Source organism: Intrasporangium oryzae NRRL B-24470 (assembly GCF_000576595.1).
In the GTDB taxonomy this organism is placed as follows: domain Bacteria; phylum Actinomycetota; class Actinomycetes; order Actinomycetales; family Dermatophilaceae; genus Intrasporangium_C; species Intrasporangium_C oryzae.
In genome coordinates, this window is the sequence record NZ_AWSA01000005.1 from 55,796 (window position 1) to 113,014 (window position 57,219).

52 protein-coding genes (2 of these 52 only partly in view) are annotated in these 57,219 nt (G+C 71.4%); 30 read left to right on the forward strand and 22 right to left on the reverse strand.

Annotated elements, in window-relative coordinates; translation table 11 throughout:
- The 4 genes from N865_RS03310 to N865_RS03325 all read left to right on the forward strand — a co-directional run.
- Positions 1-493, forward strand: the 3' portion of a protein-coding gene (locus tag N865_RS03310; RefSeq protein WP_034801591.1) for an adenylate kinase. 77 nt of this gene lie to the left of the window's left edge; the window shows 493 of its 570 coding nt (coding positions 78-570); its start codon lies off the left edge, out of view; it ends in the stop codon at positions 491-493.
- A 43-nt stretch (positions 494-536) separates the two neighbouring features.
- Positions 537-1,379 (forward strand): type I methionyl aminopeptidase, encoded by an 843-nt coding sequence (gene map, locus N865_RS03315; protein WP_034801593.1) that lies wholly within the window; start codon positions 537-539, stop codon positions 1,377-1,379.
- A 63-nt stretch (positions 1,380-1,442) separates the two neighbouring features.
- Entirely contained in the window at positions 1,443-2,879 is a 1,437-nt protein-coding gene (locus tag N865_RS03320) for a serine hydrolase domain-containing protein (RefSeq protein ID WP_051510040.1), read from the forward strand.
- A 90-nt stretch (positions 2,880-2,969) separates the two neighbouring features.
- Positions 2,970-4,478: a DHA2 family efflux MFS transporter permease subunit gene (locus tag N865_RS03325; protein ID WP_034801595.1), complete on the forward strand. Its 1,509-nt coding sequence runs from the start codon at positions 2,970-2,972 to the stop codon at positions 4,476-4,478.
- Positions 4,479-4,488: 10 nt separating this feature from the next.
- Here N865_RS03325 and N865_RS03330 read toward each other — a convergent pair whose 3' ends face one another.
- Both N865_RS03330 and N865_RS03335 read right to left on the reverse strand, forming a co-directional pair.
- Positions 4,489-5,199: a hypothetical protein gene (locus N865_RS03330; RefSeq protein WP_051510041.1), complete on the reverse strand. Its 711-nt coding sequence runs from the start codon at positions 5,197-5,199 to the stop codon at positions 4,489-4,491.
- 33 nt (positions 5,200-5,232) lie between these two features.
- The gene (locus N865_RS03335; protein ID WP_034801597.1) at positions 5,233-6,060 is read right to left on the reverse strand and encodes a GNAT family N-acetyltransferase; all 828 of its coding nucleotides are present in this window, start codon (positions 6,058-6,060) and stop codon (positions 5,233-5,235) included.
- 139 nt (positions 6,061-6,199) lie between these two features.
- On the opposite strand from N865_RS03335, the gene N865_RS03340 reads away from it, so the two are divergent.
- The gene (locus tag N865_RS03340; protein ID WP_034801599.1) at positions 6,200-6,544 is read left to right on the forward strand and encodes an iron chaperone; all 345 of its coding nucleotides are present in this window, start codon (positions 6,200-6,202) and stop codon (positions 6,542-6,544) included.
- Here the strand turns inward: N865_RS03340 and N865_RS03345 are convergent.
- The 5 genes from N865_RS03345 to N865_RS21575 all read right to left on the reverse strand — a co-directional run bounded on the left by N865_RS03345 (position 6,513) and on the right by N865_RS21575 (position 11,767).
- Positions 6,513-7,274 (reverse strand): M15 family metallopeptidase, encoded by a 762-nt coding sequence (locus N865_RS03345; protein WP_051510063.1) that lies wholly within the window; start codon positions 7,272-7,274, stop codon positions 6,513-6,515. The genes N865_RS03340 and N865_RS03345 overlap by 32 nt on opposite strands.
- Positions 7,271-8,431, reverse strand: coding sequence for a D-alanine--D-alanine ligase family protein (locus tag N865_RS03350; protein WP_051510044.1), 1,161 nt, complete (start codon positions 8,429-8,431; stop codon positions 7,271-7,273). Before N865_RS03350 ends, N865_RS03345 begins: the two co-directional genes overlap by 4 nt.
- Positions 8,428-9,618, reverse strand: coding sequence for an alanine racemase (gene alr, locus N865_RS03355; RefSeq protein ID WP_084327896.1), 1,191 nt, complete (start codon positions 9,616-9,618; stop codon positions 8,428-8,430). Before alr ends, N865_RS03350 begins: the two co-directional genes overlap by 4 nt.
- A 158-nt stretch (positions 9,619-9,776) precedes the next feature.
- Positions 9,777-10,418, reverse strand: a complete 642-nt coding sequence (locus tag N865_RS03360) for a response regulator (RefSeq protein ID WP_245603648.1) — start codon at positions 10,416-10,418, stop codon at positions 9,777-9,779.
- Positions 10,419-10,426: 8 nt separating this feature from the next.
- Positions 10,427-11,767 carry a sensor histidine kinase gene (locus tag N865_RS21575; protein WP_051510046.1) on the reverse strand — a complete coding sequence of 447 codons (1,341 nt, stop codon included), beginning with the start codon at positions 11,765-11,767 and terminating at the stop codon, positions 10,427-10,429.
- 235 nt (positions 11,768-12,002) lie between these two features.
- Between N865_RS21575 and infA the strand changes: the two genes are divergently transcribed.
- The 14 genes from infA (at position 12,003) to N865_RS03435 (ending at position 23,962) form a co-directional block, all read left to right on the forward strand.
- A complete protein-coding gene (gene infA, locus N865_RS03370; RefSeq protein ID WP_006946284.1) occupies positions 12,003-12,224 on the forward strand; it encodes a translation initiation factor IF-1 in 222 nt (73 codons plus the stop codon).
- Between the two features lie 130 nt (positions 12,225-12,354).
- Positions 12,355-12,468: a 50S ribosomal protein L36 gene (gene rpmJ / locus N865_RS03375; protein ID WP_006592630.1), complete on the forward strand. Its 114-nt coding sequence runs from the start codon at positions 12,355-12,357 to the stop codon at positions 12,466-12,468.
- Between the two features lie 217 nt (positions 12,469-12,685).
- The gene (gene rpsM, locus N865_RS03380; RefSeq protein WP_034801604.1) at positions 12,686-13,060 is read left to right on the forward strand and encodes a 30S ribosomal protein S13; all 375 of its coding nucleotides are present in this window, start codon (positions 12,686-12,688) and stop codon (positions 13,058-13,060) included.
- 56 nt (positions 13,061-13,116) lie between these two features.
- Positions 13,117-13,512, forward strand: coding sequence for a 30S ribosomal protein S11 (rpsK, locus tag N865_RS03385; protein ID WP_034801606.1), 396 nt, complete (start codon positions 13,117-13,119; stop codon positions 13,510-13,512).
- 32 nt (positions 13,513-13,544) lie between these two features.
- A complete protein-coding gene (rpsD, locus tag N865_RS03390) occupies positions 13,545-14,153 on the forward strand; it encodes a 30S ribosomal protein S4 (RefSeq protein WP_034801608.1) in 609 nt (202 codons plus the stop codon).
- 163 nt (positions 14,154-14,316) lie between these two features.
- A complete protein-coding gene (locus N865_RS03395; protein WP_034801609.1) occupies positions 14,317-15,339 on the forward strand; it encodes a DNA-directed RNA polymerase subunit alpha in 1,023 nt (340 codons plus the stop codon).
- A 73-nt stretch (positions 15,340-15,412) separates the two neighbouring features.
- Positions 15,413-16,105 (forward strand): 50S ribosomal protein L17, sunset domain variant, encoded by a 693-nt coding sequence (rplQ, locus tag N865_RS03400; RefSeq protein ID WP_034801610.1) that lies wholly within the window; start codon positions 15,413-15,415, stop codon positions 16,103-16,105.
- Positions 16,106-16,243: 138 nt separating this feature from the next.
- Positions 16,244-17,185 (forward strand): serine hydrolase, encoded by a 942-nt coding sequence (locus tag N865_RS23220; protein ID WP_051510049.1) that lies wholly within the window; start codon positions 16,244-16,246, stop codon positions 17,183-17,185.
- The gene (truA, locus tag N865_RS03410; RefSeq protein WP_245603649.1) at positions 17,182-18,111 is read left to right on the forward strand and encodes a tRNA pseudouridine(38-40) synthase TruA; all 930 of its coding nucleotides are present in this window, start codon (positions 17,182-17,184) and stop codon (positions 18,109-18,111) included. Before N865_RS23220 ends, truA begins: the two co-directional genes overlap by 4 nt.
- A gap of 13 nt (positions 18,112-18,124) precedes the next feature.
- Positions 18,125-18,751, forward strand: a complete 627-nt coding sequence (locus N865_RS03415; protein ID WP_034801611.1) for a hypothetical protein — start codon at positions 18,125-18,127, stop codon at positions 18,749-18,751.
- A gap of 112 nt (positions 18,752-18,863) precedes the next feature.
- Positions 18,864-20,546, forward strand: a complete 1,683-nt coding sequence (locus N865_RS03420) for an ABC-F family ATP-binding cassette domain-containing protein (protein WP_034801612.1) — start codon at positions 18,864-18,866, stop codon at positions 20,544-20,546.
- Positions 20,547-20,577: 31 nt separating this feature from the next.
- Positions 20,578-21,633, forward strand: a complete 1,056-nt coding sequence (locus N865_RS03425) for an NAD(P)H-dependent flavin oxidoreductase (RefSeq protein WP_034801613.1) — start codon at positions 20,578-20,580, stop codon at positions 21,631-21,633.
- 79 nt (positions 21,634-21,712) lie between these two features.
- A complete protein-coding gene (locus N865_RS03430) occupies positions 21,713-23,299 on the forward strand; it encodes an aspartate:alanine exchanger family transporter (protein ID WP_034801614.1) in 1,587 nt (528 codons plus the stop codon).
- Between the two features lie 132 nt (positions 23,300-23,431).
- Complete coding sequence (locus N865_RS03435; RefSeq protein ID WP_034801615.1) at positions 23,432-23,962, forward strand: YbaK/EbsC family protein; 531 nt, start codon at positions 23,432-23,434, stop codon at positions 23,960-23,962.
- Positions 23,963-24,005: 43 nt separating this feature from the next.
- Here the strand turns inward: N865_RS03435 and N865_RS03440 are convergent, their stop codons facing one another.
- Positions 24,006-24,287, reverse strand: coding sequence for a WhiB family transcriptional regulator (locus N865_RS03440; protein WP_034801616.1), 282 nt, complete (start codon positions 24,285-24,287; stop codon positions 24,006-24,008).
- 174 nt (positions 24,288-24,461) lie between these two features.
- Between N865_RS03440 and N865_RS03445 the strand changes: the two genes are divergently transcribed.
- The 4 genes from N865_RS03445 (at position 24,462) to N865_RS03460 (ending at position 33,026) form a co-directional block, all read left to right on the forward strand.
- Positions 24,462-25,484, forward strand: a complete 1,023-nt coding sequence (locus tag N865_RS03445; protein ID WP_084327898.1) for a MerR family transcriptional regulator — start codon at positions 24,462-24,464, stop codon at positions 25,482-25,484.
- 228 nt (positions 25,485-25,712) lie between these two features.
- The gene (gene pulA / locus N865_RS03450) at positions 25,713-31,502 is read left to right on the forward strand and encodes a pullulanase-type alpha-1,6-glucosidase (protein ID WP_034801618.1); all 5,790 of its coding nucleotides are present in this window, start codon (positions 25,713-25,715) and stop codon (positions 31,500-31,502) included.
- 81 nt (positions 31,503-31,583) lie between these two features.
- A complete protein-coding gene (locus N865_RS03455) occupies positions 31,584-32,036 on the forward strand; it encodes a hypothetical protein (RefSeq protein WP_034801619.1) in 453 nt (150 codons plus the stop codon).
- Between the two features lie 48 nt (positions 32,037-32,084).
- Positions 32,085-33,026, forward strand: a complete 942-nt coding sequence (locus N865_RS03460) for an aldo/keto reductase (RefSeq protein WP_157557547.1) — start codon at positions 32,085-32,087, stop codon at positions 33,024-33,026.
- Positions 33,027-33,054: 28 nt separating this feature from the next.
- Here the strand turns inward: N865_RS03460 and N865_RS03465 are convergent, their stop codons facing one another.
- The gene (locus N865_RS03465; protein ID WP_051510054.1) at positions 33,055-34,425 is read right to left on the reverse strand and encodes an MFS transporter; all 1,371 of its coding nucleotides are present in this window, start codon (positions 34,423-34,425) and stop codon (positions 33,055-33,057) included.
- A complete protein-coding gene (locus tag N865_RS03470; RefSeq protein ID WP_034801621.1) occupies positions 34,422-35,099 on the reverse strand; it encodes an ArsR/SmtB family transcription factor in 678 nt (225 codons plus the stop codon). The genes N865_RS03465 and N865_RS03470 overlap by 4 nt, the downstream gene beginning before the upstream one ends.
- A 261-nt stretch (positions 35,100-35,360) precedes the next feature.
- On the opposite strand from N865_RS03470, the gene rplM reads away from it, so the two are divergent.
- Entirely contained in the window at positions 35,361-35,804 is a 444-nt protein-coding gene (gene rplM / locus N865_RS03475; protein WP_034801622.1) for a 50S ribosomal protein L13, read from the forward strand.
- 41 nt (positions 35,805-35,845) lie between these two features.
- Positions 35,846-36,349 (forward strand): 30S ribosomal protein S9, encoded by a 504-nt coding sequence (gene rpsI / locus N865_RS03480; RefSeq protein WP_034801623.1) that lies wholly within the window; start codon positions 35,846-35,848, stop codon positions 36,347-36,349.
- Between the two features lie 92 nt (positions 36,350-36,441).
- Here the strand turns inward: rpsI and N865_RS03485 are convergent, their stop codons facing one another.
- Positions 36,442-37,590 (reverse strand): hypothetical protein, encoded by a 1,149-nt coding sequence (locus N865_RS03485; RefSeq protein WP_034801624.1) that lies wholly within the window; start codon positions 37,588-37,590, stop codon positions 36,442-36,444.
- A gap of 256 nt (positions 37,591-37,846) precedes the next feature.
- On the opposite strand from N865_RS03485, the gene glmM reads away from it, so the two are divergent.
- The 3 genes from glmM (at position 37,847) to N865_RS03500 (ending at position 42,814) form a co-directional block, all read left to right on the forward strand.
- Positions 37,847-39,193, forward strand: a complete 1,347-nt coding sequence (gene glmM, locus N865_RS03490; RefSeq protein ID WP_034801625.1) for a phosphoglucosamine mutase — start codon at positions 37,847-37,849, stop codon at positions 39,191-39,193.
- Positions 39,194-39,202: 9 nt separating this feature from the next.
- Positions 39,203-41,527 carry a DUF2339 domain-containing protein gene (locus N865_RS03495; protein WP_034801626.1) on the forward strand — a complete coding sequence of 775 codons (2,325 nt, stop codon included), beginning with the start codon at positions 39,203-39,205 and terminating at the stop codon, positions 41,525-41,527.
- Between the two features lie 81 nt (positions 41,528-41,608).
- A complete protein-coding gene (locus tag N865_RS03500) occupies positions 41,609-42,814 on the forward strand; it encodes a low temperature requirement protein A (RefSeq protein WP_034801627.1) in 1,206 nt (401 codons plus the stop codon).
- On the opposite strand, the gene N865_RS03505 is transcribed toward N865_RS03500, so the two are convergent.
- The 8 genes from N865_RS03505 to glpX all read right to left on the reverse strand — a co-directional run bounded on the left by N865_RS03505 (position 42,775) and on the right by glpX (position 52,498).
- Positions 42,775-43,287 (reverse strand): beta-class carbonic anhydrase, encoded by a 513-nt coding sequence (locus tag N865_RS03505; RefSeq protein ID WP_034801629.1) that lies wholly within the window; start codon positions 43,285-43,287, stop codon positions 42,775-42,777. The two genes, N865_RS03500 and N865_RS03505, sit on opposite strands and share 40 nt — an antisense overlap.
- A complete protein-coding gene (locus tag N865_RS03510; protein WP_034801631.1) occupies positions 43,284-45,008 on the reverse strand; it encodes a fumarate hydratase in 1,725 nt (574 codons plus the stop codon). Before N865_RS03510 ends, N865_RS03505 begins: the two co-directional genes overlap by 4 nt.
- Positions 45,009-45,114: 106 nt before the next feature.
- Entirely contained in the window at positions 45,115-45,978 is an 864-nt protein-coding gene (locus tag N865_RS03515) for a carbohydrate ABC transporter permease (protein WP_211244842.1), read from the reverse strand.
- Positions 45,975-47,129 (reverse strand): carbohydrate ABC transporter permease, encoded by a 1,155-nt coding sequence (locus N865_RS03520; RefSeq protein WP_034801635.1) that lies wholly within the window; start codon positions 47,127-47,129, stop codon positions 45,975-45,977. Before N865_RS03520 ends, N865_RS03515 begins: the two co-directional genes overlap by 4 nt.
- Positions 47,126-48,457, reverse strand: coding sequence for an ABC transporter substrate-binding protein (locus tag N865_RS03525; protein ID WP_034801637.1), 1,332 nt, complete (start codon positions 48,455-48,457; stop codon positions 47,126-47,128). The genes N865_RS03520 and N865_RS03525 overlap by 4 nt, the downstream gene beginning before the upstream one ends.
- Before the next feature lie 265 nt (positions 48,458-48,722).
- Positions 48,723-50,444 (reverse strand): substrate-binding domain-containing protein, encoded by a 1,722-nt coding sequence (locus N865_RS03530; RefSeq protein WP_034801639.1) that lies wholly within the window; start codon positions 50,442-50,444, stop codon positions 48,723-48,725.
- Positions 50,445-50,571: 127 nt separating this feature from the next.
- On the reverse strand, positions 50,572-51,501 hold the full coding sequence (locus N865_RS03535) for a PfkB family carbohydrate kinase (protein ID WP_034801641.1): 930 nt from the start codon (positions 51,499-51,501) through the stop codon (positions 50,572-50,574).
- A gap of 4 nt (positions 51,502-51,505) precedes the next feature.
- Entirely contained in the window at positions 51,506-52,498 is a 993-nt protein-coding gene (gene glpX, locus N865_RS03540) for a class II fructose-bisphosphatase (protein WP_034801643.1), read from the reverse strand.
- A gap of 96 nt (positions 52,499-52,594) precedes the next feature.
- Between glpX and N865_RS03545 the strand changes: the two genes are divergently transcribed.
- Entirely contained in the window at positions 52,595-53,326 is a 732-nt protein-coding gene (locus N865_RS03545; RefSeq protein WP_245603650.1) for a DUF4245 domain-containing protein, read from the forward strand.
- Positions 53,327-53,393: 67 nt separating this feature from the next.
- Here N865_RS03545 and N865_RS03550 read toward each other — a convergent pair whose 3' ends face one another.
- A complete protein-coding gene (locus tag N865_RS03550) occupies positions 53,394-53,681 on the reverse strand; it encodes an exodeoxyribonuclease VII small subunit (RefSeq protein WP_034801708.1) in 288 nt (95 codons plus the stop codon).
- 10 nt (positions 53,682-53,691) lie between these two features.
- On the reverse strand, positions 53,692-55,146 hold the full coding sequence (gene xseA, locus N865_RS03555; protein WP_084327900.1) for an exodeoxyribonuclease VII large subunit: 1,455 nt from the start codon (positions 55,144-55,146) through the stop codon (positions 53,692-53,694).
- Positions 55,147-55,317: 171 nt separating this feature from the next.
- Here xseA and N865_RS03560 point away from each other — a divergent pair, with 171 nt between their 5' ends.
- Entirely contained in the window at positions 55,318-56,352 is a 1,035-nt protein-coding gene (locus N865_RS03560) for a 4-hydroxy-3-methylbut-2-enyl diphosphate reductase (RefSeq protein WP_034801645.1), read from the forward strand.
- A gap of 147 nt (positions 56,353-56,499) precedes the next feature.
- On the opposite strand, the gene N865_RS03565 is transcribed toward N865_RS03560, so the two are convergent.
- Positions 56,500-57,219 carry the 3' portion of a substrate-binding domain-containing protein gene (locus N865_RS03565; RefSeq protein ID WP_169735688.1) on the reverse strand. It continues 852 nt past the right edge of the window, so only the last 720 of its 1,572 coding nucleotides appear in the window; its start codon lies off the right edge, out of view; the stop codon is at positions 56,500-56,502.

Below are 57,219 nucleotides of genomic sequence, written 5' to 3' on the forward strand. Positions count from 1 at the left end.
CCCGGCCATCTCGACCGGGGACATCTTCCGGTCCAACATCAAGAACCAGACCGAGCTCGGCCGGAAGGTCGAGGCGATCCTCGCCTCCGGCGGCTACGTCCCCGACGAGGTCACCAACGAGATCGTCGCCGACCGCCTCACGTGGGACGACGCCGTCAACGGCTTCCTCCTCGACGGCTACCCGCGCACGGCCGGTCAGGTCGACGCGCTCGACACGATGCTCGAGGACCACGGCCACCAGCTCGACGCCGTCCTCGAGCTGACCGTCGACGAGGACGCCGTCGTCGCGCGCCTGCTCAAGCGCGCCGAGACCGAGGGTCGCGCCGACGACACCGAGGACGTCATCCGCGAGCGCCAGGCGATCTACCGCCGCGAGACTGCCCCGCTCGCCGCCCACTACGAACAGGCCGGCCTGCTCGTCCAGGTCGACGGCATGGGCGAGGTCGACGAGGTCACCGAGCGCATCCTCGCCGCCCTCCCGCAGCACGCGTGACCGGCGCCTGACGCCAGATCCGACCCAGACAGGACCGCACCCCATGTTCGGACGCCGAAAGCTCCAGGGCCGCACCGACGAGCAGCTCCTCCTCATGCGTGAGGCGGGGCTGCTCGTCGGGCGCACCCTCGAGCTGCTCCGCGGGGCGGTGCGCCCGGGAGTCACGACGCTCGAGCTCGACCGCCTCGCCGAGGACTTCATCCGCAGCCACGGCGGGGTCCCCAACTTCCAGCTCGTCCCGGGCTACCACCACACGCTCTGCACGAGCGTCAACGACCAGGTCGTGCACGGCATCCCCGGCCCGCGGGTCCTCGAGGCGGGAGACCTCATCTCGGTCGACTGCGGCGCCGAGGTCAAGGGCTGGAACGGCGACGCGGCCTTCTCGATGGTCGTCGGTGGTCCCGAGGCCGCGCGCCAGGACGACCTCGACCTCGTCGCGGCGACCGAGACGAGCCTCTACGCAGGTATTGCGGCCATGCAGGTCGGTGGCCGGCTCTATGCCGTGGGCGACGCGGTCGAGGCGAGCATCGAGGCGGCCGCCGAGCGGGACGGCCGCGTCTACGGCGTGATCGACGAGTACGTCGGGCACGGCATCGGCGAGCAGATGCACATGGACCCGCAGATCCCCAACTACGCGGTCCGCGAGACCGGGCCCAAGCTCGTGGCGGGCTTCACCGGCGCGATCGAGCCGATGGTGACGCTCGGCACGACCGAGACCCGGATCCTCGACGACGACTGGACCGTCGTCACGACGGACGGGTCGCGGGCGTGCCACTGGGAGCACTCCGTCGCCGTCCGCGAGGAGGGTCTCTGGATCCTCACGGCCGTTGACGGCGGGGAGGCTGCGCTGGCAGCCGTCGGAGCGGCATACGCCCCGCTCTCCTGAGCCACGCTCCCTCGGTGCGGCGCTCCGTTCCACGACGAGACGCGAGCGCGTAACGTCGCGAGGGTGACCCTTCCCCGAAGCACCCCGAGCGCCCAGGGCGTCGACCCCGCGGGTCTGCTCGCCTTCCTCGACAGCGCCCGGGCGCACGACCTCGGCTTCCACAGCCTCATGGTGGCCCGCCACGGACGCGTCATCGCCGAGGGATGGTGGAGCCCGTATGCCGCTCACCGCCCGTCGCTCGTCTACTCCCTCTCGAAGACGCTGACCGCAACGGCGGTCGCCCTCCTCTCGCAGGAAGGTCTCCTCACGCTCGATGACCTCGTCCTCGACCACCTCCCCGAGATCGACCGCTCGACCGTGGACCCGCGCTGGCGCCGGGTGCGCATCCGGCACTGCCTCTCGATGACGATCGGCCACGAGACCGACGCGTGGGACCGGGTCTTCGAGGGCCATCCGGATGCCGTCGAGCCGGGGACGGACTGGGTGCCGTGGGTCTTCGCGGTCGCTCCGACGACCGAGCCGGGAACGGTCTTCGCCTACAACCAGGTGGCCACCTACCTCCTGTCGGTCGTTGTCGGCCGGGTCGCCGGCGGGGGACTGCGCGGGGTGCTCCGGACGCGACTCCTCCCGGCCCTCTCCCTGCCGGACGGCGGGGAGCTGCTCTGGCACACCGACCTGCTCGGCCGTGAGCTCGGCTTCAGCGGGGCCCATGTCGGCACCGAGACGATCCTGTCCCTGGCCCAGCTGTACCTCGACCGCGGGCTGTGGCAGGGCCGCCGCATCCTGTCCGAGGCGTGGGTCGACGAGGCCACCGTGGCCTTCGGGCCGGACAACCGCGACCCGGCGAGCGACCCCGACTGGCGGCGCGGCTACGGCTACTCCTTCTGGATGCAGGCCGTCGGCTACCGCGGCGACGGCGCCTTCGGCCAGTTCCTCGTCGTCCTGCCCGAGCAGGACGTCGCAATCGCCATCACGAGCGAGCAGCCCCGGATGCAGGAGACCCTCGACGCGCTCTGGGAGCACGTCGTGCCCGCCGTCGGCCGCATCGGGAACCCGACGCTCGACGACGAGCTCGCGGAGCGCCTCGGCTCGCTCGGCTTCGAGCCGCTGGAGGGTCCGGCTCTCGGGCCCGACTACGCCGAGTTCAAGCGGTCGGGATCCTCCGACTTCTCGACGCCCTACACCGCGGTCTCGGTGACGCGGGAGGGCACCGGTCACGTCGTCGGTCTCGTCCGCGACGGCGAGCACCTCTCCTTCCGCACCGGGCCGGGTGAGTGGGTCGAGTCGGCGATCCTCGCCCGCGGCTGGCGGCTGCCCGTCGTGGCGAGCGGCGGCTGGGTCGACGAGGACACGTTCCGAGCAGAGGCCCGGATCATCGACACGCCGCACACCTTCCGCGTCGAGGCCCGCCTCCGGAGCGGTGACGCCGACCTGGTGTGGCGCTTTGTCCCCCTCATGGGCCCCGACCCGCTCGCGCTCTGCGTACGCCCGGCCGGGTGAGGAGGGCGCGCTGTCGGTGGTCGGGGTGAGAATGGACGATGGCCGACAGACTCGGCCAGGCACGCGCCCTCGCGACGGATGGAGCCATCGATGACGACGAACCAGCCGACCACGGCGACGACGGCTGACCAGACCGATCTGCCCGACGCCCGCAGCCCGTGGCCCGCCCTGTGGGCGATGGTCCTCGGCTTCTTCATGATCCTCGTCGACTCGACGATCGTCTCCGTCGCGACGCCCGCGATCATGACCGGGCTGCGGACCGACGTCAACGCCGTCATCTGGGTCACGAGCGCCTACCTGCTCGCGTATGCCGTGCCCCTGCTCATCACCGGGCGGCTCGGTGACCGGTACGGCCCGAAGCGGCTCTACCTCGTCGGCCTCGCGGTGTTCACGCTCGCGTCGCTCTGGTGCGGGCTCACCGGCACGATCGGCGCGCTCATCCTCGCCCGCGTCGTCCAGGGTCTGGGCGCCTCGATGCTCACGCCGCAGACCATGGCGGTGATCACCCGGACCTTCCCGGCCGCCTCACGCGGCCAGGCCATGGCGCTCTGGGGGGCGACCGCGGGCGTCGCCATCCTGGTCGGACCCATCGTCGGTGGCGTCCTGGTCGACGGACCCGGTTGGGAGTGGATCTTCTTCATCAACGTCCCCGTCGGCATCGTGGGTCTCGTCCTCGCCGCCCGGCTCGTGCCGCGTCTCGAGACCCACACCCACAGCTTCGACTGGGTCGGCGTGGCCCTCTCGGCGATCGGGATGTTCCTGCTCGTCTTCGGGGTCCAGGAGGGCGAGAGGTACGACTGGGGGACGATCGCCGGACCGATCTCGGTGCCCCTGCTCATCGGCCTCGGCGTCGCGGTGCTCGCCGTCTTCCTCTGGTGGCAGTCGCGCAACCGCAAGGAGCCGCTTCTGCCGCTCGGCCTCTTCCGCGACCGCAACTTCTCGGTCGCCAACGTGGCCATCACCTCGATCGGCTTCTCGATCACGGCGATGGCGTTCCCCGTCATGCTCTACGCCCAGGTCGTCCGGGGTCTCTCGCCGACCCGATCGGCCCTGCTCCTCGTGCCGATGGCGGTCCTTTCGGGCGCCCTCGCCCCGATCGCCGGCCGGCTGAGCGACCGGGCACACCCGCGCAACCTCTCGGCATTCGGAATCGGTGCCACGTCCGCGTCGCTCTTCTGGCTGAGCCGCATCATGGACACCGCCACCCCGATCTGGGTCCTGCTGCTCCCGATGGCCCTCATGGGTGTCGGCGGCGCGTTCATGTGGGCGCCCCTCGGGGCGACGGCCACCCGCAACCTTCCCCTCTCCGCCGCGGGCGCCGGGTCCGGCGTCTACAACACGACGCGGCAGGTCGGGGCCGTCCTCGGCAGCGCAGCGATCGCGGCGGTCATCCAGGCGCGGCTGAGCGCCAACCTGCCGGGCCTGGGAGGCGGCATGAGCGGGTCGGGCTTCTCGGCGGGCGGCGCGGCGATGCCCGCACCGGTCGCCGAGCCGTTCGCTCGAGCGATGTCCGAGGCGATGCTCCTCCCGGCCGTGGTGCTCGTCATCGGCGTGATCGCGGTCCTCTTCTTCGAGCGGCCGAGACACCAGAAGGCCTGAGTCCCACCGGTCAGCGGCCCAGCGTGCCCGCCCGACCCCCCACGTGGACGACCAGGCGCTCGGCGACGACCTGGGCGTTCGCCTGGTGGACCTCGAGCGGGATCCGGGGGAGGTTCTCCTCCCAGTCGATGAGCGGGGACCCCCGGAACTGGAGCATCCGCGCGGGTCGCCCCATGAAGAACAGGTGGAGGTGGGCGCCGCCGTCCCCGTACTTCGCGACCTGGACCCGTCCGACCGAGGGCAGGTGCTCCACCCCGTCGGCGACCGCGACGACAAGCTGCCCCATCTCCGCCGCGAGATCCGTCGGCAGCGTGGCCAGGTCGTGGTGCTCGAGCGGGCTGAGGAGGGCGGCGAACGGCAGCCCGGTCTCCGGGGAGAGGTCGAGCTTCCAGCGGCCGTTGCTCCAGACGCGGGTCCCGTCGTCGGGCCCGGGGCCGGAGGCGCACCAGCACTCGGAGGCGACCTCACCGCGGCGGGCGGGCTCCTCGTCGGCGAGCGGAGCGATCGGCTTGAGCCGCAGGCCCTGCGCCTCGTAGGGGTAGATGTCCCAGCCGGGCATCCCCTCCGCGACGGCAACCGGGAGCCGTCCGTCCTCGTCGGCCGCCGCCATGATGCGCGCGTAGTAGTCCTCGATCGGCTCGGGCTCCGGAAGCGCCTCCCGCGTCAGCGGCTCGTTCGGCGGCTGGGTCGTCGGCGGCTCGTTCGTCGAGGGGTTGGTCATCGGCCCAGTATGCCGCCGGGCCGGGTCCCGTGGTCAGGCGAGCTCGGCGATGCACGCCGTCCCGACCCGGCGGAAGCCGACACCCTCGTAGACCCGGGCCACGGCGTCGTCCTGGGCCGAGCAGAAGACGGTCGTGATCCCGCGACTCATCCCATCGTGGGCCAGCGCGGCCGTGAGGGCGGCCGCGATCCCGCGTCGTCGGAACGCCGGCAGCACGGCGACTCCGACGATCTCGCTCACCGTCCCTCGCGGGTTGTGGCTGCCCCCTCCGACCGGGCCCGCGTCGGCGTCGAAGGCGCCGATGAGGACCCAGCGGCCGGAGGCGATGCGGTCCGCTGCCCAGGTGGCCCTCTCCGGCTGCGCGGCCGCCTGGGCGTCACGCTCGGCGAGCGACTCGGGCCCGACCTGCGTGCCGGCTGCGCCGAAACCGACCCCGATGGCCGCCTCGACGAGCCCGATGTCGGGGTCATCGGGCGGGAGGGGGCGAACGGTCTGGCGAACCTGGGCCGCGACCGGGTCGCCGTCGAGGACCAGCAGGGGGCACTGCTCGACCGTCATCCCGGCACCCCGGGCCGCGTCGAGCAGCGCCGGGGTCGTCTCGTGGACCCACTCGAGGGCCCGGGGGACGTCGAGCTCCTCCTGGCGGGCGAGGACAGCCGTCACGTCGCCCTTCGTCAGGCCGGCGGCCGATGCAGGGTCGAGTCCGAGACGCGGTCGCGCGTAGTAGGGCCAGGCCCCAGGGCGCGCGACGAAGAGCGTGAAGGGACCGACCTGCTCCACCTCGGCGTTCGCGCGCGGGGCCAGGTCGTAGTAGGCCTCGAGGCGGGCCCGGATGTCCGTGTGGCCTGCGGCGTCTGTCATGGCGTGCACTGTGTCAGGCGCCGGGCGGTGTCGGCCACCCGATTCACCACTCGCTCGGGGGCCCGCACCTCGCGCCACCCGCCCCGACCACTTCTCGTGTCCGCCACCGCGGGACTGCGCCCGGTGGCACCATCGGTCCATGGGGACGATCGACGACTACCTCGACCGGCTCGGGCCTGAGCAGCGGGCGCCACTCCAGCGGGTCGTCGACGTCGCGCGACGAATCGCCCCGGACGCCGAGGAGGGCACGAGCTACGGCATGCCGGCACTGCGTCTCGGCGGGCGCCCGCTCATCGGCATCACGGCATCGGCCCAGCATCTGTCCGTCTTCCCGTTCAGCCCTGCGGTCGTCGAGGCCGTCGCGCCAGACCTCCCGGGCTTCTCGTTGAGCAAGGGGACGATCCGCTTCACCGCCGAGCAGCCCGTCCCCGACGCGGTCGTCGAGCGGCTCGTCACCCTGCGCCGGGCCGAGCTCGAGGGCTGAGCGCCGCGGAGCGGTCCGCGACAGGCCCGTGGATCGCGAACGGGCTGCGGGTCACGTGGGCCCAGTAGCGGTCGCCGAACGACCAGTGCCACCACTCCGTCGGGTAGTTGACGAGGCCGGCCCGCCCCAGGGCGCGCGCCAGCGTGGCGCGAAGCAGGCGTGCGGTGGGGGTGATTCCAGGCGCGTCGAAGTAGCACGCGCCGGCGCTCTCCTCAGGGGTCGCGTCGATAGGGGTGCCCAGGTCGAGGGCCTCACCGTCGTAGTCGACGAGCGTGAGGTCGACGGCCGCGCCGGACACGTGCGGCGCCGTGGCGGGCGGTGCGACGAACCGGCTGGCCAGCCGGTCGAGCTCCGCCGGGTCGAGTCCGGAGCGCTCGGCGGCGATCCGGGACCGGTATGCCGCGTGGATCGTCCGCTGCACGATCAGCGGCCGCAGGCCCTCGACGACGAGCAGTCGCAGCCCGTCGGGGAGGAGAGCGTCGGCCTCGCCGAGGCGCTCGGCCAGCGTGCGCCGCACGAGCCGGTGCGTCCTCATGCCCGGAGCCGCGGCCGGAGGCGCCGATGACGCGGGCAGGGCAAGCCCGGGCGGCAGCGCGGGCGACGCCTGTCGAACCCGTACCCCGACCGCGGTGAGGTCGACGAGCTCGGACCCGTCCTCCACCACGGGGATGCCGGTGACGAGCGGGTCGGTCAGCAGGGTCGGCCCCACGACCGTGACCGGGGCGCTCATCGACCCGCACCCGTAGAGGTCGAGCCGACGCACTGCCGGACGGCGGTCCGGACGAGCACGTCCACGAGCTCGGGGTAGGACATGCCGGCCCCTGCCCACATCCGCGGGAACTGCGATGCCGGCGTGAAGCCAGGGAACGTGTTGACCTCGTTGAGGACCGGCCCGCCCACACTCACGAGGAAGTCGACGCGCGCGAGGCCCCGGCAGCCGAGGGCGCGATAGGCCGTCACCGCGAGCCGCTCGAGCTGCGCCGTCAGCTCCGGCGCGATCGGGGCGGGCACCGTGAACCGTGTCGCCGTGCTCGCGTACTTGGCGGCCGCGGTGAAGAACGGCTCGTCGGGGTCGCTGTCGACGAGCAGTGACGGGCCGCAGCGCACCTGCCCGTCGGGCAGCTCGAGCACCGGGACGTCGACCTCGATGCCGGCCACCTCCGCCTCGACCAGCACGGCGTCGGTCGCCACGTCGAGCGCCGTCGCAAGGGCCTCCGCGAGCGCTGCTCGCGCCGCCGTCGTCGTCGGCGCCGCCGTGGTCGCCGAAGCCGTTGCCGCCGCCGCCGCAGCACCGGCACCCGTGCGCGCCCGCCCGACGGCTGCCTCGGGGCCGGGGACCTCGGGCCAGGTCTGCCCGGGCCAGGCGTCGACCCGGGTGACCCCCACGCTCGACCCGCCGTGCACGGGCTTGACGAAGAGCGGGCCGGTGAGCCCCACGCCGACCAGGTCCTCGACGAGCCGGTCGAGCTCGGTCACCGAGCGCGTGGCCTCCAGAGCGCGTTCGGCCGGCACGGGCAGCCCCGCTGCGACGGGCACGCCGGCCGCAGCGACGACGAGCTTGGTGAGCTGCTTGTCGAGGCAGACGGCGCTCGCCGCCACGGGGGAACCGACGTAGGGCACGTCGAGCATCTCGAGGAAGCCCTGCACGGTGCCGTCCTCGCCGCGCAGGCCGTGGAGCGCGGGCACGGCGACGTCGCAGCCGAGCAGCGTGTCGACGGCGACGAGCCGGCCAGAGCCTGTTGGGGTGTGCCACTCTCCCGAGCGGTCGATGAGGACGGGGACCACCTCGTGACCCGCCCGTCGCAGTCCGTCGGCAATGCCCTCGCCGCTCGCGACGGACACGTCGTGCTCGCTGCTCGTGCCCCCGTGGATGACGGCGACTCTCATGGTTGCTCCCTTCCAGAGCGGCTCGCGTCGGCCACCCCTGTGGTGCCGACGTGCCGGCGCGCGACCCGCGCGCCGATCCCGGTGTAGATCTCGTGCTCGTTGGTGCCCGCCCAGGTGGCCCAGTCGCGGGCAGTGGGCTCGCCGCGGCCGCCGGGGCCGAGGACGATCACCTCCGTGCCCACGGCGACGGGCTCGGGACCGATGTCGGCGACGACCTGGTCCATGCAGACGCGCCCGATGAGGGGCACGCGGCGACCGCCGACCCAGACGCTCGCGCGGCCCGTGGCGGCGCGCGGCACGCCATCGGCGAAGCCGAGCGGCACCAGCGCCAGCTGAGTCTCGCGCGTCGTCCGACCCACGTGGTCGTAACCCACGCCTCTCCCCGCGGCGACCTGACGGACCTGCACGACCTGGCTGCGGAGCGCCAACGCGGGGCGCAGCCCCTCCCCGATGCCGTAGAGGCCCGCCCCGACCCGGACGAGGTCGTATGCCGTGTGACGCGCGTTGGCCTGCACTGCCGCGGTGTTCGCGAGGTGCACGACGTCGGGCCGCAGGCCGGCCGTGCGGGCGAGGTCGACGCTGACGCGGAACATCAACAGCTGTCGGTGGGTGGCGACCGCATCCGGCTCGCCTCCGTGCGAGAGGTGGGACCACACGCCCACAACGCGGATCCGGCTCGCCCGTTCGAGGTCGGCGGCCGTCGTGACGAGCCGAGACCAGTCCTCGCCGGGGCACCCGCTGCGGTGCAGCCCGGTGTCGAGCTTGAGGTGCACGCGGGGAGCTCCAGCGACCCGGGCGACGGCAGCGAGGTCGGCGGGGCTGCTCACCGACAGGTCCACCCCGGCGGCGACCGCTTCTGCGGCGCGTGCCGGGTCGAAGAGCCAGGCGAGGGTGGGGGCGTCGATGCCGGCGTGGCGCAGCTCGAGCGCCTCGCCGATCCGGGTCACGCCGAGCCAGGTCGCGCCCGCCGCGAGGCAGGTTCGGGCGACCGGCACCGCGCCGTGCCCGAATGCGTCGGCCTTGACGACGGCCATCAGGCCGGTGCCCGCGGCGGTGCGCAGGGTGCGGACGTTCGCTGCAACGGCATCGTGGTCGACGACCGCCTCGGCGAGCTCGCCTGCCAGAGGGGCGAACCCATGGCGTGCGAATCCCATTGCCGCTGTGGTCGACTCGCGTGTCTCGAACATGCCTCGACGTTAGGAGCGCGAGCCCACCCACCACATCCGGCCGTGGACCGAGCTGCACGTCCTCCCGCGGGAGGAGGCCTCACGCCGTCGGGAGGACGCGCGCCTCGGCCGGCCTTGCGGCCCCGTCGTCACCGCCGGGGAAGGCCCAGTCGATCCGGTCAGGGCAGCGCGACGGCACCGGTCTGGTAGGCGAGGACGACGAGAGCGACGCGGTCGCGGACCCCGGTCTTGGCGAGGATGTGCCCGACGTGCGTCTTGACCGTGGTCTCGGAGACGAAGAGCGCCTCGGCGATCTCGGCGTTCGTCAGGCCGTTCGCGATGGCGATCCACACCTCGCGCTCACGGCCCGTCAGCGCCGCCGTGCGGTCGAGGAGCGCGGGAGCGACGGGGGCCGTTCGGACGTACGTCTCGACGAGCCGGCGCGTCGTCGACGGTGCGATGACGGCGTCGCCGGCGTGAACCGTGCGGATCGCGGCCAGCAGGTCCTCCGGTGGCGCGTCCTTGAGCAGGAAGCCCGAGGCCCCGGCGCGCAGGGCGGTGAAGGCGTACTCGTCGAGGTCGAACGTCGTGAGGACGACCACCTTCGCGGCGCAGTGGCGGTCGGCGATGTGCCTCGTGGCCTCGATGCCGTCCATCCGGGGCATGCGGACATCCATGAGCACGACGTCGGCCGGGACCGTGGCGAGGGTGTCGAGGCAGTCCCGCCCATCGGAGCACTCCGCCACGACCGTGAGGTCGGGCTGCGAGCGCACGAGCATGGCGAACCCGGCTCGGACGAGCGACTGGTCGTCGACGATCATCACGCGGATCATCGGGTGGCCCCGATCGGGCGGGTTGCGTCGGATGCCGTTCGCGGCAGCGTGGCGACGACGCGGAAGCCGCCGCGCGGGTCGGGACCGGTGACGAGGGAGCCCCCGAGCATGTCGACCCGTTCGGCCATGCCGCGCAGGCCGTGCCCCTCGGCGCCGAGGGCGCCCGCGGCCCGGCCGGCGCCGTCGTCGACGATCTCGACGACGACGCGCCTGGGGTGGATCGTGACCGTGACCCAGGCGGTCGCCTCGTCGCCCGCGTGTTTCATGACGTTGGTCAGCGCCTCCTGGACGATCCGGTATGCCGTCAGGCCGGTCGCGGTGCCCGCGTCGCCCTCGGCGCCCGTCGGCGGCTCCCCGTCGAACCGGAGGTGCACCCGTCGCCCGCTGTCGGTGAGGCGCGTGACGAGCGTCTCGATGTCGGCGAAGCCCGGCTGCGGGGCGTCGGGAACCGCGGACTCGTCGTCGCGCAGCACCCCGAGCAGGCGGCGCATCTCCGCGAGGGAGGACCGTCCGGTCGCGGCGATCGTCGCGAGGGCGTTCGTCGCGGCGTCGGGGTCGGAGGCGGCAGCGAAGCGCGCGCCGTCGGCCTGCACGATCATCACCGAGAGCCCGTGCGCGACGACGTCGTGCATCTCGCGGGCGATCCGCTGCCGGTCGGCCAACGCGTCCGCCCGGCTCACGGCGGCCCGCTCGGCCAGCTGGTGGGCGGCGGACTCGGCCGCGTGCGTCGCGGACTCGCGCTGCAGCGCGCGCCGCTCGCGCGCCGCTCGGACCTGGTCGGCGACCGCCCAGGTGAGCACGACCACGGCGGCACTGTTGAAGAGGAAGACCGCCACCCGGTCGGTGAGGAAGATCTCGAGCGGCGGCAGGAAGTAGCCGTAGCGCACGAAGAGGAGCCCGGTCGCGAGACCGAGCGAGCCCAGGGCCGCCGTCAGCGCCCAGAGCCCGCTGCGCCGGTCGGTCCACAGGGTCACGCCGAATAGGGCGACGAGCCCGAGGAGCACGGTGGGCAGGCCGAGCATGGCGCCCACGGCATACAGCAGGAAGGCCAGGACTCCGCAGGCGACGAAGGTGGAGCGTGGGAACCGGGGGAGCAGCAGCAGCACGAGCGCTCCGAGGCCGATACCGACGTAGCCGAGGAAGGCGGGCTGCTCCTTGACGTTGACCCACCACGCGTTGGCCCCGGCGGCGACGGTGATCGAGGCGACGAAGTAGAGCAGCGCGATGATCGCGCCGACACGGTCGACCAGCGGTCGGTGCGTGGCGGCGGGGGGACCGTACGGCGCCGGGACGCCGTCGGGCGTGGCCGGTACGGGGAGGTCGGGCCGGGCGGTCACGCGAGCACACTAGCCATGGGCACGGCGTACAGGATCCTCCTGCGGGAGGAGACGCGGGGGCCGGGCGTGCGGTCGATCCGTGAGCGGCCGGCGCGATTTCAGGGAACTGGCCCGCGTGGCGTAGTCTTGATCCTTGGGTGTCGTGTGTCCGGCACCTGATGCACTCATGCACGACCAGACACGCCCCCAAGGTCGGCCCACTCCGGGTCGGCCGCCACATGGATTGACGGAGGATATGGCCAAGAAGGACGGTGTCATCGAGATCGAGGGCACGATCGTCGAGGCTCTCCCGAACGCGATGTTCCGGGTCGAGCTCACCAACGGTCACAAGGTTCTCGCGCACATCTCGGGCAAGATGCGTCAGCACTACATCCGGATCCTCCCCGAGGACCGAGTCGTCGTCGAGCTCTCGCCCTATGACCTGACCCGCGGTCGGATCGTCTTCCGCTACCGCTGAGTGCCCGCGCTGCCGGCCCGCCCGGCAGCACGAGCCCCAGCGTCCACCCAACGATGACCAACCAGCACCCGATCGTCGCAGGCCCAGCCGGCCCGCGGGGATGGGCGCGCGATCTGAAGACAGCAGGCAGATGAAGGTTCAGCCGAGCGTCAAGAAGATCTGCGACAAGTGCAAGGTGATCCGCCGCAACGGGCGGGTCATGGTGATCTGCGAGAACCTGCGCCACAAGCAGCGCCAGGGCTGAGCAGAGCTCCAACCTCGCCGTCGACAGACTTCGACAGCACGCCACACGAGTAACTCAGCAGCACCCGGCCCCTGGGACCGACGGCTCATGGAGCCGCCCAGGATGTCACCCCCGGCACGGAGGCCGGGGACCGGTGGCCGCCCGCCGAACGGGCCGGCCGTGAAACCGGACCGGTGACTGCTCCAGACCTCCGCGAAACAGAAAGAGACAGACCAACATGGCTCGTCTTGTTGGAGTCGACCTTCCGCGCGAGAAGCGCGTCGAGGTCGCCCTGACCTACATCTTCGGTGTGGGTCGCACCCGTTCCAAGGAGGCGCTGGCTGCGACCGGCGTCGACCCCAACACCCGCGTCAAGGATCTCGGTGAGACCGAGCTCGTTGCGCTTCGTGACTTCCTCGAGGGCAACTACCGCCTCGAGGGTGACCTGCGCCGTGAGGTCCAGGCCGACATCCGCCGCAAGGTCGAGATCGGTTCCTACGAGGGTCTTCGTCACCGTCGTGGTCTCCCGGTCCGCGGTCAGCGCACCAAGACCAACGCGCGCACCCGCAAGGGCCCGAAGCGCACCGTGGCCGGCAAGAAGAAGGCCAAGTGATCCATCGCCTCGGCGATCGCGATCCTCACCGAATTTCGTTCTGACGTAGGAGAAACATGCCTCCCAAGGCTCGTGTGACGAAGGTTCGTCGCAAGGAAAAGAAGAACGTTGCCCACGGGCACGCTCACATCAAGAGCACGTTCAACAACACCATCATCTCGATCACCGACCCCACCGGCGCCGTGATCTCGTGGGCCTCCGCCGGCCAGGTCGGCTTCAAGGGCTCGCGCAAGTCCACCCCGTTCGCCGCCCAGATGGCTGCCGAGGCTGCTGCCCGCCGCGCCATGGAGCACGGCATGCGCAAGGTCGACGTCTTCGTCAAGGGCCCGGGCTCGGGCCGCGAGACGGCGATCCGCTCGCTCACCGCCACCGGCCTCGAGGTCGGCGCGATCAGCGACGTCACGCCCACGCCGCACAACGGTGTCCGTCCGCCCAAGCGCCGTCGCGTTTGATCAGGCCCGAGACCAGGAAGAGTAGATAAGTCATGGCTCGTTACACCGGCCCGATCACCAAGAAGTCCCGCCGCCTCAAGATGGACCTCGTCGGCGGCGACAAGAACTTCGAGCTCCGTCCCTTCCCGCCGGGCCAGCACGGCCGTCGCCGGATCCAGGAGAAGGAGTACCTGACCCAGCTCCAGGAGAAGCAGCGCGCCCGCTTCGCCTACGGCGTCATGGAGAAGCAGTTCGTCCGTTACTACAAGGAGGCTGCCAAGCGCCCCGGCAAGACCGGTGAGAACCTCCTGACGATCCTCGAGTCGCGCCTCGACAACGTGATCTACCGCGCCGGCCTCGCCCGCACGCGCCGTCACGCCCGTCAGCTCGTGACGCACGGTCACTTCGAGGTCAACGGCGTCCGCGTCGACGTCCCGTCCTACCGCGTCGAGCAGTACGACATCATCACGATCCGCAAGCAGTCCGTCGAGACCTTCCCGTTCGAGCTGGCCCGCCAGACGTACGGCGAGCGTCCCGTCCCGGCCTGGATGCAGGTCGTCCCGGGCTCGCTGCAGATCCTCATCCACCAGCTCCCGGTTCGCGCGCAGATCGACTCGCAGCTGACCGAGCAGCTGATCGTCGAGCTCTACTCGAAGAACTGACCACCCACGTGGTGCCCGTATGCCGCTGAGCCCGCTCAGCGGCATACGGACTCAGTTCGCTTGGGGCCGGGGTCGCAGACAGAGCCGACCCCGGCCGCCCGGAGCCAGTCCGGGCAGTTTCATGAGGCGTCAAATAGCGGTCGCCCATGGGAAGGAATGAACAGTGCTCATCGCACAGCGTCCCGTGCTCTCCGAGGAAGTCGTTGCGGACAACCGCAGCCGCTTCACGATCGAGCCGCTCGAGCCTGGCTTCGGCTACACGCTCGGCAACAGCCTTCGTCGCACCCTGCTCTCGAGCATCCCGGGTGCCGCGGTCACCTCGATCCGCATCGACGGTGTCCTCCACGAGTTCACGACCGTTCCGGGCGTGAAGGAGGACGTCACCGAGATGATCCTCAACATCAAGGGTCTCGTCGTCTCCTCCGAGCACGACGAGCCCGTCGTCATGTACCTGCGCAAGCAGGGCCCGGGTGCGGTCACCGCCGCCGACATCACGCCGCCGGCCGGTGTCGAGGTGCACAACCCCGGTCTGCATATCGCGACGCTCAACGACAAGGGCAAGCTCGAGATGGAGCTGACGGTCGAGCGTGGCCGCGGCTACGTGTCGGCGCAGCAGAACAAGTCGGGCGACCAGGAGATCGGCCGCATCCCGGTCGACTCCATCTACTCGCCGGTCCTCGCCGTGACCTACAAGGTCGAGGCGACCCGTGTCGAGCAGCGCACCGACTTCGACAAGCTGATCGTCGACGTCGAGACCAAGAACTCGATGACGCCGCGTGACGCCATGGCCTCGGCCGGCAAGACGCTCGTCGAGCTCTTCGGCCTCGCCCGTGAGCTCAACGTCGAGGCCGAGGGCATCGACATGGGCCCGTCGCCGACGGACGCCGCGCTCGCCGCGGACCTCGCCCTGCCGATCGAGGACCTCGACCTCACGGTTCGTTCCTACAACTGCCTCAAGCGCGAGGGCATCCACACCGTGGGTGAGCTCGTCAGCCGGAGCGAGGCCGACCTGCTCGACATCCGCAACTTCGGTGCGAAGTCGATCGACGAGGTCAAGGCCAAGCTCGTCGGCATGGGCCTCGCGCTCAAGGACAGCCCGCCCGGGTTCGACCCGTCCGCCCTGGTGGACAACTACGGCGACGACCTCGACGACGACGAGTCGTTCGTCGAGGACGAGCAGCTCTGACCAACCGCTTTCTTGACCGAGCCCTCGGGATCCGACTCGAGACGGCCTGGTCAGACCTTCTAGGAGAAACACAATGCCCACCCCCACCAAGGGTCCCCGCGTCGGTGGCGGCCCCGCGCACGAGCGGCTGATTCTCAGCAACCTCGCGACGTCGCTCTTCGAGCACGACCGGATCACGACGACCGAGGCCAAGGCCAAGCGTCTTCGCCCGCTCGCCGAGCGCCTCATCACGTTCGCCAAGCGTGGCGACCTGCACGCTCGCCGTCGGGTCCTCACCGTCGTGCGTGACAAGGGTGTCGTCCACCGTCTCTTCGCCGAGATCGCCCCCGACATGGCGGCTCGCGAGGGCGGGTACACCCGCATCACCAAGATCGGCGCCCGCAAGGGCGACAACGCCCCCATGGTCGTCATCGAGCTCGTCCGCGAGCCGCTCTCGGCCAAGAAGGCGACCGTCAAGGAGGCCGAGGCCGCGACGAAGCGCGCTGCGAAGCAGAGCGAGTCGAAGAAGGCTGCCGCCAAGACCAAGGCCGCCGAGGACGCCGAGAAGACCGAGGCTGCTGCCGCCGTCGAGCTGCCCGCCGGCGCTGTCGCCGCGAACGAGGACGGCTCGGCCCCCGAGGGCTACACCGTCAAGGGCAACGCCGACTCGGGCCTCTACCACGAGCCTGACGGCCAGTGGTACGACCAGACGATCGCCGAGTTCTGGTTCAAGTCCGCCGAGGACGCCGAGGCCGCCGGCTTCAAGAAGGCCGGTTCCGGCTCCTGATCGCACCGCGTGATCGCCGGCTCTTCGGCCTGTGATCACCGCTGCATCACGGTCGGATCGCATCGAGTGGCCGGCTCCGTCCCCTGGACGGAGCCGGCCCTTCGTGTGTCCGGAGCGCGAACGCGGCAGAATGACCCCGTGGCTCCCATCCCCGACCGGCCCTCGGGGCAGCACGAGGTCGACCGTCGGGGTCTCGTGCTCGCCCTGCCCGTGGGCCTCATCGCGCTCGTGACAGGCTCCGTCGCCGACAGCTTCCTCTCGCCCGTCGGGCGCGCAGGCCTGCGGGTCGTGGACCTGGCCGACCGGATGGTCGACGACCTCCTCGCGTCGAGCGCGTCCACGGCGGCGACGACGCCGCGTCTCCAGGCGTTGGAGCGCGCCGTGGTCGGTGCGATCGGCGGGCGGAGCAACGTCGTCGGAGTGAGTGTGCACGACCGGCGCAGCGGCGTGCTGTGGCACTACCGGGGTGGCCGGCTCGTCCGCACCGGAAGCGTCGCGAAGGCCATGGTCGCGGCGCAGGCCATCCGGGTCGTCCGGGCGCAGGGCCGCTGGCTCTCGGCGACAGAGCAGGACTGGGCGCGCCTCGCCATCACCCGGAGTGACAACGCCTCGGCCGACGCCCTGTATGCGTTCATCGGCGGCCACGACGGTGTGGCGGCTCTTGCCGCGGACCTCGGCATGACCGAGACGGCCGCCGCCGAGCGGGTGGACCACTGGGGCCTCACCCTGACGACCCCCAACGATCTCGTCCGCCTGATGCGCGCCCTGACGGAAGGCCACCCGGCTCTCCACAGGGACGACCGCGCGTACCTGCTCGGCCTGATGGCACAGGTTGCCGACGGCCAGCGCTGGGGGGTCGGGACCGTCGAGGCCCCGGACGTCGGCGTCCGGCTCAAGAACGGCTGGATGCTCGTCGACACCCCCTGGGTCATCAACAGCTTCGGGGACGTCCGCGGCGAGGGCCGCGACTACGTGCTCGCCATCATGCAGCGCGCCCAACCCGACGAGCGCACCGGCGTGGTCCGCGCGAGCCGGATCAGCCGGGCCGTCTTCGCCGCGCTCGAGGACCCGCTGACGTGACGGGACCCCTGCCCGGGCCGGCCCTCGTCCGGCTGCGTCTCGACCTCGCCTACGACGGGACGGACTTCGCCGGCTGGGCGCTCCAGCCCGGCCTGCGCACCGTCCAGGGCGAGCTGCAGGCTGCTCTGACGACGATCCTGCGCACCCCCGAGCCGGTGCGCGTCACCGTGGCGGGGCGCACCGACGCGGGTGTGCACGCCCGGGGGCAGGTCGTCCACGTCGACGTCGACCCGGTCGCGCTCGCCGCCGTGCCCGGACGGTCCGACCGCGCGCCCGAGGCGGCGCTCGTGAGCCGGCTCGCCGGCATACTCCCTCACGACGTCGTCGTCCACGCGGCCCGGCCTGCCCCCGCCGGCTTCGACGCCCGCTTCGGCGCACTCGAGCGGCGCTACCTCTACCGGATCGCCGACCGCGGGGTCGGGCTCGACCCGCTCCGGCGCCGCGACACGGTCTGGTGGCACAAGCCGCTCGACGTCGACGCCATGAACGAGGCGTCCGTCGCGCTCCTGGGGCTGCGCGACTTCGCGGCGTTCTGCAAGCGCCGTGAGGGCGCCACGAGCATCCGTACGCTCCTCGACTACGCGTGGCGGCGGCTCGACGACGGGGTCCTGGCGGCGACCGTCCGCGCCGACGCCTTCTGCCACTCGATGGTCCGCTCCCTCGTCGGCGCGGTCGTCCCGGTGGGGGAGGGTCGCCGGGAGGTGGGGTGGCCGGCCGACCTCCTCGAACGGCAGGAGCGGGCGGCCGGCGTCCACGTCATGCCCGCCCACGGTCTCAGCCTCGAGGAGGTCGTCTACCCTCCTGACGACGAGCTGCGGGCCCGGGCCCGGCAGACGCAGGCCCGTCGTCCAGGCCTCGTGAGCCCCACCCGCCTCGAGGCGACGGACGGCCCGGCCGCGAGCGGCATCACCCCCGGCGACGTGTGATTGGATCGGGCGCATGCCTCGCCGCGCCACCCGCGCCCTGTCGGTCTCCGTCCTGACGTGCGCCCTCGTCCTCACGGGGTGCTCCGGGCAGGGCGCGACCACCGGCACCCCGACCGTCCCGACGATGTCGGCCGCCGGGGTGGCCGCGACGGCCACCGCGCCGAGCTCGGCCGGCGGACCGGGCGCCACCGACTCCGACGCGGTCGCCGGCCGCTCGAACCGGTTCACGGTCGTCCCTCCGGAGGCCTGGGGTGATGCGACGAGCCAGGCGGGTCGCCTTGCCGACCTCGAGCTCGTCCTGCTCTCCTCCCGCGCGGTCGGCAGCTTCAGCACCAACCTCGTCGTGACCGCCAAGTCCGGGGAGCTCTCCGGCGTCTGGGACGAGCTCGCCACCGGCCGGACCCAGCTGGCGGGCCTCGGGCGCACCGTCTCGGGGGCTCCCGACAAGCTCGTCGGCGGAGAACGCGCCACCGGCTTCACGAGCCGGTTCGAGCAGGAGGGCGTCGCGGTCGTCGCCCGGTCCTACGGGCTGCACCGAGACGGACGGATCTACCTGCTCACCCTCAGCTCGGCCGAGGCCGAGGCCGACCACGCCATGGCCGAGCTCGACGAGCTGCTCTCAACGTGGACGTGGACGTAGGCCCCGGCTGACGACCCGGCCTCGTCCCTGAGGGGGTCCGAGCGCCCGCGAGCACGGGCGGCGGCATAACCCGCGTGACGGCGCCCAGCGGCATACGTCAGGCTTGTGTCTCGTGGGCCATGTCGATGTCAACTCCGTCTCCTTCTCCCTGCCCGACGGCAGGCCGCTCCTCAACGACGTCTCCGTCCGGGTCGGAGAGGGGGCCAAGATCGCCCTCATCGGGCCCAACGGCACGGGCAAGACCACGCTGACGCGGATCATCGCCGGCGACCTCGCCGCCCATGAGGGCGCCGTGACCCGGTCCGGCGGCCTCGGCGTCATGCGGCAGTTCATCGGCAAGGTCCGCGACGAGTCGACGGTCCGCGACCTGCTCGTGTCCGTCGCGGCCGAGCGCATCCGCCGCGCCGCCGAGGAGATCGACCGCACCGAGCTCACCATGATGGAGCGCGACTCCGAGGACGACCAGATGGCCTACGCGCACGCCCTCGTCGAGTGGGGCGAGGCCGGAGGCTACGAGCAGGAGACCCTCTGGGACCAGTGCACGATGGCCGCGCTCGGGATCCCGTACGAGAAGGCCCAGTGGCGTGCCGTCTCGACCCTGTCCGGTGGCGAGCAGAAGCGTCTCGTCCTCGAGGCTCTCCTCCGCGGCCCCGAGGAGGTGCTCCTGCTCGACGAGCCGGACAACTACCTCGACGTCCCGACGAAGCGCTGGCTCGAGGAGGCCCTCGTCGCCTCGCCCAAGACGGTCCTGTTCATCAGCCACGACCGCGAGCTGCTCGACCGGGTCGCGACCCGCATCGCCACGCTCGAGCCGGGCGCGGCCGGGGCGAGCCTCTGGGTCCATCCGGGCCGGTTCGCCACGTACGCGGAGGCCCGCGCCGACCGCAACTCTCGTCTCGAGGAGCTGCGCCGCCGGTGGGACGAGGAGCACCTCAAGCTGAAGACGCTCGTCCAGACGCTCAAGGTCAAGGCGAAGTACAACGACGGCATGGCCTCGCGCTACCAGGCCGCCCAGACGCGCCTCGCGAAGTTCGAGCAGGCGGGGCCGCCCCAGGAGACGCCGACGCTCCAGAAGGTGACGATGCGCCTCACCGGCGGCCGGACGGCCAAGCGGGCCCTCGTCGCCGAGCGTCTCGAGCTGACCGGGCTGATGAAGCCCTTCGACCTCGAGGTCTGGTACGGCGAGCGCGTCGCCATCCTCGGCTCGAACGGCTCGGGCAAGTCGCACTTCCTGCGCCTTCTCGCAGCGGGGGGCACGGACCCCGAGCGCGAGCACCGGCCGGTCGGCGACGTCCGGCCCACGCCGGTCGAGCACGAGGGTCTCGTCCGGCTCGGGTCGCGCGTGCGGCCGGGGTGGTTCGCCCAGACACACGAGCACCCCTCGCTCCTCGGCCGGACCCTCCTCGAGATCCTCCACCGCGGTGACGAGCACCGCGACGGGATGCCGCGCGAGCAGGCGGCCCGGGCCCTCGACCGGTACGAGCTGGCCCGGTCGTCGGAGCAGACCTTCGAGTCGCTGTCGGGCGGGCAGCAGGCCCGGTTCCAGATCCTGCTCCTCGAGCTGAGCGGGGCGACGATGCTCCTGCTCGACGAGCCGACCGACAACCTCGACCTCCAGTCGGCCGAGGCGCTCGAGGAGGGCCTCGACCGGTTCGAGGGCACGGTCGTCGCGGTGACGCACGACCGTTGGTTCGCCCGGGGGTTCGACCGCTTCCTCGTCTTCGGCGCCGACGGGCGGGTCTACGAGTCGACCGAGCCGGTGTGGGACGAAGGGCGGGTCGTCCGGCCGCGCTGACGTCCCACGGCCCCGGGAGTACCGTCGGGGCATGGTGATCTCGTCACTCGACGTCCCCGTCGTCGGGGCGCCGATGGCCGGAGGGCCCTCGACGCCGGAGCTCGTGGCGGCCGTGGGCGACGCAGGCGGGCTCGGGTTCCTCGCGGGCGCGTACCTCACGACCGAGGCGCTCGCGCGCGACATCGCCGACGTGTGGGACGCGACGTCGCGCCCCTTCGGCGTCAACCTCTTCGTCCCCGCCCACGCCAACACGTATGCCGCCGGGCCGGGTCAGCTCGTGGGCTCGGACCGCGCCCGGGCGGTCGCCGCCTACCGCGCGTCCCTCGCGCCGCTGGCGGGGCGGCTCGGCGTCGAGCTCCCGGAGCCTTCGGGAGAGGAGCCGGGAGCCTGGGAGCGGGCGCTCGACCTCGTCGTCCGGGAGCGGGTCCCGGTCGTGTCCTTCACGTTCGGGCTGCCGTCGAAGGCCGTGCTCGGCGAGCTCCGACGGGCCGGCATCGAGTCGGTCGTCACGGTGACCGACGTCCCCGAGGCCACCGCCGCGATCGAGGCGGGGGTCGACGCCCTCTGCGTCCAGGGGCCCGAGGCCGGTGGGCACCGGGGCACCCTCGACGAGGCGAAGGACCCGGGGGAGCACGAGCTCGTCGGGCTCGTCCGGTCGGTCCGGGCCCTGACCGACCTGCCCGTCGTCGCGGCCGGCGGGATCGCGGACTCCGCGCGGGCTGCGGAGGTCCTCGCGGCGGGCGCGACCGCGGCGCAGATCGGAACCGCCCTGCTCCTGACGCCGGAGGCCGGGACCGGGCTCGCCTACCGCAGGGCCCTGGTCGACCCCGACTACGCCGGGACCACCGTGACCAGGGCGTTCTCGGGCCGGTGGGCGCGGGCCCTCGAGACGGAGTTCGTCCGGGAGCACTCCGTGCACGCGCCCGCGGCGTTCCCCGAGGTACACCACGTGACCGCTCCGCTGCGTCGCGCCTCCGCAGCAGCCGACGACCCCGGCCTCATCGCCCTCTGGGCCGGAACCGCCTGGCGCTCGGCGCGGGCCGTGCCGGCGGCGGAGGTCGTACGGTCGATCGCCGGAGCGCTCTGACCCCGGCACCCCCTCCCCGTTCGATGTATCCGCGCGGCTTCTGGCACGCGCGGATACATCGAACCGGAAGGATGGAGGGGTGCTCACCTTCCTCGCCGGCCAGCCCCTCGTGCTCCTCGCACTGCTGCTCCTCGTCGGGGCGGCGGTCGGCAACGTCCGCATCCGGGGCGTCCAGGTCGGGCCGGCAGCGGTCCTCTTCGGCGCGATCGGCATCTCGGCGCTCGGTGCCGCGAACGGCGTCAAGCTCGCCGTGCCCGAGGTGGTGGGGACGCTGGGGCTCGTCCTGTTCACGTACACCGTCGGCATCATCTCCGGACCGAGCTTCTTCGCCTCGCTGCGCAGGGGATGGCCCTTCATGGTCTCCATGGCGGCCGTCTTCGTCGTCGCCGCGCTCCTCGCGGTGGGGGTCGGCCGCTGGCTCGGCCTCCCGATGCCCGTCGTCGCCGGGACCTTCGCGGGCGGGCTGACCAACACGCCGGCGCTCGCCGCTGCGACGGAGCGGTCGGCCGACCCGGCCGGGCCGACCATCGGCTACTCGATCGCCTACCTCTGGGGTGTCGTCGGCATGCTCCTCGCCGCCGCCTGGTCACTCGGCCACCGCGGCGACGAGGAGCCGGGGAGCGAGCCGCTCGTCCACCAGACGATCCGGGTCGAGCGGACCGACGCCCCCACCCTCGGCGAGGTCGCGCTCCAGTTCGGGTCGCGCGTCACGTTCTCGCGGCTGCGGCACGGTCACGCCGACAGCGAGACGCTCGTCGCCGACGCCGCCGAACGCCTCGACCGGGGTGACCTCGTCACCGTGGTCGGACCTCGTGACGTCGTCGGGAAGGTCACTGCTGCCCTGGGCCACGCGTCGTCGCACGACATCGTCGACGACCGGCACGACCTCGACTTCCGCCGCGTCACGATCAGCAACCCGGCGCTGGCCGGCCGGACCCTCGCCGAGGTGGACCTCGACAGCAGGTTCGGCGCGCACGTCAGCCGGGTCCGGCGCGGCGACCTCGACCTCGTGGCCACCCCCGGCTTCGTCCTCCAGATGGGTGACCGGGTCCGGGTCGTCTCGTCGACCGCGCGGCTGCCGGAGGTGAGCAGCTACCTCGGGGACTCCGACCGTGGGATGTCCGACATCAACCCGGGCGGGTTCGCGCTGGGCCTGGGTCTCGGGCTGCTCCTCGGTCTCGTCCACATCCCCTTGCCCGGCGGCGGGTTCTCGATCGGCGCGGCGGCGGGGACCCTGCTCGTCGGCCTGGTCTTCGGCCGCGTCGGGCGCCTCGGACCGGTCATCACATCCATGCCGAGCGGCGCCGCGCAGTCCCTCTCCCACCTCGGCATGATCATCTTCCTCGCGTATGCCGGTACGCGAGCCGGCGGCCAGATCGCCGCGGCGGTGCAGTCGGACGTCGGCTGGAAGGCCGCCGTCGTGGGGGTGGTCGTGACGACGACCACGGCCCTGCTGCTCCTCGTCACCGGGCGTCTCCTCCACGGCGTGGCGGGGGTGCGCCAGGCCGGGATCCTCGCCGGGGCCCAGACGCAGCCCGCCATCCTCGCCTTCGTCAACGACCGGACCGGCTTCGACCCCCGGGTCGGGCTGGGGTACGTCCTTGTCTACCCGGCCGCCATGATCGCCAAGATCCTCATCGTGCAGATCCTGGCCGGGCTCGGCTGAGGGTCACCCACCGCCCCCCTTCGATGTATCCGCGCGCCCTCTGGCACTCGCGGATACATCGAACGCAGATACATCGAACGCCGGTGAGGGGAGACTCCCGCTGACCCAGCCGGGCGGCATACGGTGTCCTCCATGCCGACCGCTGAAGGAACGTTGCGCTGGGCCCCGGCGCACGACCATCCCGAGCTCGTGGCCGCTCCCGTCGCGGCAGCCCTCCACCTGGTCCCTGATGCCAGGGTCGCGAGCATCGACGCCTCGCTCGCCGACACGGCTGCCTTCTGCGCCGCATACGACGTCGCCCAGGAGGCCTCCGCGAACTGCGTCGTCGTCGAGGCCCGCCGGGGCGCGGTGACGACGTTCGCGGCGGTCATGGTCCTCGCGACCGACCGGGCCGACATCAACCGCACGGTGCGCACCCACCTCGGGGCGCGCAAGATCTCGTTCGCCGACCAGGCGGGGGCTCAGGACCGTACCGGCATGCAGCAGGGCGGCATCACGCCCGTCGGGCTTCCCGAGTCGTGGCCGGTCCTCGTCGACGAGGCGGTCGTGGCGGCGGGGCCGGTGGTCATCGGCGCCGGTGTCCGGGGTGCGAAGCTCCTCGTCGACGGCGCGGCGCTCGCGCGTCTGCCCCGCGCCGAGGTGCTCGCCCTGGCCCAGCGATGAGGCCAGGGCCGTGAGGCGGGCGACGGGACCGGTCCGCCGGCTCTCAGCCGGCGATGTCGAGGATCATCCGGGCGCGCTCCGAGGCGGTCGTCCCGCCCCAGATCCCGAACGGCTCGGGAACCGCGAGGGCGTGCTGGAGGCACTGCGTGACCACCGGGCAGACGGCGCAGACCGCCTTGGCGGCCTCCGTCTGCTCGCGGCGAGCCCGCTGGCCGAGGTCGAGGTCTTCGGTGAAGAACTGCTCGACCGCCTTGCCTCGGCACAGGCCCTTGCCTTGCCACTCGTAGGAGTCGAGCGTCGGACGGGGGAGGCGGGTCACTGTCATGGTTCCTCCTGGGGGCGAGGCCTGATGCATCGAACTTACGCAGAACTGATGCACCACACAAGAGCCAGGAATAAGTTTATGATCGGGGTGCCCGCAAGGACGCCGGATCCGGGACCCTCTGCTCGTCCCTCTTCTCCGACCGGCGCGGGCGCCTACCGATTGTGGTGAACGCTCATGAGTGAAGACGCGGGCCGCAGGCCCACATCCAGCGACTCGGGGGAGCGGGGGGCCGAGGTGAGCTGGTCTGTCGGTGCGGTGGCCCGGCGGGTGGGGCTGCCGGCCCCGACCCTTCGGTCCTGGGACCGCCGCTACGGCATCGGCCCGTCAGCGCGCACGGAGGGCAACCATCGGCGCTACACCGCAGCCGACATCGGCCGGCTCCGGCTCATGTCCCGCCTCACCGCGACCGGGGTCCCGGCCCAGGCGGCGTCGGAGGTGGTGCGTGCGCTCGACGACGACGCCGTCGCCCACCGGCTCGAAGCGGACGCGGGCTCCGGGGGCTCCGGGGGCTCCGGGGGCGACGAAGCCGGCCCGAGCGCGTCCGGGACCGCCGACGCGATCGTCGCCGCCGCCGCCGCGCTCGACGCCGTCACGCTGGCGAGCCTCTACCGGCTGGCCCTGCGTCAGTGGGAGCTGACGACTGCGTGGCGCGAGGTCCTGGCTCCGGCACTGCGTGAGATCGGTCGTCGGTGGAGCGACGGCAGCCTCGGCGTCGAGTCGGAGCATCTCGCGAGCGAGCTGCTCCAGTCAGAGCTCCGAGCGGTGGTGCACGCGCACCGCCAGCGCCTGCCCGGCCCGCCCGTCGTCCTCGCCACGGCCGACAACGAGGAGCACCACCTCCCTCTCCTCGCCCTCGACGCCGAGCTGGCGCGCCGCGGGATCTCCAGCATCTTCCTCGGGTCCCGCGTGCCACCCTCCGCCATGGTCGGCGCCGTCCGCCGGGCCCGGCCGCACGCCCTCTTCCTCTGGGCATCGCTCCGGCGCCCCACGTCCGAGCCGCTCTGGGCCGAGCTCTGCCCGCTCGACCGGCCGATCACCGTCGTCCTCGGTGGGCCGGGTTGGCCCGACAACGTCGACGTCCCGGATCCCCTCGTGACCGTGCAGCGCGTCCACGACCTCGACTCGGCCGTCCAGGTCGTGCTCGACGAGGTGGAGGGGCCTGAGCGCTCGAGCGTCTCCAAGGGCAGGGTCGTCTGACGGGTTCTTGCACAGGGGTGTCCGTTCCGTCCCGCTAAGGACCTCGTGGATCGGGGCGCTACGTCCGGGTGTGCGTGGAATTGAGCGTGGACGCGCAAGGAATCCCCGTTGTTCTGCAAAAAGTTGCAGCGAACCTCTGGCGCGTCGTGGGCGGCGGGCGCTACGTTGCCCCGGATGGCCGGGCGCCCGCGTGAGGCGTGACACGGCCGAGCCCACAAAGGAGTGCGCATGCGCCGTCGTTCGATCCTGTCCGCCCTGAGTGCAGCCGCACTCGTCGCGACCGGACTGACCGTCCCGATCATCGGCGCCATGAGCGCCACCGCCGCGGAACGCACCGCAACGTTGGTCGGGGACCTGCAGGACGAGCTCGGGTGCTCGGGCGACTGGGACCCCGGCTGCACCGCAACCGACCTCACCCCCGTCGGGGGCGGGTCGACCTACGCCAAGAACTTCACCGTCCCGGCCGGGTCCTGGCTGCTCAAGGTCGCGATCAACCACTCGTGGAACGAGAGCTATGGCGAGGGCGGCGCCAACGTGCCGCTCGTCCTCCAGGGCCCGGCCACGCTGCGTTTCACCTACGACGACACGACGCACGCGATCGGCATCGCCCCGACCGATCTCCCCGGCCCGGCCACCACGGCCGACACCGCGCTCGCCGGCTCGTCACTGCGCCGCCTCGCGACCCGTGAGCGCTTCTACTTCGTCATGGCCGACCGCTTCGCCAACGGAGACGCCAGCAACGACACGGGCGGCCTGACGGGCGGCCCGCTCGAGACCGGCTTCGACCCGACCAACGAGGGCTTCTACCACGGTGGCGACCTCAAGGGCGTGACCCAGAAGCTCGACTACATCAAGGGCCTCGGCACGACGGCGATCTGGCTCACGCCGTCCTTCAAGAACCGCCCGGTCCAGGGCAGCGGATCCGACGCGAGCGCCGGGTACCACGGCTACTGGATCACCGACTTCACCCAGATCGACCCGCACCTCGGCACGAACGCCGACATGAAGGACCTCATCGCAGCCGCCCACGCCAAGGGCATGAAGGTCTACTTCGACATCATCACCAACCACACGGCCGACGTGATCTCCTACGACGGCGGGACCTACACCTACGTCCCGAAGTCCGCCAAGCCGTACAAGGACGCCGCCGGCCACGTCTTCGACGACGCTGCGGTCGCCGGCTCGCCCGACTTCCCGAAGATGGACGCGGCGACGTCGTTCCCCTACGTGCCGAAGGTCGCGGACGCCGACAAGGACGTCAAGGTCCCGGCGTGGCTCAACGACGTGACGCTCTACCACAACCGCGGCGACTCGACGTATGCCGGTGAGTCCTCGACCTACGGCGACTTCTCCGGGCTCGACGACCTCTTCACCGAGAACCCGAAGGTCGTCTCGGGCATGGAGGACATCTACAAGTCCTGGGTCGACTTCGGGGTCGACGGCTTCCGGATCGACACGGTCAAGCACGTCAACATGCAGTTCTGGCAGGCGTTCTCGCCGGCGATCCTCAAGCACGCCAAGGACATCGGCAACCCCGACTTCTTCATGTTCGGTGAGGTCTACGACGGCAACCCGGCGTACATGAGCCAGTTCACGACGAAGGGCCAACTGCCCGCGACCCTCGACTTCGGCTTCCAGGGGGCGGCGCTCGGGTTCGCCCAGAGCAGGGCGACGACAGGCATCCGCGACCTCTTCGCCGGCGACGACTACTACACCGACACCGACTCGAATGCGTACGAGCTGCCGACCTTCCTCGGCAACCACGACATGGGTCGCGTCGGCGCGATGCTCCTCTCCGCGGGCCACACCGGCGCCGACCTGCTCGCCCGGGACGAGCTCGCCACGTCGCTCATGTTCCTGACCCGCGGCCAGCCGGTCGTCTACTACGGCGACGAGCAGGGCTTCACCGGGCCGACGACGGACTTCGGCGACAAGCGCGCTCGCCAGGACATGTTCGGGACGCAGACGCCGATCTACAAGGACGACGTCATCGTCGGCAGCTCCGACGCCGAGGGCACGGGTCCGCACTACGACACGAGCGCTCCGCTCTACCGTCGCATCGCCGAGCTGTCGGCGCTGCGCCAGGCGCACCCGGCGCTCGCCGACGGCGCCCAGATCCACCGCTACGCCTCCGACTCCGCCGGCATCTACGCCATCAGCCGGATCGACAAGGCCGACAAGCGCGAGTACCTCGTCGTGGCCAACAACGCGACGACGGCCAAGACCGCGACGTTCTCGACCTACTCTGCGGGCTCGAAGTTCGCCCCGCTCCTCGGCGCCTCGAGCGATCTCCGGGCGGATGCGTCCGGCCGGGTGACGGTCACGGTTCCGGCGCTGTCCGTCGCCGTCTACCGGGCCAACTCGACGATGGAGGTATCGACGTCGGCCCCGGCGATCTACCCGACCTCCCCGAGCGCCGGCGGCGTCGTCGGCGGCCGTGCAGAGATCGGTGCGGCGATCCCCGCCAACGCCTTCGCCGAGGTCACCTTCCTCCAGCGCCCGGTGGGAACGTCCACGTGGAAGACCCTCGGCACCGACGACAACGCCCCCTACCGTGTCTTCGACGACGTCAGCGGACTCGCCAAGGGCACCCTCGTCGAGTACCGCATGCTCGCCAAGGACCTCGCGGGACACGTCTCCGCGACGTCGACCTACGGCATCGTGGGCGAGCCGACCCCCTCCGGCGGTGGCTCCGGCGGCGGGGTCGGACCGGTCACCCAGCCGAACTTCGTCAGCGTCCCGGGCGACGACAACTCCGAGATGGGCTGCTCTGGCGACTGGCAGCCGGACTGTGCCCAGGCGCAGCTCACGCTCGACCCGAAGGACGAGATCTGGAAGGGCTCGTTCAAGACGATCCCGGCCGGTGACTATGCCTACAAGGCCGCGATCAACAAGTCGTGGGACGAGAACTACGGAGCAGGCGCCGTCAAGGGCGGCGCCAACATCCCCTACACCGCACCCGGGGCGGGCCAGACCGTCAACTTCTACTACGACCACCGCACGCACTGGGTGACGAACGACGTGCAGGGCCCGATCATCACGGCGCCGGGCAGCTTCCAGAGCGAGCTCGGCTGCCCCGGCGACTGGTCCCCCGACTGCATGCGCTCGTGGCTGCAGGACCCCGACGGTGACGGCACGTACACGTGGAGCACCGACCGCATCCCGGCCGGCAACTACGAGTTCAAGGTGGCCCACGGCCTGTCGTGGGACGTCAACTACGGCGCGGGCGGCACCCAGAACGGCGCGAACGTCGCCTTCGCCGTCCCGGCTGACGGTGTCGTCACGACGATCACGTACAAGCTCGCGACCCACGAGATCTCGGTCAAGACGTCCCGGGCGGGCGCCTCGCCCGACCTGACGAAGGCGAAGGCCTTCATCGTCGGTCCCGACCTCGTCGCGTGGCCCGCCTCGTCGCTGCCCGCGGGCACCGACCCGGCGACCCTCGGGTGGCGTCTGCACTGGTCGGCCGACGGCGGCCTCGGCATCGACGCCGAGGCGGTGACGGGCGGCTCGGTCGCCACGCTGACCCGTGACCCGGCCGGCCTCCCCGCCGACCTGCTCAGCGCCCATCCCGAGCTCAAGGGCGCGGTCGCCCTGCGCCTCGACAAGAAGACGGCCAAGGACCTCCCCGAGATCCTCAAGGGCCAGGTCGCCGTCGGGATGTACGACTCGACGGGGGTGCTCCTCGACGCCACGGGCGCCCAGACGGCCATCGCGCTCGATGCGCTGTATGCCGCTGACGCGCGGACCCGCTCGTACGGCGTCAGCTTCGCGGGCGACGGCCGGGTGGGGTTCACCCTGTGGGCCCCGACAGCCCAGTCGGTCGCGCTCCTGACCTGGCCGGCCGGCTCGTCCGACCAGCCCGCCTCGGCGGCGACCCGCACCCCGATGACGCGCAACACGGACGGCTCGTGGTCGGTGACCCTCGCCGGATCGGCGAAGGAGGCCCGGTACCTCTACGAGGTGAAGGTCTACGCGCCGACGACGGGCAAGGTCGAGACCAACCTCGTCACCGACCCAAGCTCCGTCGCGTTGACGCTCGACTCGACGAGGTCGGTCGCCGTGGACCTCAGGGACCCGGCATACATGCCCTCGGTCTGGAAGACGTCGGCTGCTCCGGCGCTCGCGAGGTTCGTCGACTCGACGATCTACGAGCTGCACGTCCGCGACTACTCGATGAGCGATGCGAAGGTCCCGGCGGCTCTGCGCGGGAGCTACCTCGCCTTCGCACAGAACGGTGACGGGCGCGCCCATCTCAAGGAGCTGGCGAAGGCTGGCCTCAACACGGTCCACCTCCTTCCGAGCTTCGACATCGCCTCGATCGAGGAGAACCCGGCCGCCCAGCAGACGCCACAGTGCGACCTGGCCTCCTACGCGCCCGACAGCGACGAGCAGCAGAAGTGCGTCGGCGCGGTCGCGGGCAAGGACGCGTTCAACTGGGGCTACGACCCGTACCACTGGAACGTCCCGGACGGGTCGTACGCATCGAGCGCCAAGGCCGCCGACGGTGGCGCCCGCGTCGCCGAGTTCCGCACGATGGTCGGAGCCCTCCACCAGGACGGCCTCCGGGTCGTGCTCGACGAGGTGTTCAACCACACCGCCGCCTCGGGCGAGGCCGACAAGTCGGTCCTCGACCAGGTCGTGCCCGGCTACTACCAGCGCCTCGACGCCAAGGGCGCGGTCGAGACGTCGACGTGCTGCCAGAACGTCGCGACCGAGCACGCGATGGGCGAGAAGCTCATGGTCGACTCCTTGGTCTCGTGGGCGCGCAACTACAAGGTCGACGGGTTCCGCTTCGACCTCATGGGCCACCACAGCCGCGCCAACATGCTCGCGGTGCGGGCCGCGCTCGACGCCCTGACCGTCCAGAAGGACGGGGTCGACGGCAAGGCCATCTACCTCTACGGCGAGGGGTGGAACTTCGGCGAGGTGGCGAACAACGCGCTCTTCACGCAGGCGACGCAGGGCCAGCTCGGGGGCACCCACATCGGGACGTTCTCCGACCGGCTCCGCGACGCAGTCCGTGGCGGCGGCCCCTTCGACGAGGACCCGCGCAAGCAGGGCTTCGGCTCGGGTGAGGCGACCGACCCGAACGGGGCCCCGGTCAACGCGGGAGCCGTCGCGGGCCTGGCCCACGACACCGACCTCGTCCAGCTCGGTCTCGCCGGCAACCTCAGGTCGTTCGCCTTCACGAGCCAGGTGACGGGTCAGCCGGTCACCGGGGCGAAGGTCGACTACAACGGGGCCCCGGCCGGCTACGCCGACCAGCCCGACGAGGTCGTCACCTACGTCGACGCGCACGACAACGAGACGCTCTTCGACTCGCTGACGTACAAGCTGCCGGTGGCGACGTCGATGCAGGACCGGGTCCGGATGAACACCCTGTCCCTCGCGACGACCGCGCTGGCGCAGACGCCGTCGTTCTGGCACGCGGGTGCCGACCTGCTGCGCAGCAAGTCGCTCGACCGCAACTCCTACGACAGCGGCGACTGGTTCAACCGGCTCGACTGGACCGGTGCCGACAACGGCTTCGGCCACGGCCTGCCCCCGGCCGCGTCGAACTCGGGCAAGTGGACGTTCATGAAGCCGCTCCTCGCCAACCCGGCGCTCAAGCCGGCCGCCGCCGACGTCGAGAAGGCGAGCGCCATGGCCGACGACCTGCTCAAGCTGCGCTTCAGCACCCCGTTGTTCCGCCTGGGCACGGCTGACGCGATCAACGCCAAGGTCAGCTTCCCCGTCTCGGGGACGGCCGACGCACACCAGGGCGTCATCGTCATGCGGATCGACGACACCAAGGGCGCCGACGTCGACCCGGCCATGCGCGGCCTCGTCGTCGTCTTCAACGCCTCGCCCAGCGCCGTCGACCAGAAGGTGCCCGGCCTGACCGGCCCGGTCTCGCTGAGCCCGGTCCAGGCCGGGGGGGCCGACAGCGTCGTGAGGTCAGCGGCATACGACGCCGCCTCCTCGACGCTCGAGGTGCCCGCCCGCACGGTGGCGGTGTTCGTCCAGCCGAACTGAACGGTCGCACGGGCCGTTCTCCGCACGCCCTCGGCGTCCCGGTCTTCGGGGCGCCGGGGGCGCTGCTATACCCTGTGGGGTATGAAGTCGTCGAGCCCGGGCGCGCATCCCGTCCCCGCGCCCGGCCGGTTCGGCACGGTGGACCGAGGTCCTGTCACGGCGCCGCCGTCCCGCTGGCCGGTCCGCCGGCGCATCGCGGCCGCCGCCGTCGCGGTCCTGCTCGCCGGTGCCGTCATGGTGACCGCCGGCTGGGACCTCACCGGGCAGCCCGTCTGGGCGGCCCTCGCCCTCGCCGCGATCGGCACGTCCTCTCTCGCGGTCGCGACGTTCGTGCCGCTTCCCGCTGAGGGTCTGCACGTGCACCTCGGCTGCGCGCCGTGTGCCGGTGTGGACGGTCTCGCTGCGCTCGCGGGGGCGTGGCTCGTCGTGGCGTCGGCCGGCGACGGCGGAACGGCCTCGCTCGCCCTCGCGCTCGGCGGGTTCGCCCTCGCGCGCCGGCTGACGGCGCCGGACACCTGCGAGCGGCGCGGGTGAACGGGTCGACACCCGCGTAGGTTGGCCGGTATGAGCACGCAGCGCGACATGACGTACCGCCAGCTCGGCGACAGCGGCCTCACGGTCTCCTCCGTCGGGCTCGGCTGCAACAACTTCGGCCGTCGACTCGACCAGGACGGCACGAACGCCGTCGTGCGTCAGGCCGTCGATGCGGGGATCACCCTGTTCGACACCGCTGACATCTACGGGCTCGGCGCCAGCGAGGAGATGCTCGGTGCGGCCCTCGGCTCGGAGCGCGAGCACGTCGTCGTCGCAACGAAGTTCGGCATGGACATGCAGGGCGCCAACGGCCCCGACTGGGGGGTGCGTGGTTCGCGACGCTACATCCGCATGGCGGTGGAGGCGAGCCTCCGGCGGCTCGGGACGGACTGGATCGACCTCTACCAGTTCCACCGTCCCGACCCGCAGACGCCGATGGAGGAGACCCTCGCGGCCCTCGACGAGCTCGTGCGCGAGGGTCTCGTGCGCTACCTCGGCAGCAGCAACCTCAGTGGCTGGCAGGTCGTCGACGCCGACTGGATCGCCCGGACCGCGGGCACCGAGCGCTTCGTCTCGGCGCAGAACGAGTACTCCCTCCTCGAGCGCGACGTCGAGGAGGAGCTCGTGCCGGCCTGCGAGCACGTGGGCGTGGGCCTCCTCCCGTACTTCCCGCTCGCGTCGGGCCTGCTCACCGGGAAGTACCGCCGGGGCGAGACCGCCCCGGCGGGCAGTCGTCTCGCGGGCCAGGACGCACGGCTCGCGGGCGCCGACTGGGACACGATCGAGGCCCTCGAGGGGTATGCCGCCGAGCGCGGTCTGCGACTCATCGACGTCGCGATCGGCGGGCTCGCGGCCCAGCCCGTCGTCGCCTCCGTCATCGCGGGGGCGACGAGTCCCGAGCAGGTGCTCGACAACGTCCGGGCGGGGTCGTGGGAGCCCTCGGCCGAGGACCTGGCCGCCCTCGACGCGATCACCGCCCCACCGGCCTGAGCACCGGCCGGAGCCGCGTCCGGAGCGGTCACCCAGTCAGGGCGGTCGGCTCCGACTCGAGGACGGCCCGGGACCCGGCCGACGGCTGCCCGTCGGTCTCCGCCCGATCACGTTCGGCGCGCAGTGCCGGCAGGTAGCAGAGCACGCCGAGGATGCTGAGCGCGCCTGCGGCCACCATCGCGACCTGGGTCGACGTGCGCTCGGCGAGGAGCCCGACGAGGGGTGCTGCGACCCCGAAGGCGGCGAAGGCGAACATCGAGTTCATCGACAGGACCGTGGCGCGGTTCTCGGCCCGGGCCTCGCGATGGAGCAGGGCCCCGTGCATCGGTCCGGCGGCGCCGTGGAGGAGGTAGGTCACCGCGTACGCGGAGACGAGGCCGACCGGGCCGGCGGCCAGACCCATGGCCACGGCGCCCAGGCCGTTGAGGACCCGTGCCGCCATCGCCGTCCGGGTCACCCCGATCCGGCGGCTGCTCCACCCGGCGAGGGCGGACCCGACGGCGAAGACGGCCCACCCGCCCGCGGCGACGGGCCCCATGATCGCGCCCGCCTGCTCCTCGCCGCCGACGAGCTCCGCGAGGCGGATCGGCTGGAACCCCTCGAAGACGACCATGGCGAGCGACCAGAAGAGCTCGACGAGGACGATCCCGAGCAGGACCCGGCTGCCCCGCAGGAGCCGGAGCCCGTCGCGGACGACACCCGGAGCCTGCCGCCCGGAGGCGAGGGCCTGGTGCACCGCTGAGCCCCGGTGGTCGGACGCGTCCGGGCGCGGGTGCTCCTCGCGGAGCAGGACGGCCACGGCGGCGAGGTGGACGACGTTGAGCCCGACGAAGAGCGCGACCGGCACCATGAGCGCCGACGCGCCGGGGACCGGGTGCCACCACACGAGCCCGCCGGAGAGCAGGGCCCCGACCGCGATGGCCCCGCCGACGATGGCGCCCTGCGCGGACAGGGCGTCGTCGACGTCGGCTCCCGGGCTCGTGAGGTGCACGGTGTCGACGTACCACGCCTCGAGGGGGCCCGAGTCGAGCGCCCGGAAGACGCCGGTCAGGAGGGCCGCGGCGAGGAACATCCAGTAGGACTGGGCCGCGAGGGTGGCGACGGAGGCGACGACGTTGACCAGGGCCGCGGCGACGAGGACCGGGCGCCGGCCGGCGGCGTCGGCGAACCCGCTCGTCGGAAGCTCGAGGGCGAAGACCGTGAGCCCGGCCACCGACGCGAGGCTCATGACCTCGGCGATGCTGAGGCCGTGCTCGAGCTGCCAGAGCGTCGAGACGCCGATGACGAGGCCGATCGGGAACCAGCGGGTGAACGTCAGCGTGAGGAAGACCCGCCGGGCCGCCCGCGGGGACAGCACCGCCCGTTCCTGCGTCGAGAGCGCTCCGGCCGGGGCGCTCATCGGTTCTGCTCCTTGCCGCCACGTGCCCGGGACGCCGGGGGTCGGTCGAGGTCGAGCGGGTAGGCGAAGGCGTAGACGGCGACCCGCCGGGCCTGGGGGTTGCCCTGGCCGACCCGGCGATACCGCTCGATGACCTCCCACACCTCGTCACGCAGCGCCACGAGCTGTTCGGGGGTGACGAGGGCCATCGAGTCGCTGCTGCCGCACGCGTCCTGCCAGGCGGCCGGCCAGGCCATGGAGACGTCGAGCCACTTGTCGTACTGCTCGCTGAAGTGGCGGGCGTAGTCGCGCGTCAGCCAGTTGAGGGCGGTCTCGGAGTCCTCGTCGCCCTCGAAGTCGCTCGGGTTCCACGCGGTGAACTCGGTGGACGGGCGCCAGAGCCGGCGCTTGCCCTCGCCCTCGCCGGTGTCCTCGACGAGACCGACCGACTCGAGCTTGCGCAGGTGGTAGCTCGTCGCGCCGGAGTTGGTGCCGAGGAGGGCGGCCAGGTCGGTCGCCGTGGCCGGCCCACCGAGGCGCAGGGTCGAGAGCAGGCGCGAACGCAGCGGGTGGGCGAGGACCTTGAGGCTCTGGGCATCGAGGTGGACCGCGTCGGACGGCCCGGTGACCGAGGCGCTCCCGGGGGCGGGAGGAGGGGATGGCGGAGAGGACGAGGGAGGGGTCTGTGCAGCCATAGTGTGCACAATAGCGCTGCATACTTCGTTTGCACAAGTATTGTGCACACCGTCTGCCCGCAGGCATCTGCGCAGGTCAGAGCCGCTTTTCGATGCTGTTGTCCACGATTTGAGCTGCTCCGACCCACCCCGTAGACTTGATCACTGTTGTGCCAGACCGGCGCCGAGTGCCCGGCCGCCCCGCTCCAGCGAGAGGGACGTTCGGCTCGGGCCCGGCAGAGCGGCATACATCCATCGTTAGAAGCGAAAAGGCAGACTCCATTGCGCACCTACACCCCGAAGCCCGGCGAGGTCACTCGCACGTGGCACGTCATCGACGCGACCGACGTCGTGCTCGGCCGTCTCGCGAGCCAGGCTGCGGTCCTGCTCCGGGGCAAGCACAAGCCGCAGTTCGCGCCGCACGTCGACACCGGTGACTTCGTCATCATCATCAACGCCGAGAAGGTCGCCCTCACCGGCGCCAAGCTCCAGCAGAAGAAGGCCTACAGCCACTCGGGCTTCCCGGGCGGCCTCAAGACCACCTCCTACACCGAGCTGCTCGCCAAGAGCCCCGAGAAGGCCGTCGAGAAGGCCATCCGCGGCATGCTCCCCAAGAACTCCCTCGCCCGCCAGCAGCTGTCCAAGCTGAAGATCTACCGCGGCGCCGAGCACCCGCACGCGGCCCAGAAGCCCGTCCCCTTCGAGATCTCCCAGGTCGCGCAGTAAGCCCCCGGCTTCCAGCTGCTGCGTAGAAAGCGAACATCACTGTGACTGACAACATCAACGAGGCTGTCCTCGACACCGACGAGCCGGAGCTGTCCGAGTACACCTCGGAGTCCGACACGAGCGTCTCGGGCGAGGGCAAGCGCGCCCGCCAGGTCTCGACGCCCGGTGCCGCCACCGGCCGCCGCAAGCAGGCCATCGCCCGCGTCCGGATCGTCCCCGGCACCGGCGAGTGGAAGATCAACGGCCGCACCCTCGACGCGTACTTCCCGAACAAGGTGCACCAGCAGATCGTCAAGGAGCCCCTGACGCTCCTCGAGCTCGACGGCTCGTACGACGTGCTCGTCCGCGTCCACGGCGGTGGCCCCTCCGGCCAGGCCGGCGCGGTCCGTCTCGGCGTCGCCCGCTCGCTCAACGGCGTCGACGAGGAGCTCAACCGTCCCGCCCTCAAGAAGGCCGGGTTCCTGACGCGCGACGCCCGCGTCCCCGAGCGCAAGAAGGCCGGTCTCAAGAAGGCCCGCAAGGCTCCCCAGTACAGCAAGCGCTGACCTGGCTGCCCCAGCAGGCCGCGCGAAGGCCCCCGAGCAGTGCTCGGGGGCCTTCGCCGTGTTCCGAGGGCGTATGCCGTCGGGCTGGGTGCTCAGCTCACCGTCACGTGGGACAGGTCGCAGCGGTTGGTGTCGTTGGACCACGTCGCCTGCATCGGGAACGAGCCCGTCGCCGTCGACACGTTGCCTGCACCCCCGGCGGAACCGGGCGAGATCCAGGCGCACTCGTCGCCGTTCTCCTGGCCGGAGTACGTGCGGGAGGTGAGGTTGGTCCACCCACCGGCCGGGTTCTGGTCGGTGATCGTCTCGGCGTACTCGTGCCCCTCGACGATCGTGTAGCCGTCGTCCGTGCCCGCCGATCCCGCGTTGACGAAGTTCTGGCCGCAGCTCGTGCCCATGTCCATGACGTAGGGCATGTTGGTGAAGGCGATGTCGCCGTAGGACGAGGCCACCCCGACGTACGAGTCGCCGTTCCAGTCGTGCCAGGCGCAGAAGTTGCCGCTCGCCGTGTTGAACCCGTCAGGGTGGGTCCCCGTCGGGGAGAGGATGACGTACTGCGCGTAGCGGTTGCTCGCGGCCGTCGTGTTGCCGAAGTGGCCGGCCGCCTTGACGGCCTCCTGGCCGAGCTGCGTCGCCGTCGCGTTCGAGGGCGACGCGACCGAGCTGTCGTACCAGACGCCGGCGAAGGCCCCGCCGGTGGGGTAGCCGACGTGGGTCGCGGTCGCGGAGCACGTCGTTGCGCCCTTGGCCATGCCGCCGCCGTCGCAGTACTGCGTCATGACGCCCGACCACGCCTCGCCGCCCGTACCCAGGCCCTTCATCAGGTTCTGGATGACCGGCGCACCGGTCTTCGGGTCGCCCGTGAAGGTGAGGTTGCCGTTCGCGTCGGTGCCCTGGGTGCCCCACTGGCTGCCGTAGAACACGAGGTAGACCTTCGGGGTCCCGCTCGTGACGCCGATGCCGTCGACGCCGCCGCCGTAGGAGAGCGTCTTGCTCGCCGAGGGCCTGGCCTTCTGCAGGGCGGCCCAGCGCTGCATCTGCGTGTTGAGCTCACGCGTCGGGACGACGCCGTGCCGGTAGGGGTGGTCGTAGGCGGGGGAGTAGGGGTTCGCGACCGGGGACGCGTCGCTGCTCGGCGCGGGTGAGGCCGCGGCAACGGTGCCGGCTGCGCCGAGGCCGGTCGCCGCGAGGAGGGCGGCGACGGCAACGGAGGGGAGCCGGCGCGAGGTGCGAGAGTTCATCCAGGTTCCTTTCGTGAACACTGCTGGACGACGGGTCGTGTGTGACGTGCTCATCGTGGTGGGGCGGAACCTCCCCAACCTGAGGCCAGACTGGGAGTTGGCTGCCAAGTTCCGGAGGGTCCATTTCCGGTCAAGGCACCCAAAAGGGCGGACGCTCGGTTCTCAAGTGGGGATGTCTCGGCCTCGTGTCGTATCGTCGAGCGTCACAGATCGCGCAGGTTGGCCGACCGGTCGGCCGTATCGGAAGGCAGTACGAGTGGGTCGACTCTTCGGCACGGACGGCGTCCGTGGGCTCGCGAACCAGGACATCACCGCTGAGCTGGCGCTCGACCTGTCGGTCGCGGCGGCCCACGTGCTCGCGGAGGTGGGCGAGTTCAACGGCCACCGGCCCGTTGCCGTCGTCGGCCGGGACCCCCGCGCATCGGGGGAGTTCCTCGCGGCGGCGACCGCCGCAGGCCTCGCCTCGGCCGGGGTCGACGTGCGTGACGCGGGCGTCCTACCCACCCCCGCCATCGCCTACCTCGTCGCCGAGCAGCGGGCCGACCTCGGTGCCATGCTCTCGGCCTCGCACAACCCCATGCCCGACAACGGCATCAAGTTCTTTGCCCGAGGCGGTCACAAGCTCGCCGACGAGCTCGAGGACCGGATCGAGGGCCGCCTCCGCGAGAGCTGGCAGCGTCCGACCGGGGCCGACGTCGGGCGCATCACACCGCTCCAGGACGGCGCCGACCGCTACGTCGCCCACCTCCTGTCGGTGCTGCCGAACCGCCTCGACGGACTCCACGTCGTCATCGACGCAGCCCACGGGGCCGCCTACGAGGTGGCGCCGCGCGCCTTCCGGGAGGCCGGGGCCGAGGTGACCCTCATCGGCGGCGAGCCCGACGGGATCAACATCAACGACGGCTACGGCTCGACCCACATCGGCGAGCTCAAGAAGGCCGTCGTCCAGGTCGGCGCCGACTTCGGCATCGCCCTCGACGGTGACGCCGACCGCTGCCTCGCCGTCGACGCTGCCGGCAACGAGGTCGACGGAGACCAGATCATGGCGATCCTGGCGGTCGCGATGAAGGAGCAGGGCGTGCTCCGCGGCGACACGCTCGTCGCGACGGTCATGTCCAACCTCGGGATGATTCAGGCCCTCGAGGCGGTCGGGATCAAGGTCGTCCAGACGGCGGTCGGCGACCGCTACGTCCTCGAGGGCATGAAGGACGGCGGCTTCGTCCTCGGCGGCGAGCAGTCCGGGCACGTCGTCATGCTCGACCACGGCACCACCGGCGACGGAACCCTGACCGGCCTCATGCTCGCCTCGCGCGTCGCCGCGACCGGGCGGACCCTCGCCGACCTCGCCGCCGTCATGAGCCACTTCCCGCAGATCCTCGTCAACGTCAAGGACGTCGACAAGTCGCGCCTCGAGAGCAGCGACGCCGTCGCCGACGCGGTGCGCGCGGCCGAGGGAGAGCTCGGGGTCAACGGGCGAGTCCTGCTGCGCAAGTCGGGCACCGAACCCGTGGTACGCGTCATGGTCGAGGCCGCCGACGGCGACCAGGCCAGGGCGCTCGCGGACCGGCTCGTCGACGTCGTGAAGTCCCAGCTGGCGTTCTGACGAGCAGACATGGCCACCACGTCGACCAACTGGCCCACGTGGAAGCCATGGCCCGACGTGCTCGCGATCCTCGCGCCAGCCATCGTCGTCGCGGCTGCCTTCGGTGCTGCCGTCGTGTCCACCGGGACGACGTGGAGCACGGCGTTCTGGTGGCTCGGAGTCATGCTGTTCGGAGTGCTCGTTCCCGGTCTGGCACTCGTCCGTGCGGCCAGGCGGAGGCCGGCGACCCTGCGCGACGACGCCGGGTGGGCCGGTCCGGCGGGCCTGCTCGTCGCCCTCGCCGGCTGGCTCATCGGGCATCTCCTGCAGGATCTCGTCGGTCATCGCCCCGGCCCGATGACCTGGGGCCTCGTCGTGACGGCCCTGCTCGGAGTGGTCCCGGCCACCCGACGTCGGCTCGTGGCCAGACCTGCGCCGTCGAAGCGGTCGTTCGTGGCGCCGGCCCTCGTCGCCGCGGCCATGCTCGGCGCCGTCAAGTGGGCCTGGACGGGCGGCCTGTCGTCGGCGCCCGCCATACCGGAGAGCACCACGAGGTACTCCCAGGACGTCGTCTACCAGGTGGCGCTCACCGGCGAGCTCCGACGAAGCCTCCGACCCGGGTACCCGCCTGTCGCCGGTGAGCCGCTCGACTACCACTGGTTCTTCCATGCCGTGGCAGCCCATCTCGGCGGTGATGGGCTTCACGACCTGGACGTGGTCGCCCGGTTGCTCCCCCTCAGCCTCATCCTCATGCTCATCGGACTCGCCGCCGTGGTCGGTCGGCAGGTCGTCGACCACGCCGCCGGCGGCCCCGGCGCGGCGCTCGCCGTCGCGCTCATGCTCCCGATCCGGGTCGACCCCTTCCGCCCGCCGGCCTCCTGGGCGCTCGGGATCTACTGGCAGCCCAGCCCCACCCAGACCCTGGCCTGGGTGTGGGGGCTGGCTCTCGCAGCCTGCATCATCGCCGTCGTGAGACGCCGCCCCTCGGACGCATCGGCGCCGGTCCTGCTCCTGCCGCTCTTCGCCCTCGGCGCCTCCGGGGCCAAGGCCTCGGAGGTGCCGGTCGTGGCGGGCGGCGTCGCCCTCGCCGCCCTGGTGTGGCTCCTCCTCAGCTGGCGTCGCCCGCTCGCGGACGGGACCCTGGTGCGCTACGTCGTCGTGGGGATCGTCTGCATGGTTGCCGTGGCAGTCGGTGTGCTCTTCCTCTACCCCGGGAGCTACGGCCTGCAGTGGGATCCCCAGGCGGTCGCAGTCAAGGCCCAGAGCATGATCCACCCGGGGAGCCGGCTGACCGTGAGCGGGGCCTGGAAGTGGATCGTCCTCACGTCCGGATGGCTGGCCCAGGTCTGGGTGCCCATCATGATCCCCGCCCTGCTCCTGCTCGTCCTCGTGCGACGCGATCCCCGGGACCCGACACCGTGGATCGCCACCGGTGCGGCCCTCGTCGGCTTGGTGACGTTGGTCGTCTTCACCCATCCGGGTAGCAGCCAGTGGTACTTCACGCTCGGAGCCGTTCCGATCGTGCTCGCCCTCTCCGGGGCGGCGGGTGGCTGGGTCGTCGCGCAGGCGTGGGCGAGCCGCTCCGCCTCCGTCCGGGGTGCGGCCCTGGGGCTGGTTGTCGCGGGGTCGGCGCTGGTCGTGCTCGTCAGGCGGCTGTCGGGAGCGCAGCCGCGCTCCGCTGAGGGCGCGTCGGCGTGGGTCGCCCCCCTCGGCTGGTTCGCCCTGGCCGTCGTCGCTGTCACGGTGGTCGGGTGGGCGGTCGGGCGCGCGCGCGGTGTTCGCGTGCGCGGCCTCGCCCTTGCCGCAACGGCGCTCGTCATCATGGGGGCCGCCCTTCCCTCATCGGCCGCCAACCTCGCGACCCTCCCGGCAGCCCGGGGCCACAGCACCGCCCGGCCCACCGACGTCCCCACCGACATGCGGGCCCTCTTCCTGGCGGGCCAGTACCTCCGACGGGCAGCGGCCCCCGACGACATCGTCGCCACCAACCGGATCTACCAGGCGATCATGTCCTCGGGAAAGGACGCCCGTGACTTCACGGTCGCTGCGTTCAGCGGCCTGCGGACGGACGTGTCGGGATGGGCCTACTCCGGGCGCATCCTCGCCGAGGGCGCTCGCACCCATCGGTACTACGTCACGCTTCCCTTCTGGGACCCTCCGAGACTGGCGGCCGAGCTCGCCCTCATCACCGATCCCACACCGTCCGGCTTCGCGTCGGCCTGGCAGCACGGCGTCCGGTGGATCGTCGCCGACGAGCGAGCCGGCCCGGTGTCTCCCACGCTCGGGACGCTTTCCGACGAGCGGTTCGAGCAGGACGGCGTGCAGGTCTTCCGGCTGAGGCCGCCTGCCGCCTGAGTCCCCGCCCGACCGGCAGGCTCCGGACCCGAGAACGACGTCAGCGGCATACGGGATCGAACGCGATGGGAGACTCGGCGGGTGAGCTCGGTCAACATCGTTCCCCTGCGACGCCGCATGGTGGCGCGCGACCCGCACGAGAAGCACCGGGTGGCCACCCCGCTCGAGCTGTTCTTCGACCTCGTCTTCGTCGTGGCCATCGCGAGCGCAGCGGCGCAGTGGCACCACGGCCTCGCCGGGGGCGAGCTCGGTGACCTCGTCGGCTACCTCATGGTCTTCTTCGCCATCTGGTGGGCCTGGATGAACTACACGTGGTTCGCCTCGTCGTACGACTGCGACGACGTCACCTATCGGCTGCTCACCTTCACGATCATGGCCGGCTCACTCATGCTCGCCGCGGGCATCCCCGACCTGTTCGCCACCCGCCAGTCGGTCCTCGTCGTCGCCGGCTACGCCGTCATGCGCTTCGCCATGGTCGCGATGTGGCTGCGTGCCGCTGCCAGCCATCCCGAGGGGCGCACGACGGCCCTGACGTATGCCGCCGGGATCGCTGCCGTGCAGGTGCTGTGGATCGCTCGGCTGGCGATCGAGGGGCGCACCGCGCTCATGGTGTCGTTCTTCGCGCTCGTCGTGCTCGAGCTGCTCGTGCCGATCGTGGCCGAGCGGCGGGGGGTCACGCCGTTCCACCCGCACCACATCGCCGAGCGCTACGCCCTGCTGACGATCATCGTGCTCGGCGAGGTCATCCTCGCCTCCGTGCAGGCCGTCCAGGTCGCCCTGGGCCAAGGGGCGCAGCCGGGCCTGCTCGCCCTGATCGTCGGTGGCCTGCTCATCGTCTTCTCCATGTGGTGGCTCTACTTCAAGCGGGAGCACGCGGTCCTGTTCGAGGGCAGTGTCCGCAGCGTGTTCGTGACGGGCTACGGGCACTACCTCGTCTTCGCCTCGGTGGCCGCCACGGGCGCGGCGCTCGCGGCCTCCGTCGACCTCGTGCAGGGGCACGCGCATACCTCGGCGCGGGTGGTCGGCCTCGCCCTCGCCGGTGCGGTGGCCGTCTACACGTGGTGCCTGACGGTGATGCACGCGATGGCGGGCGCGCGGCCGGCCGAGACACGGGCCGGAGTCGGAGTCGGTCTCGTCGTGCTCGGCGTCGCGGCCCTCGCGCCGCCCATCGGGATCACCGTGCTCGCCGTCGGCCTCGTGCTCGCCGTCGCCGTGGCCCACCACGTGTGGCTCACGCAGAGGGTCGATCAGTCGATCGGGTCGAGCAGGCCCGTGTCGACGTCGTAGACGAACCCGCCGACCAGGGTCCCCTCCCGGACGAGCGGGTGGGCCCGGACCTTGGCAAGGTCCTCGCGCAGCGCGGCAACCTGGTCGTCGATGACGTGGAAGTCCTGCCACGAGGCGTCCTTGCCGGTGCTCCGGCCGACCCGCTCACGCAGCTCCTCCTCGGAGTTGGAGGCCATCGCGCAGCGGGTGTGGGGGACGACGAGGATCCGCTCGACCCCGAGCAGGTTCGTCGCGAGGACGAGTGCCTCGAGGGCGGCATCGGTGACGCGGCCTCCGGGGTTGCGGAAGATCTTCGCGTCGCCGGGATTGAGGCCGACGAGGCGCAGCGGGTCGATGCGCGAGTCCATGCACGTGACGATCGCGACCCCGGCGTGCGCGATGCCGTCGAAGCCGGCCAGGTCGAACCGGTCTGCGTACTCGCGGTTGGCGGCGAGCAGGTCCTCGAAGCCCTGGGCGGGCGTCCCCCCGCTCACTGGAGACCCGGCCGCTTCGAGATGGTGAACGCCATCGGCTTGCTCACCTCGGCGAAGAAGTCGTTGCCCTTGTCATCGACGACGATGAAGGCCGGGAAGTCCTCGACCTCGATCTTCCACACTGCTTCCATGCCCAGCTCCTCGTACTCGAGTACCTCGACGTGCTTGATGCAGTCCTGCGCGAGTCGGGCGGCGGGACCGCCGATCGACCCGAGATAGAACCCTCCGTGCTCCTGGCACGCATCGGTCACCTGCTTGCTGCGGTTGCCCTTCGCGAGCATAACCATCGAGCCGCCCGCAGCCTGGAACTGGTCGACATACGAGTCCATGCGTCCCGCGGTCGTCGGGCCGAACGAGCCGGACGGCATACCCTCGGGCGTCTTGGCCGGGCCCGCGTAGTAGACGGGATGGTCCGTGAGGTACTGCGGCATCTCCTCGCCGGCGTCGAGGCGCTCCTTGATCTTGGCGTGGGCGATGTCGCGCGCCACGACGAGGGGTCCGGTGAGCGAGAGGCGGGTCTTGACGGGGTGCCTGGACAGCTCGGCCCGGATCTCGTCCATCGGCTGCGTCAGGTCGATCTTGACGACGACGTTGCGGCTGGTCGAGCTGACCCCGATGGCGTCGTCGGCGTGCTCGCCGAGGTCCTCGTGCGTCGAGTCGGGCAGGAACCGGGCCGGGTCGGTCTCGAGCTGCTCGATGAAGACGCCGTCGGGGGTGATCTTGCCGAGGCACTGCCGGTCGGCGGAGCACGAGACCGCGATGGCGACGGGCAGGCTCGCGCCGTGCCGGGGGAGGCGGACGACCCGAACGTCGTGGCAGAAGTACTTGCCGCCGAACTGGGCGCCGATGCCGAACTGGCGCGTCAGCTCGAGCACCTTCTCCTCGAGCTCGGTGTCGCGGAAGCCGTGGGCCGCGATCGAGCCCTGCGTCGGCAGGCTGTCGAGGTACTTCGCCGACGCGTACTTCGCCGTCTTGAGGGCGAACTCCGCGCTCGTCCCGCCGATGACGATGGCGAGGTGGTAGGGCGGGCAGGCGGCGGTGCCGAGGGAGCGGAGCTTCTCGTCGAGGAAGCGCATCATGGCGTCCTCGTTGAGGATCGCCTTCGTCTCCTGGTAGAGGTAGCTCTTGTTGGCCGAGCCGCCACCCTTGGCCATGAAGAGGAACTTGTACGCCGTCTCGTGCCCCGGCGCGGTGTCGGCGTAGAGCTCGACCTGCGCCGGCAGGTTGGAGCCGGTGTTCTTCTCCTCCCACATGGTGATCGGCGCCATCTGCGAGTAGCGCAGGTTGAGCCGGGTGTAGGCGTCGAAGACGCCCTCGCTGATGGCGCGCTCGTCGGTGCCCTCGGTGAGCACGTGCTGGCCGCGCTTGCCCATGACGATGGCGGTGCCGGTGTCCTGGCACATCGGCAGGACACCGCCGGCGGCGATGTTGGCGTTCTTGAGCAGGTCGAGCGCGACGAACTTGTCGTTGTTGCTCGCCTCGGGGTCATCGAGGATGGTCCGCAGCTGCTGGAGGTGCGCGGGCCGCAGGTAGTGCGCGATGTCGTGCATCGCCGTCTCGGTGAGCAGGCGCAGGGCCTCCGGGTCGACCTCGAGGAAGGTGCGCCCGCCCGGGCCCTCGACGGTGCGGACGCCCTCGGTCGTCAGCAGACGGTACGGCGTGGGGTCCTCGCCGATCGGCAGCAGGTCCTCGAAGCGGAACTCGGTCGAGTTGGCGGTCACAGTCGCTCCTTGTAGACGTCGGGCACGCGGAAAGCCCCTCCCAGCGTATCGAGACGCTGGGAGGGGCTTTTTCCGAGGTATGCCGCTGGGCGGGCCGGGTCGTGCGTCAGCCCTTGACGGCCCCAGAGGTGAGGCCGCGGACCATGAACCGCTGCAGGGCGAAGAAGACGAGCATCGGGACGATCATCGAGATGAAGGCGCCCGCGGTGAGCAGCTCGGCGCCCTGTCCCTGCGTCCCGAGCAGCTGCTGCAGCTTGACGATGACCGTCGTGTTGCTGCTGTTGAGGAACAGCTTGGCGATGAGCAGGTCGTTCCACACCCAGAGGAACTGGAGCGTGGCGAAGGCCGCGATCGCGGGGATCGACATGGGCACGACGAGCCGCCAGAACGTCTGGTAGTGGCTGCAGCCGTCGATCTTCGCCGACTCGACGATGCTGCGTGGCAGCGTGCTCATGTAGTTGCGCAGGGTGTAGATGCACAAGGGCATGCCGAAGCCCGTGTGCAGCAGCCACACCGCGATGTACTGGCCGGAGATGCCGAGCCCCCGCGGTCCGAGGATGTTGAGCATCGGCTGGAACGCCACCTGGATAGGGACGACCATGACGGCGATGATCAGCAGGAAGAAGAACTCCTTGAACGGGAACTCCATGAAGGTGAACGCGTAGGCGGCGAAGGCCGCGAACATGATGGGGATGACCGTCGCCGGGATGGCCACGACGATGCTGTTGATGAAGCCCGACCCGAGGTCGGCCCCGGTCCACGCCCCGCTGTAGTTGCTTGTCGTCCAGTTGGCGCTGAACGGGTTGAACAGCGCCGTCCACCAACCGGATGAGGCTGCGTCGTCGCGGGTGCGGAACGACGTGACGAGCAGGCCGATCGTCGGGATCGTCCACAGGAGCGCCAGGATCGACATGGTGACGATCGAGAACGTGCTCCTGGGCCGGCCGTCCTTCATCAGTGCGCGGCTCATCGGTTGGCCTCCTCGTCGCGGAAGTGCTTGATCTGGTACCAGATGAGCGGGATCACCGCGATGAGCAGCACGACCACGATGGCCGTCGCCTGACCGGCCTGGCTCGCGGCGAACAGCTTGTTGAAGAAGAGGTTCGCGATGACGTTGGTGTTGTAGGCGCCGTTGGTCGAGACGTAGACGATGTCGAAGACCTTGAGCACGAGGATGAACACGGTCACGAACACGGTGATGATCGTGCCCTTGATCTGCGGGATGACGACCTGCCAGAAGATCTGGAACTCACCCGCCCCGTCGATCCGGGCCGCCTCGATCGTGTCCTCCGGGACGCCCTTGATGGCCGAGCTGAGCAGGACCATCGCGAACCCGACCTGCAGCCAGATGAGGATCACCATGAGCAGGATCGAGTTGAGCTTGGCCGTCTCGATCTGCAGCCACGTCTGCGGCTGTCCGCCGAAGGCGGTCCAGATCGCGTTGAGCAGGCCGGTCTGCGTCTGTCCGGGGTTGTTGTAGGCGTAGACGAGGCCCCAGATCGCCGTCGCGCCGACGAACGAGATGGCCATCGGCAGGAAGATGAGGCTCTTCGAGGCCTTCTCGCCGTTGGCCGACAGCTTGTCGGACAGGACCGCGACGATGACGCCGAAGGCGACGACGACGGCCGGCACGATGAGCAGCCACAGGACGTTGTTGAGGATCGACTGCCAGAACTCCGGGTCCCCGAAGATCGTCTTGTAGTTCGCCAGGCCGACGTAGGCCGTGCTGTCGGCGTTGGCGAACGAGTAGTTGATCGTCTGGAACGTCGGGTAGATGAGCATGAGCCCGACGAAGAAGAGGCCCGGCAGGATGAAGGCGTAGGGGATGGCTCCCTGAGAGAGCCTGCTCGGCAGCCCCTCGATGAACATGTTGAGGAAGAAGAAGAGCAGGGCCGCGCCGCCGACGCCACCGATGATCGCCAGGATCGCGATGACGATCTTGTTGCCGAACCACTCCGGGTGGTAGCCGAAGGCGAGGAAGAGGTTCGCGAGGAACCAGACGATGACCACCATGCCGACGATGCCGATGAGGATCTTGGCGGGGTTGGCCCTGAGCGACTTCTCCGGGTCGTCGGAGCGGGCACGCCCCCGCGACCGGACGGTGCTGGTGTCGGCTGTCATGACTTCGGCCAGGAGCTCTCGATGGCGTCAGCCGTCGCCTGGGTCGACTGCCCGTTCATCCACTTGACCATCTCGGTCCAGAAGGTGCCCGAGCCGACCTCCTTGGGCATGCTGTCGGAGCCGTCGTAGCGGAAGACGCTCGCGTCGGCCGCCAGCTTGGCGATGAGCTTGGTGGTCGCGTCCGGGTAGTTGCTGGAGTCGAAGGTCTTGTGCGGGGACAGCCAGCCGCCGGCCTTGGCCCACTCAGCGCCGAACTTGTCGGACGTGAGGAACTGCATGACCTTCTGCGCGTCGGGGTCGCCGCCGTTGAACAGGCCCGCGATGTCGCCGCCACCGAGGACCGGCTGGCCCTGGTAGCCGCCCTGCCACGGCGGGAAGACCATCGTGCCGACCTGGTTGTCGAGGTTGCTCTGGACCTTGGCCGGGAGGAACGTCGTGATGAAGTTGCCCTGGCGCATGAGCAGGCACTTCGGCGGGTTCTGGAAGGCCGGGTTCATCGCGTCGCCGAAGGCGGTGTTGAGGACGCCCTTGGGGCCGCCGAACGAGTTGTTGTCGTCCTTGATGATCTTGCCGACCTCGTCCATGGCCTTGACGACCCGTGGGTCGTTGAACGGGATGCGGTGCGCCACCCAGTCGTCGTAGACGTCGGGGCCGTAGAGCTCGAGCATCATCTGCTCGACCCAGTCGGTCCCGACCCAGCCGGTCGCCTGGTCGGAGCCCCAGGCCTCGCACCAGGGCGAGGTGCCGGTGGCCTTGATCTTGTCGATGACCTGGGTCTGGAGCTCCTGGAAGGTCTTCGGCTGCGTGGTGTAGCCGGCCTTGGTGTAGGCCTCCTTCGGATACCAGATCAGGCTCTTGAACGCCATGCGCATCGGCGCGCCGTAGACGCGCCCCTTGTAGCGGGAGGCGTCGAGGAAGCCCTTGATGAGCGTACGGTCGAGCTGGTCGTAGTTGAGGAACGTGTCGATCGGCTGGATCTTGCCCTGGGCCGCGAACTCGAGAAGGCCGCCCGGCTGCGGGAAGAGGCCGATGTCGGGGGAGTCGCCCGAGGAGACCTTCTGCTTGATCGTCGTGGTGAAGTCCTGGTCGGACGTGTACTGGATCTTGATCCCGGTCTGCTTCTCGAAGGCCGCCAGCGAGGCGTTGAAGTTCTTCTCCTCGGCCCCACCGAACGCACCGAGGATCGTGACGATCTTGTCGTTGGCCGGGGAGCCGCCCCGGGCGACGGCGTTGCCCCCGCCGCCTCCGGCGCCACCGCCCGACGCGTTGGGGTTCTGGAGGCACCCGGACACCATCGCTGCGGCGAGCGTCACCACCCCTCCAGCCATCAGTGCCCGTCTGGGAATCCCGATCATGGTCGCTCCTCGTCGTTGAGTTGGCCCTAGCAGTCCCCCAGCCCGAGCGTGACGCACGTCACGTCGAGGCATGGGACATGTCTACCCCCGACCGCGGTGTCGGTCCAGCACAAAACGGCATCACCGGGTCTGCCGACGACGAAGAGCCCCCGAGGTGCTCGGGGGCTCTTCGTTAGTGGGTCAGGCTGTCTGCGGAAGCGTCCGGTTGCCGGCGGACGTCTCGGAGGTTGTCCAGACTTCAGACGCAGCGGCCGTTCTTGCAGTCGTGGTCGAACAGGGCGCGTGCCAGGACCGTCGTCATGTCGCCCGGCGACGGCGCCGCGTAGAAGTCGGAGAAGGTCATCTTCGAGATCTCGGAGAGCACCTTCGGGTCGACGTCGGGGCCGATGCCGATCGTGGTGATGGCGATCGGCTTGTCCGGGTTGGCGGCCTTGCGCAGGTTGGCCTTGAGCTGGTCGAGGGTCAGCCCGGCGTCGTCGTCGTTGCGGCCATCGGTGAGGACCACGACGGCGTTCACCCGGTCGGGGTCGTACGCGGCCGAGGCGCGCTGGTAGGCGGCCCAGATCGTGTCGTAGAGGCCGGTCCCGCCCCCGACACTGTCGGAGAGATGGCTCGCCGCGGCCGCGACCCGCTGCTTGTGGGCGGGGTCGAGCTCGGCGATCGGCGCGATCTCGCGGTAGTCGGCGCCGCCCGGGCCGATGTTGGTCGAGAAGACCCAGAGGCCGAGCTTCGTCGAGGCAGGCAGCGCCTGGAGGGCGATGCCTGCCGCCTCCTGGGTGATCGCGACCCGGGTGCTCTTGCCGACCTTCTCCTTCATCGAGCCCGACACGTCGAACACGGCCAGGAGCGAGAAGTCGGTCGTCGCCGCCTGCCACACGTCGGTGGCAGCGGCCACCTGCTCGGGGCTCGGGGACGGGCCGATCTTCACCTCGCCGAGGCTGCCCTTGGGCGTCGGCATCGGGACGGGCGAGGTCGTCGAGCGCAGGCCGTAGCGGGCGAGGATCCGCGCGGCCTCCGGCGTCTTGAGGTAGGTCCGGATCGACTCGACACCGTCGGCCTTGACGGGGTCGGTCGCGACGTTGATGAGGGCGTACTCGAAGGGCGGCGTGCCCTCAGCGGGCGTCACGGACACCATGCGGTGCTGGGGGCTGACCCGGTTGTGCTCGATGAGGTCGGCCTCGGAGACGGGGAACGCCGGGGCGTCCTCCGGCTTGGTCTCGTAGGCGGCGAACAGGTCGTCGGTCGAGGCCGCCGCCTGCTTCGCGAGCTTGGGGATGACGACGCGGCCCTGCTCCTTGCTCAGCTGCGGCAGCGCCGCCGCGAGGGTGAGCATGCCGGCGGTCGTCGACCGCGGGTCGCTGAGCCGGATGGGCTGGTCGGAGCCGATGAGCTCGAGCCACTGCGGCTGAGCCGTCAGCGTCGCGGCCCGGGCGGGGTCCATGGCGATGACGAGGGGACTCTGCGCGAACGACGTGGCCGGCTTGGCGTTGATCTTGGCCGTGGCGTTGACCCGCTCGAGCCAGCGCGGGGAGTCGGCGATCCAGCCGTCGGGACGGTTGGGCTGGCCCTGGCCGAGGCCGATCATGGACTCGATCGGGTTGCGGGTCTCGACCGTGTAGTCGATGCACGGCGAGGAGGGCGACGCCTCGTAGGCCTGCGTGAGGGCGATCGCGGCGGACTGCATCGCGGAGGTGACCCACAGCTTGACCGGGGTCAGGCTGGAGCACTTGTCCGTCGTCGGGCCGCTCGCCGTCGGCGCGCCGTCGGCGCGCCCCGACCACCACACGAAGCCCCCCGCTGCGGCACCGACCACGAGCACGACGCCCAGCACGGCGGCGATGATCTTGCGGCGCCGCGCTGCCGCGGCACGGTGCTCGAGGGCCTTTCGGCTCGATCGGCTCTCGATGAGGCTCTGCTCGTACGGGCCGACCGGCCGCTGGGGTGGGGTGGGCTCGGTCACAGGTCTTCCTCACATGAAGACGCCCGGTCGACCGAGCGTCATGGCATGAACCAGCGAGCAACCTAGCCGCTGGTTCGGGCAGATTGTCGCCTGCGGGCCGACGTCTTGTCGAATGCCCGTTTTGTCCTCAAGACAGGTCGGCGCGCACCGGTGCGTGGGCGCCGGCCCGGGCGACGGTCCGCGCACCGGTCAGCAGGGCGCGCTCGACTGCGGGAAGCACGTCGTCCATCGATGCGGCACGCAGACGATCGCGCGCCTCGGCCCCCCCGAGCAGCCCCGCGTCGAGCAGCCCGGAGACGAGGCCGGCCATGAACGAGTCCCCGGCACCGACGGTGTCGACCACCGTGACCGGGGTGGCAGCCAGCGCCCGCTCCTCGCCGGTGCGGCCGAGGCGGACGATCGCGCCCTCGCCCCCACGCGTCACGACGAGCAGCGCCGGCCCCAGGGCCGCCCAGCCGGTCAGGGCCTCGTCGATCGTCTCGCCCGGGCACAGCCACGCGACGTCCTCGTCGCTCAGCTTGACGACGTCGGCGCTCGCGATCGCCTCCTCGATGAGGCGTCGGGCCACCTCGGGTGCTCCCATGAGGGTGGGGCGGGCGTTGGGGTCGTAGGAGATCGTCGCCGTGCCCCGGGCTGCGGCCAGGGTGGCGCGCACTGCGCTCCCGCCGGGCTCGAGGACGACCGCGATGCTGCCCGTGTGCACGTGGGCGTACGACGTCAGGTCGGGGACGGCCGCGAGCTGCCACTCGAGGTCGAACGTGTAGGTCGCGGCCCCCGTCGCGTCGAGGCGGGCGTCGGCCACGGAGGTGAACGGTGCCCCGAGCGAACCGGGCGTCAAGGTGATGCCCCGTGAGCGGCATACGTCCTCGATCCGGAGGCCACGCTCGTCCGTCGCGATCCACGTGGCGAGATCGACGGGATGGTCGAGGGCCGCGAGGCCGAACGCGACGTTGGCGGGGCTGCCGCCGACGTGCTCCGCGTGCTCACCGGTCGCGGTCGTGACGGCGTCGATCAGGGCCTCGCCGATGACGAGGGTGCGGGTGTCGGCGGTCGCCATGGGTTCAGCGCTCCATCATCTCGGCGCTTCCGAACCACCCCGGGCGGTCGAAGCGGTGCTGGCTGTCGATGGTCCGGATCGTGCCACTCCGCGAGCGCATCACGAGGGAGTTGGTCCGAGCGGACTGCGCGCCGTAGCGCACGCCGCGGAGCAGCTCGCCGTCGGTGATGCCCGTCGCGACGAAGAAGCAGTCGCCCTTGACGAGGTCGTCGGTCGAGAGGACGCGGCTCAGGTCGTGCCCGGCGTCGATGGCCTTCTGGCGCTCGTCGTCGTCCTTGGGCCAGAGCTTGCCCTGGATGACGCCGCCCACGCACTTGATCGCGCAGGCGGCGATGATGCCCTCCGGGGTGCCTCCGATGCCGAGCAGCAGGTCGACGCCGGTGTCGGGCCGTGCGGCCATGACGGCGCCGGCGACGTCGCCGTCCTGGATGTAGCGGATGCGGGCGCCGGCGAGGCGGACCTGCTCGGCGAGGGCGTCGTGGCGAGGCCGGTCGAGGATGACGACGGTGACGTCGGCCGTCGTCTCCTTCTTCGCCTTGGCGATGCGGCGGATGTTCTCGGCGACGGGGAGGCGGATGTCGACCACGTCGGCCGCGTCGGGACCGGTCGCGAGCTTGTCCATGTAGAACACGGCGGACGGGTCGTACATGGCGCCTCGGTTGGCGACGGCCATGACGGACACCGCGTTGGGCATCCCCTTGGCCGTGAGCGTCGTGCCGTCGATGGGGTCGACGGCGACGTCGTAGGCCTCGCCCGTGCCGTCGCCGACCACCTCGCCGTTGTAGAGCATCGGGGCGTTGTCCTTCTCGCCCTCGCCGATGACGACGACACCGTTCATGCTGACGGTCGAGATCATCGCCCGCATGGCCTCGACGGCCGCGCCGTCGGCGGCGTTCTTGTCGCCGCGGCCCACCCAGCGGCCACCGGCCATGGCCGCGGCCTCGGTGACCCTGACCAGCTCGAGGGCGAGGTTGCGATCGGGCTTGCTGGCTTTCATCAGGGATCCTCCGTCGACGCTGATCGGTTGGCGCCAGCCTATCGGGGGGCCCCGGCCGGTTTGGACGGCGTCCGAGGGTCGGGGACCATGGGTGTCATGAGCACTTCGTCGGCACCGACACCCCCCTCGACGCCCGCCTCACCCTCGTCCGAGTCGACGCCGTCGTCGGAAGCCGCGGGCGCTCAGCCGGTCGCCGAGCCGGTCGGCGAGCCGGTCGTCGCGCCGGTCGGCGAGCCGGTCGGCGACGCCCAGGGCCAGCCTGTCGTGGAGGTCGCGCCTCCGCGGCGGAGCGCGTACTCGATGGGGTCGATGCCCAACATGCTGCGGTCGCTCTTCGTCATGGGCGTCTTCGTCCTCGCCCTGTTCGCGATCGTCCCGCGCATCGGTCAGGTCGACCGGCCGGCTGTCGATGCCTTGGCGAAGGCCCAGTACACCGCCGAGCAGACGTCGTGGCCGATCGAGCTCCCGACCGGGCTCGGCTCGGGCTGGATCCCCACGGTCGCGACCTACGCGCCGGGCACCGACCGCGTCCCGACCTTCACGACGGTGTGGAAGACGCCGGCCGGAGCCGACATCGCGCTCAAGCAGGCCGTCAAGGTCACCGGCGGCTGGGTGACGCGGTCGGTCAACGCCGCGCCGCGCTCGGGCAGTGCCGAGGTCTCCGGACGGACGTTCGAGCGGTATGCCGCTGTCGACGGCAAGCAGCTCAGCTACCTCGCGCGCGGGGCCGGGGACACGGGCCTCACGATCGTCGCGACCGGCACGGCGGCCGAGGACGAGCTGAAGGCCTTCGTCGCGGCCCTGAAGCCGGTGACGCCGGCAGGCTGACGAGGAGCGGATCCGACAGCCGTCGGGCCTCGTCTGCTCGGGCCTGGTCGGCTCGGGCCTCGTTGGCTCAGGCCTCGTCGCGGTCGAAGATCTCGTCGTCGGCGTGGACGGGCCTCGCCGTGGCGCCTGGCCGCGTCGCTGCCTCGATCTCGGCCTGGGCCCCGTCGAGCCAGGTCGCGCAGTGCGCCGCGAGCGCCTCACCGCGGCGCCACAGGTGCATCGAGTCCTCGAGCGGCGCCTGCCCCGCCTCGAGGCGGCTGACGATGCTGACCAGCTCGTCCCGCGCCTGCTCGTACCCCATCCCGGCGATGTCCGGGAAGGAGGTGCTGTCGGCTGGGGTCGTCGCATCGGCCATGGTCGCCACCCTATGACGCTGCCTTGGGAGCGCGTGTCCTCCGGGGGGCGTCGGCGCTCTTGGCGGCCGCCGCGGTCTTCGACGCACGCTTCCTCGTGGTCGTGCTCTTCGACGCCGTCGTGGTGGCCGGGGCTCCAGGGTCCGCGGGCTTGGCGGCCGCGGGCTTGCGCGTCGTCGACGTGGCCGTGCGCCGTCGTGCAGGTGGGGTCGTGCCGGTGCTCGCCGGGTCGTCCGCGGTGCCCGGGTCGACCGGCCGCACGCTGAAGTCCCCGCGGGCGACGCGGACCCGCAGCAGCTCGCCGATCCCCGCGTCGCCGGGGTCCATGACGACGCGCCCATCGCGGTGCTGCACGACGGCATACCCGCGCTCGAGCGTCGACTGTGGAGAGAGCGCGACGACCTGGCGGCGCAGGTGCTCCACCTGGTCCGCGGCGCGGTGGAGTCGCGCCTCGACGCGCGTCGAGGCGCGCGAGCGAAGGTGCGCGATCTCGTCGCGCCGCGCCCGGACGAGAGCGACGGGGTCGGCCATGACGGGCCGGCTGACGAGCGCCCGCAGGCCCCGGCGCTCGCTCTCGATCCTGCGGTCCATGGCGCCGCGGAGGCGGTCGCGGGCGCCGGCGACGGTCGAGCGCTCGAGGTGGGCGTCGGGAACGACCTTCTTGCCCGCATCGGTGGGGGTCGAGGCACGCCAGTCGGCGACGAGGTCGAGCAGCGGCTGGTCGACGTCGTGCCCGATCGCGCTGATCACGGGGGTCCGTGCCTCGGCGACCGCCCGGACCATCGCCTCGTTGGAGAAGGGGAGCAGCTCCTCGAGCGCGCCGCCGCCTCGGGCGATGACGATGACGTCGACGGTCCGGTCGGCGTCGAGCTCGCGCAGGGCGGCGACGACCTCGGTCACCGCGCCGGCACCCTGGACGGCGACCTCGCGGATCGCGAAGCGCACCGCGGGCCACCGCCGGCGAGCGTTCTCGACGACGTCCTTCTCCGCGGCCGAGCTGCGGCCGGTGATGAGACCGACCGTGTGAGGGAGGAACGGGATGGGCCGCTTCCGATCGGCGTCGAAGAGCCCCTCGGCGGCCAGGGTGCGCTTGAGGATCTCGACCCGGGCCAGCAGGTCACCGATGCCGACGGGCCGGATCTGGCGCGCCTCGAGCTGGAGCGTGCCGCGCTTGGTCCAGAAGGTCGGCTTGGCCTGCAGCACGACCCGAGCGCCCTGGGTCAGCGGGACCGCCATCGCCGACACGGCGTTCATCGGGACCGACACGGACAGGGACATGTCGACGTCGGGGTCGCGCAGCGTGAGGTATGCCGTCGAGCCGCGCGGGCTGAACTGGACGACCTGCCCCTCGACCCAGAGCTGGCTCATCCGGTCGACGTAGTCGGAGATCTTGAGGCTGAGCACACGGACCGGCCAGGGCTGCTCGGCCGTCGTGTCGGCCGCTTTCTCCGGCAGCGGGTTCGTCATGCTCACCCGGGCAACACTAGGGGGCGGCCCCGACGCCGGTCGCCCCACCGGACGGCGTGATCCCGACCCCCGGAAGACGGTGCCGTCCCGGGGACCACGCCCGGCGGCATACGAACGGCCCCCGCGACCGGCGTCGCGGGCCGCTCCGGGGCCAGCCCCTACGATGGGCGCATGAGCGAGCCCGCACCGACCCCGTCCGTCAAGAAGGTCCTGCTGGCGGCGCCCCGTGGCTACTGCGCCGGTGTCGACCGTGCGGTGATCACCGTCGAGAAGGCCCTCGACCTCTACGGGCCGCCCGTCTACGTGCGCAAGCAGATCGTCCACAACAAGCACGTCGTGAGCACGCTCGAGAAGCGGGGGGCGATCTTCGTCGACGAGACCGACGAGGTGCCCGAGGGCGCCACGGTCATCTTCTCCGCGCACGGCGTCGCCCCGGTCGTCCACGAGGAGGCGGCCGCCCGCAACCTCAAGACGATCGACGCGACGTGTCCTCTCGTCACCAAGGTCCACCGCGAGGCCGTCCGGTTCGCCGACGACGACTTCGACATCCTGCTCATCGGCCACGAGGGCCACGAGGAGGTCATCGGGACGGCCGGCGAGGCGCCCGAGCACATCACGCTCGTCGACGGTCCCGACGACGTCGAGCGGGTCACCGTCCGCGACCCCGAGAAGGTCGTCTGGCTCTCGCAGACGACCCTGTCCGTCGACGAGACGATGGAGACGGTCCGCCGTCTCAAGGAGAAGTTCCCCGCGCTGCAGAGCCCGCCCTCCGACGACATCTGCTACGCGACCCAGAACCGCCAGCTCGCCGTCAAGCAGATGGCCAAGGACACCGACCTCATGATCGTCGTCGGGTCGCGCAACTCGTCCAACTCGGTGCGCCTCGTCGAGGTCGCGCTCGAGCACGGCGCCCGCGACGGGCACCTCGTCGACTACGCCGAGGAGATCGACCCCGCCTGGCTCGAGGGTGTGACGACGGTCGGCGTGACCTCCGGCGCGAGCGTCCCCGAGGTGCTCGTGCGGGACGTCCTCACGTGGCTCGCGGGCCACGGCTACGAGACCGTCGAGCCTGTCGTCGCGGCCGAGGAGAGCCTGCTCTTCTCGCTGCCGAACGAGCTGCGCCGCGACATCAAGCGGCTGTCCGGGGCCGACGCCGCGACCGTGCGCCACGATGCGGCGTTCGAGGACACCAGCTCCCTCCACTGACCTCGCAGGACCATCGCCCGACGACGAGGCCGGCATCCGCGGGGATGCCGGCCTCGTCGTCGCGCCGCAGCGTCGGAACGCGGTGGCGTCACGCGTGACTCGCTGGCCCCTTGCCGGCCGTGCAGTCCTCGCTGGCCCCGGCCGGCCTCAGCCGCCCAGGGCGCTGGTGAGCGCCGGGAGGAGGTCGCCCGGCTGGGGAGCCGCGATGTAGGACCCGCCGGTCAGCTTGGCGATCGCGGTCATCGTCTTGGCATCGGCCTTCGAACCGACGCCGATGATGACGACCTGGACCGGGCGACCCGACTGCTTGGCCGTCGCGAGCCGCTGCTCGAGGAGGGGGAGCGTGAGGCCATAGTCGTCCTCGTTGGGGCCGTCGGTGAGCACGACGACGCGGTTGGTGCGTCCCGTCGCCCACGAGCCCGCCGCCTGGTCGTAGGCCGCGGCGATGGTGTCGTAGAGGCCGCTGCCGCCGCCGACGGACTTCGTCAGGCCCGCGAGGGCCTTGTCGATGCCTGCGATGTGGCCGCCGTCGCCGAGCGAACCGTAGCCGAGGACCTGCTTGTAGTCGTCACCCTTCGTGCCGAGGTGGAGCGAGTAGAGCCAGAGCGCGAGGTTGGTGTCCGGCGCAGCCGCCGCGACCGCCTGAGAGGTGGCCCGCTGGATGATCTCCAGTCGCGTCCCGTCGGCGGCACGTTCGAGCACCGAGCCCGAGACGTCGAGCGCGAGCAGCGCCTGGGTCCTGGGCGCCGAGGCGGACCAGAGCTGGCGGACCTTCGAGACCGCGGCCGCCGGAGGGGCTGAGCCGATCGTCGCCGAGCCGTAGATCGGCTCGGGCAGGCTGGGGGTCGGGCCCCCCGGGGTGCGGAA

Bases quoted from the DNA above. Each gene is read 5' to 3' on its own strand.
- N865_RS03455 (WP_034801619.1), top strand. From the start codon at position 31,584: ATGAAGTCGTCGAGCCCGGGCGCGCATCCCGTCCCCGCGCCCGGCCGG.
- N865_RS03545 (WP_245603650.1), top strand. From the start codon at position 52,595: ATGAGCACTTCGTCGGCACCGACACCCCCCTCGACGCCCGCCTCACCC.
- N865_RS03335 (WP_034801597.1), bottom strand. From the start codon at position 6,060: ATGACAGACGCCGCAGGCCACACGGACATCCGGGCCCGCCTCGAGGCC.
- alr (WP_084327896.1), bottom strand. From the start codon at position 9,618: ATGTTCGAGACACGCGAGTCGACCACAGCGGCAATGGGATTCGCACGC.
- glpX (WP_034801643.1), bottom strand. From the start codon at position 52,498: ATGAAAGCCAGCAAGCCCGATCGCAACCTCGCCCTCGAGCTGGTCAGG.
- N865_RS03345 (WP_051510063.1), bottom strand. From the start codon at position 7,274: ATGAGCGCCCCGGTCACGGTCGTGGGGCCGACCCTGCTGACCGACCCG.
- N865_RS03350 (WP_051510044.1), bottom strand. From the start codon at position 8,431: ATGAGAGTCGCCGTCATCCACGGGGGCACGAGCAGCGAGCACGACGTG.
- N865_RS03535 (WP_034801641.1), bottom strand. From the start codon at position 51,501: ATGGCGACCGCCGACACCCGCACCCTCGTCATCGGCGAGGCCCTGATC.
- N865_RS03560 (WP_034801645.1), top strand. From the start codon at position 55,318: ATGAGCGAGCCCGCACCGACCCCGTCCGTCAAGAAGGTCCTGCTGGCG.
- N865_RS03485 (WP_034801624.1), bottom strand. From the start codon at position 37,590: ATGAACTCTCGCACCTCGCGCCGGCTCCCCTCCGTTGCCGTCGCCGCC.
- N865_RS03520 (WP_034801635.1), bottom strand. From the start codon at position 47,129: ATGACAGCCGACACCAGCACCGTCCGGTCGCGGGGGCGTGCCCGCTCC.
- N865_RS03340 (WP_034801599.1), top strand. From the start codon at position 6,200: ATGGGGACGATCGACGACTACCTCGACCGGCTCGGGCCTGAGCAGCGG.
- N865_RS03525 (WP_034801637.1), bottom strand. From the start codon at position 48,457: ATGGCTGGAGGGGTGGTGACGCTCGCCGCAGCGATGGTGTCCGGGTGC.
- map (WP_034801593.1), top strand. From the start codon at position 537: ATGTTCGGACGCCGAAAGCTCCAGGGCCGCACCGACGAGCAGCTCCTC.
- N865_RS03330 (WP_051510041.1), bottom strand. From the start codon at position 5,199: ATGACCAACCCCTCGACGAACGAGCCGCCGACGACCCAGCCGCCGAAC.
- N865_RS03495 (WP_034801626.1), top strand. From the start codon at position 39,203: ATGGCCACCACGTCGACCAACTGGCCCACGTGGAAGCCATGGCCCGAC.
- N865_RS03515 (WP_211244842.1), bottom strand. From the start codon at position 45,978: ATGAGCCGCGCACTGATGAAGGACGGCCGGCCCAGGAGCACGTTCTCG.
- N865_RS03325 (WP_034801595.1), top strand. From the start codon at position 2,970: ATGACGACGAACCAGCCGACCACGGCGACGACGGCTGACCAGACCGAT.
- infA (WP_006946284.1), top strand. From the start codon at position 12,003: ATGGCCAAGAAGGACGGTGTCATCGAGATCGAGGGCACGATCGTCGAG.
- N865_RS03425 (WP_034801613.1), top strand. From the start codon at position 20,578: ATGGTGATCTCGTCACTCGACGTCCCCGTCGTCGGGGCGCCGATGGCC.
- N865_RS03465 (WP_051510054.1), bottom strand. From the start codon at position 34,425: ATGAGCGCCCCGGCCGGAGCGCTCTCGACGCAGGAACGGGCGGTGCTG.
- rplQ (WP_034801610.1), top strand. From the start codon at position 15,413: ATGCCCACCCCCACCAAGGGTCCCCGCGTCGGTGGCGGCCCCGCGCAC.
- N865_RS03550 (WP_034801708.1), bottom strand. From the start codon at position 53,681: ATGGCCGATGCGACGACCCCAGCCGACAGCACCTCCTTCCCGGACATC.
- rpmJ (WP_006592630.1), top strand. From the start codon at position 12,355: ATGAAGGTTCAGCCGAGCGTCAAGAAGATCTGCGACAAGTGCAAGGTG.
- rpsD (WP_034801608.1), top strand. From the start codon at position 13,545: ATGGCTCGTTACACCGGCCCGATCACCAAGAAGTCCCGCCGCCTCAAG.
- N865_RS03445 (WP_084327898.1), top strand. From the start codon at position 24,462: ATGAGTGAAGACGCGGGCCGCAGGCCCACATCCAGCGACTCGGGGGAG.
- N865_RS03440 (WP_034801616.1), bottom strand. From the start codon at position 24,287: ATGACAGTGACCCGCCTCCCCCGTCCGACGCTCGACTCCTACGAGTGG.
- N865_RS03360 (WP_245603648.1), bottom strand. From the start codon at position 10,418: ATGATCGTCGACGACCAGTCGCTCGTCCGAGCCGGGTTCGCCATGCTC.
- rpsM (WP_034801604.1), top strand. From the start codon at position 12,686: ATGGCTCGTCTTGTTGGAGTCGACCTTCCGCGCGAGAAGCGCGTCGAG.
- N865_RS03435 (WP_034801615.1), top strand. From the start codon at position 23,432: ATGCCGACCGCTGAAGGAACGTTGCGCTGGGCCCCGGCGCACGACCAT.
- pulA (WP_034801618.1), top strand. From the start codon at position 25,713: ATGCGCCGTCGTTCGATCCTGTCCGCCCTGAGTGCAGCCGCACTCGTC.
- N865_RS03415 (WP_034801611.1), top strand. From the start codon at position 18,125: ATGCCTCGCCGCGCCACCCGCGCCCTGTCGGTCTCCGTCCTGACGTGC.
- N865_RS03460 (WP_157557547.1), top strand. From the start codon at position 32,085: ATGACGTACCGCCAGCTCGGCGACAGCGGCCTCACGGTCTCCTCCGTC.
- N865_RS03470 (WP_034801621.1), bottom strand. From the start codon at position 35,099: ATGGCTGCACAGACCCCTCCCTCGTCCTCTCCGCCATCCCCTCCTCCC.
- xseA (WP_084327900.1), bottom strand. From the start codon at position 55,146: ATGACGAACCCGCTGCCGGAGAAAGCGGCCGACACGACGGCCGAGCAG.
- rpsK (WP_034801606.1), top strand. From the start codon at position 13,117: ATGCCTCCCAAGGCTCGTGTGACGAAGGTTCGTCGCAAGGAAAAGAAG.